63 protein-coding genes, 1 tRNA gene and 1 pseudogene (1 of these 65 running past the window's edge) are annotated in these 57,671 nt (G+C 37.7%); 10 read left to right on the top strand and 55 right to left on the bottom strand.

What is annotated here, in order from left to right; genetic code table 11:
• A protein-coding gene (locus tag RT41_RS03185) for a WxL domain-containing protein (protein ID WP_096817413.1) crosses the window boundary here: on the top strand, positions 1 to 1,170 show its 3' portion. It extends 777 nt beyond the left edge of the window; 1,170 of the gene's 1,947 nt are visible here — the last part of the coding sequence; its start codon lies off the left edge, out of view; it ends in the stop codon at positions 1,168 to 1,170.
• A 62-nt stretch (positions 1,171 to 1,232) separates the two neighbouring features.
• Here the strand turns inward: RT41_RS03185 and rpmD are convergent, their stop codons facing one another.
• The 20 genes from rpmD to rpsJ form a co-directional block, all read right to left on the bottom strand.
• Positions 1,233 to 1,412: a 50S ribosomal protein L30 gene (gene rpmD / locus RT41_RS03180; protein WP_054639150.1), complete on the bottom strand. Its 180-nt coding sequence runs from the start codon at positions 1,410 to 1,412 to the stop codon at positions 1,233 to 1,235.
• A gap of 10 nt (positions 1,413 to 1,422) precedes the next feature.
• The gene (rpsE, locus tag RT41_RS03175; protein ID WP_054639151.1) at positions 1,423 to 1,917 is read right to left on the bottom strand and encodes a 30S ribosomal protein S5; all 495 of its coding nucleotides are present in this window, start codon (positions 1,915 to 1,917) and stop codon (positions 1,423 to 1,425) included.
• Between the two features lie 20 nt (positions 1,918 to 1,937).
• Positions 1,938 to 2,285, bottom strand: a complete 348-nt coding sequence (rplR, locus tag RT41_RS03170) for a 50S ribosomal protein L18 (protein WP_054639152.1) — start codon at positions 2,283 to 2,285, stop codon at positions 1,938 to 1,940.
• 305 nt (positions 2,286 to 2,590) lie between these two features.
• Complete coding sequence (gene rplF / locus RT41_RS03165) at positions 2,591 to 3,127, bottom strand: 50S ribosomal protein L6 (RefSeq protein WP_054639153.1); 537 nt, start codon at positions 3,125 to 3,127, stop codon at positions 2,591 to 2,593.
• 106 nt (positions 3,128 to 3,233) lie between these two features.
• Positions 3,234 to 3,632 carry a 30S ribosomal protein S8 gene (rpsH, locus tag RT41_RS03160; protein WP_054639154.1) on the bottom strand — a complete coding sequence of 133 codons (399 nt, stop codon included), beginning with the start codon at positions 3,630 to 3,632 and terminating at the stop codon, positions 3,234 to 3,236.
• A gap of 390 nt (positions 3,633 to 4,022) precedes the next feature.
• Complete coding sequence (locus tag RT41_RS03155) at positions 4,023 to 4,208, bottom strand: type Z 30S ribosomal protein S14 (protein WP_096817410.1); 186 nt, start codon at positions 4,206 to 4,208, stop codon at positions 4,023 to 4,025.
• A 19-nt stretch (positions 4,209 to 4,227) separates the two neighbouring features.
• The gene (gene rplE, locus RT41_RS03150; RefSeq protein ID WP_054639155.1) at positions 4,228 to 4,770 is read right to left on the bottom strand and encodes a 50S ribosomal protein L5; all 543 of its coding nucleotides are present in this window, start codon (positions 4,768 to 4,770) and stop codon (positions 4,228 to 4,230) included.
• A gap of 18 nt (positions 4,771 to 4,788) precedes the next feature.
• The gene (gene rplX / locus RT41_RS03145; RefSeq protein ID WP_054639156.1) at positions 4,789 to 5,094 is read right to left on the bottom strand and encodes a 50S ribosomal protein L24; all 306 of its coding nucleotides are present in this window, start codon (positions 5,092 to 5,094) and stop codon (positions 4,789 to 4,791) included.
• A gap of 137 nt (positions 5,095 to 5,231) precedes the next feature.
• Positions 5,232 to 5,600 carry a 50S ribosomal protein L14 gene (gene rplN / locus RT41_RS03140; protein ID WP_054639157.1) on the bottom strand — a complete coding sequence of 123 codons (369 nt, stop codon included), beginning with the start codon at positions 5,598 to 5,600 and terminating at the stop codon, positions 5,232 to 5,234.
• 22 nt (positions 5,601 to 5,622) lie between these two features.
• Positions 5,623 to 5,883 (bottom strand): 30S ribosomal protein S17, encoded by a 261-nt coding sequence (rpsQ, locus tag RT41_RS03135; RefSeq protein ID WP_096817407.1) that lies wholly within the window; start codon positions 5,881 to 5,883, stop codon positions 5,623 to 5,625.
• A gap of 18 nt (positions 5,884 to 5,901) precedes the next feature.
• Positions 5,902 to 6,111 (bottom strand): 50S ribosomal protein L29, encoded by a 210-nt coding sequence (gene rpmC / locus RT41_RS03130; protein WP_096817405.1) that lies wholly within the window; start codon positions 6,109 to 6,111, stop codon positions 5,902 to 5,904.
• The gene (rplP, locus tag RT41_RS03125; RefSeq protein WP_054639159.1) at positions 6,111 to 6,524 is read right to left on the bottom strand and encodes a 50S ribosomal protein L16; all 414 of its coding nucleotides are present in this window, start codon (positions 6,522 to 6,524) and stop codon (positions 6,111 to 6,113) included. Before rplP ends, rpmC begins: the two co-directional genes overlap by 1 nt.
• A gap of 3 nt (positions 6,525 to 6,527) precedes the next feature.
• Positions 6,528 to 7,181, bottom strand: coding sequence for a 30S ribosomal protein S3 (rpsC, locus tag RT41_RS03120; protein WP_054639160.1), 654 nt, complete (start codon positions 7,179 to 7,181; stop codon positions 6,528 to 6,530).
• A 12-nt stretch (positions 7,182 to 7,193) separates the two neighbouring features.
• Positions 7,194 to 7,541, bottom strand: a complete 348-nt coding sequence (gene rplV, locus RT41_RS03115) for a 50S ribosomal protein L22 (protein WP_054639161.1) — start codon at positions 7,539 to 7,541, stop codon at positions 7,194 to 7,196.
• A gap of 11 nt (positions 7,542 to 7,552) precedes the next feature.
• Positions 7,553 to 7,828, bottom strand: a complete 276-nt coding sequence (gene rpsS / locus RT41_RS03110; protein WP_096817402.1) for a 30S ribosomal protein S19 — start codon at positions 7,826 to 7,828, stop codon at positions 7,553 to 7,555.
• A gap of 168 nt (positions 7,829 to 7,996) precedes the next feature.
• Positions 7,997 to 8,830: a 50S ribosomal protein L2 gene (rplB, locus tag RT41_RS03105; RefSeq protein WP_096817399.1), complete on the bottom strand. Its 834-nt coding sequence runs from the start codon at positions 8,828 to 8,830 to the stop codon at positions 7,997 to 7,999.
• Between the two features lie 16 nt (positions 8,831 to 8,846).
• Positions 8,847 to 9,143, bottom strand: coding sequence for a 50S ribosomal protein L23 (locus tag RT41_RS03100; protein ID WP_054639162.1), 297 nt, complete (start codon positions 9,141 to 9,143; stop codon positions 8,847 to 8,849).
• Entirely contained in the window at positions 9,143 to 9,769 is a 627-nt protein-coding gene (gene rplD / locus RT41_RS03095) for a 50S ribosomal protein L4 (RefSeq protein ID WP_054639163.1), read from the bottom strand. Before rplD ends, RT41_RS03100 begins: the two co-directional genes overlap by 1 nt.
• A 26-nt stretch (positions 9,770 to 9,795) precedes the next feature.
• Complete coding sequence (rplC, locus tag RT41_RS03090; protein ID WP_054639164.1) at positions 9,796 to 10,419, bottom strand: 50S ribosomal protein L3; 624 nt, start codon at positions 10,417 to 10,419, stop codon at positions 9,796 to 9,798.
• A gap of 18 nt (positions 10,420 to 10,437) precedes the next feature.
• Complete coding sequence (rpsJ, locus tag RT41_RS03085) at positions 10,438 to 10,746, bottom strand: 30S ribosomal protein S10 (RefSeq protein WP_003129973.1); 309 nt, start codon at positions 10,744 to 10,746, stop codon at positions 10,438 to 10,440.
• Between the two features lie 348 nt (positions 10,747 to 11,094).
• Here rpsJ and RT41_RS03080 point away from each other — a divergent pair, with 348 nt between their 5' ends.
• Together RT41_RS03080 and mscL are read left to right on the top strand one after the other, a co-directional pair.
• Entirely contained in the window at positions 11,095 to 13,113 is a 2,019-nt protein-coding gene (locus RT41_RS03080) for a 4-alpha-glucanotransferase (protein WP_096817397.1), read from the top strand.
• 106 nt (positions 13,114 to 13,219) lie between these two features.
• Positions 13,220 to 13,594, top strand: coding sequence for a large-conductance mechanosensitive channel protein MscL (gene mscL, locus RT41_RS03075; RefSeq protein ID WP_054639165.1), 375 nt, complete (start codon positions 13,220 to 13,222; stop codon positions 13,592 to 13,594).
• A gap of 35 nt (positions 13,595 to 13,629) precedes the next feature.
• Here mscL and RT41_RS03070 read toward each other — a convergent pair whose 3' ends face one another.
• From RT41_RS03070 to RT41_RS03045, 6 genes are all read right to left on the bottom strand, one after another.
• Positions 13,630 to 14,910, bottom strand: coding sequence for an MATE family efflux transporter (locus tag RT41_RS03070; RefSeq protein WP_096817394.1), 1,281 nt, complete (start codon positions 14,908 to 14,910; stop codon positions 13,630 to 13,632).
• Between the two features lie 74 nt (positions 14,911 to 14,984).
• Positions 14,985 to 15,542 (bottom strand): transcription termination/antitermination protein NusG, encoded by a 558-nt coding sequence (gene nusG, locus RT41_RS03065; RefSeq protein ID WP_096817392.1) that lies wholly within the window; start codon positions 15,540 to 15,542, stop codon positions 14,985 to 14,987.
• A gap of 183 nt (positions 15,543 to 15,725) precedes the next feature.
• Positions 15,726 to 15,917 carry a preprotein translocase subunit SecE gene (gene secE / locus RT41_RS03060; RefSeq protein ID WP_096817390.1) on the bottom strand — a complete coding sequence of 64 codons (192 nt, stop codon included), beginning with the start codon at positions 15,915 to 15,917 and terminating at the stop codon, positions 15,726 to 15,728.
• A gap of 39 nt (positions 15,918 to 15,956) precedes the next feature.
• Positions 15,957 to 16,106: a 50S ribosomal protein L33 gene (gene rpmG / locus RT41_RS03055; protein ID WP_096817388.1), complete on the bottom strand. Its 150-nt coding sequence runs from the start codon at positions 16,104 to 16,106 to the stop codon at positions 15,957 to 15,959.
• 102 nt (positions 16,107 to 16,208) lie between these two features.
• Positions 16,209 to 18,035, bottom strand: coding sequence for an acyltransferase family protein (locus tag RT41_RS03050; RefSeq protein ID WP_096817386.1), 1,827 nt, complete (start codon positions 18,033 to 18,035; stop codon positions 16,209 to 16,211).
• 99 nt (positions 18,036 to 18,134) lie between these two features.
• The gene (locus RT41_RS03045; protein ID WP_096817383.1) at positions 18,135 to 20,342 is read right to left on the bottom strand and encodes a PBP1A family penicillin-binding protein; all 2,208 of its coding nucleotides are present in this window, start codon (positions 20,340 to 20,342) and stop codon (positions 18,135 to 18,137) included.
• Between the two features lie 225 nt (positions 20,343 to 20,567).
• Between RT41_RS03045 and RT41_RS03040 the strand changes: the two genes are divergently transcribed.
• Complete coding sequence (locus RT41_RS03040) at positions 20,568 to 21,437, top strand: RluA family pseudouridine synthase (RefSeq protein ID WP_096817381.1); 870 nt, start codon at positions 20,568 to 20,570, stop codon at positions 21,435 to 21,437.
• On the opposite strand, the gene RT41_RS03035 is transcribed toward RT41_RS03040, so the two are convergent.
• From RT41_RS03035 to rlmH, 21 genes are all read right to left on the bottom strand, one after another.
• A complete protein-coding gene (locus RT41_RS03035; RefSeq protein WP_096817379.1) occupies positions 21,390 to 22,199 on the bottom strand; it encodes a metal ABC transporter permease in 810 nt (269 codons plus the stop codon). The genes RT41_RS03040 and RT41_RS03035 overlap by 48 nt on opposite strands.
• Complete coding sequence (locus RT41_RS03030; protein WP_054639169.1) at positions 22,192 to 22,911, bottom strand: metal ABC transporter ATP-binding protein; 720 nt, start codon at positions 22,909 to 22,911, stop codon at positions 22,192 to 22,194. The genes RT41_RS03035 and RT41_RS03030 overlap by 8 nt, the downstream gene beginning before the upstream one ends.
• Positions 22,912 to 23,042: 131 nt before the next feature.
• Positions 23,043 to 23,885 carry a metal ABC transporter solute-binding protein, Zn/Mn family gene (locus tag RT41_RS03025; protein WP_096817377.1) on the bottom strand — a complete coding sequence of 281 codons (843 nt, stop codon included), beginning with the start codon at positions 23,883 to 23,885 and terminating at the stop codon, positions 23,043 to 23,045.
• Positions 23,882 to 24,319, bottom strand: a complete 438-nt coding sequence (locus tag RT41_RS03020) for a zinc-dependent MarR family transcriptional regulator (protein WP_096817375.1) — start codon at positions 24,317 to 24,319, stop codon at positions 23,882 to 23,884. Before RT41_RS03020 ends, RT41_RS03025 begins: the two co-directional genes overlap by 4 nt.
• 86 nt (positions 24,320 to 24,405) lie before the next feature.
• Entirely contained in the window at positions 24,406 to 24,663 is a 258-nt protein-coding gene (locus RT41_RS03015; RefSeq protein ID WP_054639170.1) for a hypothetical protein, read from the bottom strand.
• Positions 24,664 to 24,686: 23 nt separating this feature from the next.
• Positions 24,687 to 25,115, bottom strand: a complete 429-nt coding sequence (gene comGF / locus RT41_RS03010) for a competence type IV pilus minor pilin ComGF (protein WP_054639171.1) — start codon at positions 25,113 to 25,115, stop codon at positions 24,687 to 24,689.
• Entirely contained in the window at positions 25,099 to 25,395 is a 297-nt protein-coding gene (gene comGE, locus RT41_RS03005; protein ID WP_143467340.1) for a competence type IV pilus minor pilin ComGE, read from the bottom strand. The genes comGF and comGE overlap by 17 nt, the downstream gene beginning before the upstream one ends.
• On the bottom strand, positions 25,367 to 25,810 hold the full coding sequence (gene comGD, locus RT41_RS03000; protein WP_143467339.1) for a competence type IV pilus minor pilin ComGD: 444 nt from the start codon (positions 25,808 to 25,810) through the stop codon (positions 25,367 to 25,369). Before comGD ends, comGE begins: the two co-directional genes overlap by 29 nt.
• On the bottom strand, positions 25,758 to 26,063 hold the full coding sequence (comGC, locus tag RT41_RS02995; protein WP_096817369.1) for a competence type IV pilus major pilin ComGC: 306 nt from the start codon (positions 26,061 to 26,063) through the stop codon (positions 25,758 to 25,760). Before comGC ends, comGD begins: the two co-directional genes overlap by 53 nt.
• Before the next feature lie 13 nt (positions 26,064 to 26,076).
• On the bottom strand, positions 26,077 to 27,024 hold the full coding sequence (gene comGB, locus RT41_RS02990; RefSeq protein WP_245811579.1) for a competence type IV pilus assembly protein ComGB: 948 nt from the start codon (positions 27,022 to 27,024) through the stop codon (positions 26,077 to 26,079).
• On the bottom strand, positions 27,017 to 27,991 hold the full coding sequence (gene comGA, locus RT41_RS02985) for a competence type IV pilus ATPase ComGA (protein ID WP_096817364.1): 975 nt from the start codon (positions 27,989 to 27,991) through the stop codon (positions 27,017 to 27,019). Before comGA ends, comGB begins: the two co-directional genes overlap by 8 nt.
• A gap of 83 nt (positions 27,992 to 28,074) precedes the next feature.
• On the bottom strand, positions 28,075 to 32,988 hold the full coding sequence (locus RT41_RS02980) for a PolC-type DNA polymerase III (RefSeq protein WP_096817362.1): 4,914 nt from the start codon (positions 32,986 to 32,988) through the stop codon (positions 28,075 to 28,077).
• A gap of 72 nt (positions 32,989 to 33,060) precedes the next feature.
• Positions 33,061 to 34,911, bottom strand: a complete 1,851-nt coding sequence (locus tag RT41_RS02975; protein ID WP_096817360.1) for a proline--tRNA ligase — start codon at positions 34,909 to 34,911, stop codon at positions 33,061 to 33,063.
• Positions 34,912 to 34,959: 48 nt separating this feature from the next.
• Positions 34,960 to 36,219, bottom strand: a complete 1,260-nt coding sequence (rseP, locus tag RT41_RS02970) for an RIP metalloprotease RseP (protein WP_096817358.1) — start codon at positions 36,217 to 36,219, stop codon at positions 34,960 to 34,962.
• A gap of 34 nt (positions 36,220 to 36,253) precedes the next feature.
• On the bottom strand, positions 36,254 to 37,051 hold the full coding sequence (locus RT41_RS02965; RefSeq protein ID WP_054639175.1) for a phosphatidate cytidylyltransferase: 798 nt from the start codon (positions 37,049 to 37,051) through the stop codon (positions 36,254 to 36,256).
• 25 nt (positions 37,052 to 37,076) lie between these two features.
• The gene (locus tag RT41_RS02960) at positions 37,077 to 37,817 is read right to left on the bottom strand and encodes an undecaprenyl pyrophosphate synthase (protein ID WP_054639176.1); all 741 of its coding nucleotides are present in this window, start codon (positions 37,815 to 37,817) and stop codon (positions 37,077 to 37,079) included.
• 165 nt (positions 37,818 to 37,982) lie between these two features.
• Positions 37,983 to 38,312 carry a preprotein translocase subunit YajC gene (gene yajC / locus RT41_RS02955; RefSeq protein ID WP_054639177.1) on the bottom strand — a complete coding sequence of 110 codons (330 nt, stop codon included), beginning with the start codon at positions 38,310 to 38,312 and terminating at the stop codon, positions 37,983 to 37,985.
• 90 nt (positions 38,313 to 38,402) lie between these two features.
• The gene (locus RT41_RS02950; RefSeq protein ID WP_096817356.1) at positions 38,403 to 39,158 is read right to left on the bottom strand and encodes a hypothetical protein; all 756 of its coding nucleotides are present in this window, start codon (positions 39,156 to 39,158) and stop codon (positions 38,403 to 38,405) included.
• A gap of 29 nt (positions 39,159 to 39,187) precedes the next feature.
• Positions 39,188 to 40,051: an ABC transporter ATP-binding protein gene (locus tag RT41_RS02945; RefSeq protein WP_096817354.1), complete on the bottom strand. Its 864-nt coding sequence runs from the start codon at positions 40,049 to 40,051 to the stop codon at positions 39,188 to 39,190.
• Between the two features lie 75 nt (positions 40,052 to 40,126).
• On the bottom strand, positions 40,127 to 40,819 hold the full coding sequence (locus tag RT41_RS02940) for a DNA alkylation repair protein (RefSeq protein WP_096817352.1): 693 nt from the start codon (positions 40,817 to 40,819) through the stop codon (positions 40,127 to 40,129).
• 8 nt (positions 40,820 to 40,827) lie between these two features.
• The gene (rlmH, locus tag RT41_RS02935; RefSeq protein WP_096817350.1) at positions 40,828 to 41,307 is read right to left on the bottom strand and encodes a 23S rRNA (pseudouridine(1915)-N(3))-methyltransferase RlmH; all 480 of its coding nucleotides are present in this window, start codon (positions 41,305 to 41,307) and stop codon (positions 40,828 to 40,830) included.
• 338 nt (positions 41,308 to 41,645) lie between these two features.
• Here rlmH and RT41_RS02930 point away from each other — a divergent pair, with 338 nt between their 5' ends.
• From RT41_RS02930 to RT41_RS02915, 4 genes are all read left to right on the top strand, one after another.
• Positions 41,646 to 42,872 carry a S1C family serine protease gene (locus tag RT41_RS02930; protein WP_096817348.1) on the top strand — a complete coding sequence of 409 codons (1,227 nt, stop codon included), beginning with the start codon at positions 41,646 to 41,648 and terminating at the stop codon, positions 42,870 to 42,872.
• Positions 42,873 to 42,974: 102 nt separating this feature from the next.
• Positions 42,975 to 43,979 (top strand): LTA glycolipid anchor biosynthesis glycosyltransferase, IagA/BgsA family, encoded by a 1,005-nt coding sequence (locus RT41_RS02925; protein WP_096817346.1) that lies wholly within the window; start codon positions 42,975 to 42,977, stop codon positions 43,977 to 43,979.
• A gap of 18 nt (positions 43,980 to 43,997) precedes the next feature.
• Positions 43,998 to 45,332 carry a glycosyltransferase family 4 protein gene (locus RT41_RS02920; protein ID WP_054639181.1) on the top strand — a complete coding sequence of 445 codons (1,335 nt, stop codon included), beginning with the start codon at positions 43,998 to 44,000 and terminating at the stop codon, positions 45,330 to 45,332.
• Positions 45,333 to 45,365: 33 nt separating this feature from the next.
• Complete coding sequence (locus RT41_RS02915; protein WP_054639182.1) at positions 45,366 to 45,599, top strand: DUF1797 family protein; 234 nt, start codon at positions 45,366 to 45,368, stop codon at positions 45,597 to 45,599.
• Positions 45,600 to 45,717: 118 nt separating this feature from the next.
• Here RT41_RS02915 and RT41_RS02910 read toward each other — a convergent pair whose 3' ends face one another.
• The 5 genes from RT41_RS02910 to tgt all read right to left on the bottom strand — a co-directional run bounded on the left by RT41_RS02910 (position 45,718) and on the right by tgt (position 50,532).
• Positions 45,718 to 46,467, bottom strand: coding sequence for a tRNA1(Val) (adenine(37)-N6)-methyltransferase (locus tag RT41_RS02910; RefSeq protein WP_096817344.1), 750 nt, complete (start codon positions 46,465 to 46,467; stop codon positions 45,718 to 45,720).
• A 126-nt stretch (positions 46,468 to 46,593) separates the two neighbouring features.
• Positions 46,594 to 48,534, bottom strand: a complete 1,941-nt coding sequence (locus RT41_RS02905) for an alpha-amylase family glycosyl hydrolase (RefSeq protein WP_096817342.1) — start codon at positions 48,532 to 48,534, stop codon at positions 46,594 to 46,596.
• A 96-nt stretch (positions 48,535 to 48,630) separates the two neighbouring features.
• Entirely contained in the window at positions 48,631 to 49,020 is a 390-nt protein-coding gene (locus tag RT41_RS02900; protein ID WP_054639183.1) for a hypothetical protein, read from the bottom strand.
• A gap of 100 nt (positions 49,021 to 49,120) precedes the next feature.
• Positions 49,121 to 49,193 (bottom strand) — tRNA-Thr (locus RT41_RS02895).
• Positions 49,194 to 49,383: 190 nt separating this feature from the next.
• Entirely contained in the window at positions 49,384 to 50,532 is a 1,149-nt protein-coding gene (gene tgt / locus RT41_RS02890) for a tRNA guanosine(34) transglycosylase Tgt (RefSeq protein ID WP_054639184.1), read from the bottom strand.
• Positions 50,533 to 50,736: 204 nt separating this feature from the next.
• On the opposite strand from tgt, the gene RT41_RS02885 reads away from it, so the two are divergent.
• Positions 50,737 to 51,414, top strand: coding sequence for a DUF975 family protein (locus RT41_RS02885; RefSeq protein ID WP_054639185.1), 678 nt, complete (start codon positions 50,737 to 50,739; stop codon positions 51,412 to 51,414).
• A 41-nt stretch (positions 51,415 to 51,455) separates the two neighbouring features.
• On the opposite strand, the gene RT41_RS02880 is transcribed toward RT41_RS02885, so the two are convergent.
• Positions 51,456 to 52,646 carry an MFS transporter gene (locus tag RT41_RS02880; protein ID WP_096817339.1) on the bottom strand — a complete coding sequence of 397 codons (1,191 nt, stop codon included), beginning with the start codon at positions 52,644 to 52,646 and terminating at the stop codon, positions 51,456 to 51,458.
• Between the two features lie 214 nt (positions 52,647 to 52,860).
• A complete protein-coding gene (locus RT41_RS02875) occupies positions 52,861 to 53,301 on the bottom strand; it encodes a CoA-binding protein (protein ID WP_096817336.1) in 441 nt (146 codons plus the stop codon).
• A gap of 221 nt (positions 53,302 to 53,522) precedes the next feature.
• Between RT41_RS02875 and RT41_RS02870 the strand changes: the two are divergent.
• Positions 53,523 to 54,131, top strand: a pseudogene (locus RT41_RS02870) (DNA/RNA non-specific endonuclease); the annotation flags it as partial.
• A gap of 802 nt (positions 54,132 to 54,933) precedes the next feature.
• On the opposite strand, the gene polA reads toward RT41_RS02870, so the two are convergent.
• Positions 54,934 to 57,567 (bottom strand): DNA polymerase I, encoded by a 2,634-nt coding sequence (gene polA, locus RT41_RS02855; RefSeq protein WP_096817329.1) that lies wholly within the window; start codon positions 57,565 to 57,567, stop codon positions 54,934 to 54,936.
• Between the last annotated feature and the right edge of the window lie 104 nt (positions 57,568 to 57,671).

The raw sequence follows: 57,671 nt of genomic DNA, 5'->3' as shown, positions 1-57,671 counted from the left end.
TCATCACCACTGACAGCCGCTCAAATCACGACGATCACAGCCGCCCCTAAGCAATTCGATTGGGCCGCTCAAAATTTTACCATCAACGCTCAATCAGGGTATATCTATATTCCAACTCTGAGTAACATCCCTGCCAATGCTGAGGGAAATACAGGAGCTTTATATCCTGAAGTTGCAGTTATCAATCCGACAACAATGACCCTTGAGGCAATGATATTAATGCCTAGCTCAACCGATGGTGCAGCAAGTGACATCTACAATGCATCGGCAAAAGATGTCTATTTCCCAGATTACGCTGATGATTTAGGGCACATCGTTTCAACAGCTACCGTTTCAACAGCCATTTCAGCAGCCACAACTTTACCAGCCGTGATTCAAGCGAGTAATTTATCAACCGTTCAACTCGACACTTCCGCAATTGGAATTACGTATGAAGGGTTCACCAATCCTCAACAATCATCTCAATTAGCGTTCGTAAGTAAAACGCTTGGACGTGTGACCATTCTTACACCTCCCTTATTAATCACAGGGACAACAGCTCTGAATTCAGCTACAACTGGTCTCGATGTAACTTTGGTCGGGAGTTATTTAAGTATTACGACTGGTGTGGTCGATGCAGCAACAGGTGCAACAACCGCCGGAAGTTTCCCTAGCAATGGTGCTTCAGCTTATGCACTTGATTTTAACACGACTGATGGAACATACGCTAATTCTTCCAATGCCCTGATCACAGGTAAAAACACACCTCAGTCTACTCATTTAGGCGCAGCCGTAGCTGATCAAATCGAAATAGCTGATGAACGTGGAACAGGCGTCGGATGGAATGTTACGGGGAGTTTATCAGACTTAACCTTTACTGGTACATTACCTAGTACAGCAGCGGCTTGGCCAACGCTTTCCGGTGCAACAATTAATATGAGTGGTGTTTCTGTAACAGGTCAAGATTATACACAGACGACGCAGGCTGCAGCCACTTTATCTACCGATTCTATTCCTGTCAGTGTTGCAACAGCAACAGCTAACAATGGAATGGGAATGTCCTTAATCACGCTTTCATCTGCTCAAACCGACGTGACCTTATCTGTCCCTTCAACCGTTCATTCAACCTACGGGCTCTACACAGGAACAATTATCTGGACCCTTAATGATACACCAACAGGTGTGAACTGACTCTAATCACTCTTTTCAAAATAAAAAAAACTATCTTAAAAGATAGTTTTTTGTTTGTCTGATTAGATTTCTTCAACTTTTACAAGGTGAGAAATTGAATTTGCCATACCACGCATTGCTGCAGTATCTTCTTTAACTACGGATGAACCGAGTTTACCAAGACCAAGCGCAACAACTGTTTTACGTTGAGCAGGGATACGGCCGATTGGTGAATTTACCAATGTAATTTTAATTTGAGCCATGATATCCTCCTTATGCTAAGTCGCTTACAGATTTGCCACGCAATGCAGCAACTTCTTCAGCGCGTTTAAGTTGTGACAATCCATCAACTGTTGCACGAACAACGTTGATTGGAGTGTTAGAACCTAATGATTTAGATGTAACATCAGCTACACCAGCAAGTTCGAGGACGGCACGAACAGCACCACCTGCAGCAACTCCAGAACCTTCTGCAGCTGGTTTAAGCAAGATCTTACCACCACCGAATACACCAAGTGCTTCGTGAGGTAGAGTTGTACCAACCATAGGAACTGTAATGAGGTTTTTCTTAGCAGCTTCGATTGCTTTACGGATAGCTTCTGGAACTTCTTGAGCTTTACCAGTACCGAAACCTACGCGACCGTTACGGTCTCCAACAACAACAAGTGCTGCAAAACGGAGGCGACGACCACCTTTAACAACTTTAGTAACGCGGTTAATCCCAACAACGCGTTCTTCGAATTCTTTTACTTCTTCGTTTCTAGCCATTTTTCAGATTACCCCTTTCCTTAGAATTTCAATCCTGCTTCACGAGCAGCTTCAGCGAGTGCTTGAACACGTCCGTGATAGAGATAACCACCGCGGTCAAAGACAACAACTTCAACACCTTTTGCTTTAGCAGCTTCAGCAATTGCTGTACCTACTTGAGCAGCTTGTTCTGATTTAGAACCAGTCAATTTAAGTGAATTAGCTGATGCAAGTGTTACGCCTGCAACGTCATCAATGACTTGAGCATAAATGTTAGTGTTTGAACGGAAAACGTTCAAACGTGGAGTTTCAGATGTACCTGAAATTTTACCGCGAACGCGTGTGTGACGACGTTGACGGAGTTTGTTTTTATCTGGTTTAGAAATCACAATTCTACCTCTTTTTAAATTTTATTATCACTAGTTTTTGCCAGCAATGAGTCTTGTCATAAATGTCAACACTAGGTTGGCCGACAAGCGGGAAGTTTCTGTCTGTCTATATGAAAATAGCATTGACAGAATCTTGGCATTCCATTATAAATAATGAACACCAACTACGGATTATAAATCGCCATTCTTATTAAGTTAGAAGTTGCTGAAATCGCACCTCTGCAATCAATAAGAATCCAAACTTGCTAAATATTGTAACAAGTCTACATTTTTCAATCGCTTTAGCGATCAGAAAAAATGCGATTTTATTTACCAGTTTTACCTTCTTTACGACGAACGTATTCACCAACGTAGCGGATACCTTTACCTTTATAAGGTTCTGGTGAACGACGGCTACGGATGTAAGCTGCCATTTGTCCAACAGCTTCTTTACTAATTCCTTCAACAACGATTGAAGTTGGATTAGCAACGACAAACTTGATTCCTTCAGGAGCTTCAACTTCGTCTTGGTGTGATTTACCAACAGACAATACAAGTTTCGTTCCTTGAAGTTGTGCACGGTATCCAACCCCGATCATTTCAAGCGCTTTTGAGAAGCCTTCTGAAACACCAACAACCATGTTGTGGAGGAGGGCACGAGTAGTACCGTGGAGCATTTTCATTTCTTTTGTGTCGTCAGGGCGTTTTACAGTGATTTCGTTTTCAGCGATATCAAGTGTGATATTTTCGTTGAATGAACGAACGAGTTCACCTTTAGGTCCTTTGACAGTTACAGTAGCACCGTTTTGTTCTACAGTTACACCTGCAGGGATAACGATGATTTTGTTACCAATACGTGACATTTTTTCTTCCTTTTCCTGTTAAATTATCAGCTATCCAGCTGTTTTCACGGGTTTGTCAGTGCTGACAGAGTCAGTCTGACGATGATAATTAGCTAATCGCTAATTCTTACCAAACGTAAGCGAGTACTTCACCACCAATATTCTTAGCGCGAGCTACTGAGTCAGTAACAACACCTTCAGAAGTTGAGATGATAGCAGTTCCCAAACCGTTCAATACTTTAGGCATATCTTCAGATTTAACATAAACACGAAGACCTGGTTTAGAGATACGTTTCAAGTTAGTGATAACTTTTTCACCGTTTTGTCCGTATTTAAGGAAAATGCGGATAACACCTTGTTTGTTATCTTCAACGAATTCAACGTCTTTAACGTAACCTTCAGCTTTAAGAATCTCAGCGATTTGACGTTTGATTTTTGATGCAGGAGCTTCAACAACATCGAATTTACGCATGTTAGCGTTACGAATACGAGTCAAAAGGTCTGCAATTGGGTCAGTCATTACCATAATGTAATTTCTCCTTATTTGTAGTTTGGGCTTGTTCAAATCCCACTTTCAAATTAATGAGGTTATCCTTGAACATTAATTGCCAAAATAGACACTTGCTCAAAATAACCGAACCTATATATTATACAAAAAATATAGATTCATGTCAATAGATTAATAACAATATTTTCGGGTGTATCACAATTTTTGATTTTCGATCATTTATTTTGCATAGTTTACGGACTGTAAACCAGCGTTCAAAATTGGGAGGCTACAGAAGACCTCTTTATTCTTAATTAAACATGTTATTTTCCGTAAGCCGCACTCAAATTTTTCTTACTTTACAGCACTTGAAAATACAAAAAAACCATCTCTGTGAGATAGTTTCTATATCGTATGAGCAAGTGCTTCTTACCAAGAAGCTTTTTTAACGCCTGGCAATTGACCTTTGTAAGCCAAATCGCGAAGACAGATACGGCAAAGTTTGAATTTGCGGTATACTGAATGTGGACGTCCGCAGCGTTCGCAACGAGTATAAGCTTGCGTTGAGAATTTTGCAGGGCGTTGGTTTTTAACAACCATAGATGTCTTAGCCATTTATATATTCTCCCTATTCTTATTTAGCGAACGGCATGCCGAGTTGTTTCAGCAATTCGTGTGATTCTTCGTCAGTGTTTGCAGTAGTAACGATAACAATATCCATACCGCGAACTTTATCAACATCATCATATGTGATTTCTGGGAAGATCAATTGTTCCTTAACACCAAGTGTGTAGTTACCACGACCGTCAAAGGCTTTGTTAGATACACCATGGAAGTCACGTACACGTGGAAGAGAAACAGTTACAAGTTTGTCCAAAAATTCGTACATGCGTTCGCCACGAAGTGTAACTTTTGCACCGATTGATTGGCCTTCACGAAGACGGAAAGCGGCAACTGATTTTTTAGCTTTAGTGATAAGTGGTTTTTGACCAGAGATCAACGCCAATTCAGCTACGGCTTTATCAAGGTTTTTAGAGTTGTTAAGCGCATCTCCAACACCCATGTTGATAACGATTTTATCAACTTTAGGGACTGCCATGATTGATGCATAATTAAATGTTTCAGTCAAAGCTGGTACGATTTCGCTAGTATATTTTTCTTTTAAACGATTAGTCATTTTCTGTTCTCCCTTCTATTAGTCTAGGACTTCGCCTGATTTTTTGTTGAAACGAACTTTTTTGCCGTCAACTTCTTTGTAACCAACACGTCCAGCAACACCGTTCTTGTCAAGCACTTGCACGTTTGAAACGTGAATAGGTGCTTCGATTTCAAGAATTGCGCCGTTTGGATTTTCAGCATTTGGTTTTTGGTGTTTCTTCATGATAGCAACACCTTCAACAACAACTTTATTGAATTTTGGCAAAGCTTTAATTACTTTACCAGTAGTTCCGCGGTCTTTACCTGCGATAACTTTAACTGTATCACCAGTTTTTACAAACATTTTAATGTTTCCTTTCTTACGTCCATACGGACACCCTGAACGTCGATGAGTCGGCGTCTAGGGGACTATTATGTCATTAATGACAGAATTGTATTCTATCATAAATGACCATATTTCACGATAATTTTGTTTGAAAATTAAAGTACTTCTGGAGCAAGTGACACGATCTTCATATAACCGCCTTCGCGGAGTTCACGTGCAACAGGGCCAAAGATACGAGTACCACGTGGAGTCTTATCATCTTTGATAAGAACTGCTGCATTTTCGTCAAATTTGATGTATGAACCATCGGTACGTTTAGCACCATGTTTTGTACGAACGATAACAGCTTTAACCACGTCACCTTTTTTAACAGCTCCACCAGGGGCAGCTGATTTAACTGAAGCTACAATGATATCACCGATACCAGCGAACTTACGACTTGAACCACCGAGTACACGGATTGTCAAAAGTTCTTTCGCACCTGAGTTATCTGCAACTTTCAAACGAGATTCTGTTTGAATCATGCTTATTTCCTCCTAGTTTTGCTTAGATAATTACAGCTTCTTCAACGACTTCAATCAAACGGAAACGTTTGTCTTTAGACAAAGGACGAGTTTCCATGATACGAACGATATCACCAATTTTGGCAGTATTGTTTTCATCGTGAGCTTTATATTTTTTAGAGTAATTGATACGTTTACCATAGACAGGGTGGTTACGTTTTGTTTCAACAACAACAGTAATGGTTTTATCCATTTTGTCTGAAACCACGCGGCCTTGATAAACTTTACGTTGATTGCGTTCCATTTATAATCTCCTGACCTATTATTTGTTCAATTCAGCTTGCACAGTTTTTACACGTGCAATAGTTTTCTTCACTTCGTTAAGTTTACCAGTATTTTCAAGTTTACCAGCAGCGGCTTGGAAACGAAGTTCGAACAATTCTTTTTTCAATTCTGCTTCACGAGCTGTCAATTCTTCAACTGACAATGCGCGCAAATCTTTAAGAAGTGATTTAGTTTCGCTCAATTTCATTACGCTTCACCTCGTTTCACAAATTTAGTCTTAACAGGAAGTTTATGTGATGCAAGACGCAACGCTTCGCGAGCAACTTCTTCACTTACGCCACCAACTTCAAACATGATTTTACCACGTTTAACTGGGGCAACCCAACCTGCAGGAGCACCTTTACCAGAACCTTGACGTACACCAATACCTTTAGTAGTGTATGACTTGTGTGGGAAGATTTTAATCCAAACTTGACCGTTACGTTTCATGTAACGAGTCATTGCAATACGGGCAGCTTCAATTTGGCGGTTAGTGATCCAGTGAGAAGTTTGTGCTTGAAGCCCAAATTCACCGAATGCTACTTCTTTACCACCTTTAGCTTCGCCACGCATTTTACCGCGGAATTCACGACGGTGTTTTACACGTTTTGGTACTAACATGGATTATTTGTCTCCTTTCACAGAATTTTTAGTTGGGAGAACTTCACCACGGTAAATCCAAACTTTAACGCCAAGTTTACCATATGTAGTGTCTGCTTCTTCCCAAGCATAGTCGATATCTGCACGCAATGTGTGAAGTGGAACTGTACCTTCAGAATATCCTTCTGCACGGGCGATATCAGCACCATTCAAACGACCAGATACTTGAGTTTTAATCCCTTTAGCACCTGCACGCATAGCGCGTTGAATCGCTTGTTTTTGAGCACGACGGAAAGCAATACGTGCTTCAAGTTGTTGTGCAATTCCAGCACCAACAAGATGAGCGTCCAAATCAGGTTTTTTGATTTCAACGATGTTGATGTGAACTTGTTTTCCAGTAAGCTTGTTGAGTTCAGCACGGAGTGCATCAACATTAGCTCCTGATTTACCAATTACCATACCTGGCTTAGCAGTGTGTAAAGTTACGATAACTTTGTTTACAGCACGTTCAACTTCAATAGTTGATACTGAAGCATCTGCAAGTTTAGTATTGATAAGGTTACGAATTGCTAAATCTTCGTGAAGGTAATCCGCATATTCTTTTTCGGCATACCATTTGGCATCCCAATCGCGAATAACGCCAACACGCATACCAATTGGATGAATTTTTTGACCCACGATTTTACCTCCTTATTCTTTCTCTGCAACTACAACTGTGATGTGTGTAGTGCGTTTGTTAATTGGTGAAGCTGATCCTTTCGCACGTGGACGGAAACGTTTCATCGTTGGTCCTTCGTTTGCGAATGTTTCGCTAACTACCAAATTAGCTTTTTCAAGACCAAAGTTGTTTTCTGCATTAGCGATAGCACTATTAAGTACTTTTTCAACTTCTACAGCACCTTTAGTCGGTGTGAATTTCAAAATTGCGATTGCATCTGCAACACGTTTTCCACGGATAAGATCGAGAACAAGACGAGTCTTACGAGGAGAAACGCGAACTGTTTTTGCAGTGGCTTTAGCTGAAGTAATTTCTGCCATTATTTCTCTCCTTATTTAGTCTTGCGATCGTCACCAGAGTGACCGCGGAATGTACGTGTAGGTGCAAATTCACCAAGTTTGTGTCCAACCATATCTTCTTGAACATAAACTGGAACGTGTTTGCGACCATCGTAAACTGCAATTGTGAGTCCTACGAAATCAGGGTAGATTGTAGAACGACGTGACCAAGTCTTGATCACAGATTTTCTTTCAGCTGATGCTTGAGCTTCGACTTTTTTCATCAAATGCTCGTCAGCGAAAGGTCCTTTTTTAAGACTACGACTCATTGTATGAGTTTCTCCTTTAAATTGAATTACCACTGCCGCTACTTAGGCGGAGCTGGCGGATGTTTTAGATGTCCACTCGACATCTTGTTAAATTCGGTAACAATTATCAAATTTAACAAGACGCCGAGAGGCGTTTGTTTCAAAATAATGAAAGTTCTAAGAACCGAATTATTTACCGTTAATACGTTTAACGATGAATTTGTTTGATTTAGCTTTCTTATTACGTGTTTTGAGACCAAGAGCTGGTTTGCCCCATGGAGTCATTGGTGATTTACGACCAACTGGTTGTTTACCTTCACCACCACCGTGTGGGTGATCGTTAGGGTTCATTACAGAACCACGAACTGTAGGACGGATACCGAGGTAACGAGTACGACCGGCTTTACCAAGATTGATCAAGTTTTGTTGTTCATTACCAACAACACCAACAGTTGCACGGCAAGTTGAAAGAATCATACGGATTTCGCCTGATTGAAGACGAACAAGAGTATATTTACCTTCAGTACCGAGGATTTGAGCTGAAGCACCAGCGGAACGAACTAATTGTCCTCCCTTACCAGGTTTCAATTCGATGTTGTGGATCAATGTACCAACAGGGATGTTAGCAAGTGGAAGTGCGTTACCAACTTTAATGTCGGCTTCAGGTCCAGATACAACTGTCATACCAACTTCGAGTCCTTTTGGAGCCAAGATGTATGATTTAATACCATTTTCGTATACGATCAAAGCGATGTTTGCAGTACGGTTTGGATCATATTCAATAGTAGCAACCTTAGCGACTACATTATCAGTATTACGTTTGAAGTCGATAAGACGGTATTTTTTCTTGTGTCCGCCACCTTGGTGACGTACAGTGATGCGGCCGAGATTGTTACGTCCGGCTTTGCTGTTCATACTTACAAGCAAGCTCTTTTCAGGAGTGCTGGTAGTGATTTCAGCAAAATCGCTAGACGTCATATTACGACGACCGTTTGAGGTTGGTTTATAAACTTTAATTCCCACGATTTATTCTCCTTTCTTATTCAGCGTCTTCGCCGAAGATATCGATGCTCTTAGAGTCAGCAGTAAGAGTTACGATTGCTTTTTTGTAACCAGATTTTGTACCAGTATAACGACCAACACGTTTAGCTTTTGGTTTAACGTTAGTTGTGTTTACTGATTCAACTTTAACACCTTCAAATGCAGCTTCGATAGCTTGTTTGATAAGGAGTTTGTGAGCACCTGCAGCAACTTCAAAAGTATATTTCTTTTGATCCATTGCTTGCATAGAAGCTTCAGTGATAATTGGTTTGCGGATTACATCATAGAGTGACATTATGCAAGAACCTCCTCAATTTGTGAAAGAGCTGATTCTACAACGAGAAGTTTGTCAGCTGATACGACATCAAGAACGCTTGTAGTGTTTGCTGTTGCAACTTTAACGTTTGTAAGGTTACGTGCAGAAAGAGCTGCAAATTCGTTACCTTCGTTAGGGAGGACAACAAGAACTTTACGTTCAAGAGAGAGTGCTTCAATAACTTTAGCGAATTCGCTAGTTTTTGGAGCGTCAAAGTTCAAAGCGTCAACTGCAACAAAGTTTCCTTCAGCAACTTTTGCTGAGTAAACTGATTTGAGAGCCAAACGACGAACTTTTTGTGGAAGTTTGTATGAATAGTCAGATGGTGTTGGACCGAAGACAGTACCACCACCACGCCATTGTGGTGAACGGTTTGAACCTTGACGGGCACGTCCTGTACCTTTTTGGCGCCATGGTTTTTTACCACCGCCGGAAACGAGTGAGCGGTTTTTATGCGCATGTGTTCCTTGACGGAGGCTAGCACGTTGTGAAAGTACAACATCGAAGACAACAGTTTCATTTGGTTCGATACCAAATACTGCATCGTTCAATTCTACTTCGCCTGCTTGTGTGCCATCTTGTTTGAATAATGATACTTTAGCCATTATAGATTATCTATCTCCTTTCCTTCTTATTTAGCTTTAACTGCTGATTTAACAACAATCAATGATTTCTTAGCACCTGGAACGTTACCTTTAACAAGGATAACATTCTTATCAGGGATAACTTGAGCAATTACCAAGTTTTGAACAGTTACACGTTGGTTACCAGCGCGACCTGAAAGACGTTTGCCTTTAGGTACACGGTTAGCCGCTACAGGTCCCATTGAACCTGGACGACGGTGATAACGAGAACCGTGAGCCATAGGACCACGTGATTGTCCCCAACGTTTGATAACGCCTGTGAAACCTTTACCTTTAGAAGTTCCGGTAACATCAACGACATCTCCAGCTGTGAATGTATCAACAGTGATTTCAGCTCCTACTTCAGCGCCTTCGAGTCCTTTGAATTCACGAACGAAGCGCTTAGGAGTCGTATTAGCTTTAGCAGCATGACCTTTGGCAGGTTTGTTAGTCAAAACTTCACGAAGTGTATCGAAACCAACCTGAGTAGCTTCATAACCGTCTGTTTCAACAGTTTTAACTTGAAGTACTGTATTAGGAGTCGCTTCGATCACTGTAACGGGGATTAATTCGCCGTTTTCAGTGAAGATTTGAGTCATTCCCACTTTTTTCCCTAAGATTCCTTTTGACATGAGAATTACCTTTCTTAATTAGAGTTTGATTTCGATATTTACACCACTTGGAAGATCAAGTTTCATCAATGAATCAACTGTTTTTTGAGTTGGTTCGATGATGTCGATCAAGCGTTTGTGAGTGCGCATTTCGAATTGTTCGCGGCTGTCTTTGTATTTGTGTGTTGCACGAATAACTGTGTAGACACTGCGATCTGTTGGAAGTGGAATTGGTCCACTTACTTCTGCATTAGTACGTTTGGCTGTTTCAACGATCTTTTCTGCTGCTGCATCAAGGATACGGTGTTCATAAGCTTTCAAACGAATGCGAATTTTTTTTGTTGCCATTTTTTCTCCTTCGTCTATTGTTTAGTAATAGGCTAGCTCTGCGTGAAAACCGACACGTTTGGTATGGCAATACCTTCGGGTGTGTCGCAACCTCCCGCTTCATCGCTACATACTGTTTTTAACAGCACCTATCAATTCTAACAGAATATAATAGGACTGTCAAGAATTTTTTCTCCTTTTTTCATCGTTTTTTCAATTCTCACTTGAACTACAGCTAAAATTATTTTAATTAAATCATGCAATCGCTTGCATTTATTGTTGTAAAATCTTTAAAAATAGCATATAATATATTTATTACATTAAATGAAATCGTTTTAATTTTTACAGATCAAAAATTGGGGAAATTTAATGGATAATAACTTTGTGATTCGACCACACGGTGATAAGCCTTACCACACTGGCGTGGCCGTTCCTATTTTTTCGTTGAGGACTGAACATGACTTCGGTATTGGACAGTTTTCAGATTTGAAAGTCCTTGCCGAATTCGTTAAACGTTCGGGTATGGACATCATTCAATTGCTACCCATCAATGACACAACTATCTTCATGAATTGGAAAGACTCTTCTCCGTACAGAGCGGTGTCCGTTTTTGCTTTACATCCAATTTATTTGAATTTAAGTCCGTACATTGATGAGCTTTCTGCAAGTTTAAAAAAGCAATATGCTTCTGAGAAGAAATCACTCAACCAATTAAAACAGATTGATTATGAAAAAACGTTGGCCTTAAAATGGAAATTTGCCGGCGAGATTTATAAAAAATCTGGAAAAGCAATTTTAGGAAGCAAGAAATTTGATGCCTTTTTCTTGGAAAATCAAGCTTGGATAAAACCATATGTTGCTTTTTGCTACTTGCGTGATCATTTCGTCAGCGCTGACAGTGCCAATTGGGATAAAAAATACGAGATTTATTCTGAAAGTGTTTGGATCGATTTAATGAGTGATTCAAAAATTGCAGATCAAATCAATTTAAGCCTGATGGTACAATATCTATTGCACCTTCAATTGAAAGAAGCTGTTGATTTTTGCCATTCTTTAGGCATTGCTGTCAAAGGAGATATTTCTGTTGGGGTGGACAGAAAATCAGCTGATGCATGGGCTAATCCTGACTTATTTAATTTGGATATGCAAGCTGGTGCTCCGCCTGATCCATTCTCTGCCGTGGGACAAAACTGGGAATTTCCTACGTATAATTGGGATAAAATGGCAGAAGATGGATATGATTGGTGGACTCGCCGAATGAAAAGTATGGCTGAATACTTTGACGCTTACCGCTTAGATCATATCTTAGGATTTTTTAGAATTTGGGAAATCCCTGCGACCGCTGTCCGCGGTCTATTGGGTCACTTCTCTCCAGCACTAGCAATGCCCGATTGGGAAATTGAAAACTATGGTATTCCTTTCCGAGCTTGGGGCATTGAACGTTTCACCGAACCTTTCATCAAGGATTGGGTTATTGACGAGTACTTTGGGCGCGATAATCGTGATTACATTGTCTCTCAATTTCTAGACTATACTGGCGATGGCAATTACCGTTTGAAAGCATTTGTTGATACACAGCGTAAAGTTGAAAGTCTTGCAGATACTCCAGATTGGCTAATCGAAGGTCTCTATCGCCTCCATGAAAATGTCATTTTTGTACGTGATCATCAAAACCAATTTATGTATCATCCACGTATTAAGATGTTGGAAACTCTATCATTCCGTGAATTTGGAGATGAATTTAAGCACAAGCTTGAACGTCTGTATAATGATTACTTCTATGGAAGAAACTACGGTTTTTGGGAAGAGCAAGCCTACAAAAAATTGCCTGCCATTAAAGGGGCCACGGATATGTTGGCCTGTGGCGAAGATTTGGGCATGGTTCCTGACAATGTTCCAAACGTCATGTGGAATTTACAAATTCTGCGTCTTATTATTGAAAGAATGCCCGCTGATGGAGATTTTGTGAGTGACCTTGTTTATACACCTTACCTTTCAGTAGTAACGACATCATCACATGACACGACGCCATTAAGAATGTGGTGGGAAGAAGATCGTGCCTTCACCCAACGCTATTACAATGAGATCATGCATTGGGGGGGAGAGGCTCCGCAATTTGCTGAGCCTGAAATCATTCAAGAAATTGTTAAACGCACTCTGAATACAGAGGCCATGCTGGCAATCATTCCTCTGCAAGATTGGCTTGACATGACCGGTGATTTAAGAATTGAAAATCCAGCAGAAGAACGGATCAATAATCCCGAACACACTTATCATTATTGGCGTTATCGTCTTCATCTTAACCTCGAAGAGTTGCGTGACAATGAAGGATTAACTGATTTTTACCATCAATTTATTGCCAATACACGTCGCTCAAAAAACGAGTAATATGAAATTAAAAGTCAAAATTCTATTTTGACTTTTTTAAGCAATTTCTGTTAATAATATGACATTAATATGATACAATGATTTCATATTATTATTGGAGGAACTTATGTTTAAGGAATTTAAAGAATTTATCTTACGTGGTAACGTATTTGATTTGGCAGTCGGTGTAATCATTGGTACTGCATTTACAGGACTTGTCACTTCATTAGTGAAAAATTTGATTAATCCATTTATCGGAATTTTCACTTCAAGTGGTGCCTTAGCTCACATGGAATTCAAGATTGGTAAGGCTGTCTTTACTTATGGTGCATTCTTAAACGATGTAATCAACTTCTTGATTATTGCACTTGTAATCTTCTTCATGATTAAAGCAATTAACAAACTCTTCCCTAAAAAAGAAGAAATCGAAGAAATCAAAATCAACGAGGAACTTGAAACATTACGTGAAATTCGTGACTTACTTAAATCAAACGAAAAATAATAAAACTCCTCTGAATTCAATCAGTAAAAAGCCTGTCAATTATGACAGGCTTTTTTAAACTTATATTTCAAGAAAAGGTAACGGAATAAGTTGTCAATCAAGACCCCTATCCAAACACCTGCAAGCCCAAGCCCTAAGAAATAACCTAAACATACTCCAGTTCCAGTTCTCACAACAAGCATTCCAATCGCTGTGGCATAAAATGGCAACTTAGCGTTGCCAATCCCTTGAAATGCTGCCGTATAAATATTAGCACCAGCGACAAAGTAGATGGCTAAAAATGAAAATAAAATAACCGTTTGACTGCTTTTAATAGCTATTAAATCTGACGTGAACAGTTGGCTTAAAGGATGTGATAAAAGCAAAAGTATTCCACCGATAACCACCATCATCAGTAATGACATCATTATTGTTTTCCGAAGATAGCGTTGAATATTCTCGATATTCTTTCCACCATATTCATGCGCTATCATTACAACCGTCACTGTTGCCATACCAAACATTGGCATATAATTAAATTGGGTTATGCTTTCACCAATCGCATTACCAGCAAAAACATCTTCTCCAAAACTTATGACAAGCATCATGATAATCAAATCACCAAGTCGCATTGCAAGTCGTTCTCCTGCGGCGGGAAAAGTCAATTTAATTAACTCAGAGTCCATCTTTTGGCGCCAGAATTTACGGCTGGGACGATCTCCTCTTATTTTATTAAAGAGATAAATCGAACCAAGAATTCGAGCAATTATAGTTCCCATCGCTGCTCCCAAGACACCAAAATGAAAAACAAAAATAAAGACAGCAGATAATACCAAATTGAATAGGTTTATGAACAAACTCGCAAACATTGGAGTCTTCGAATCTCCATGAGCTCTGAGAAAACTACCAAAGGTTGTCATCAAACCAAGTAAGATAATCCCGCCACCAACAAGTGCTAAATATTCATACGAGAGTTTTAAAACATCCCCCCTTGCACCAAAAAAGTGGACAATGGGACGTCCTAATACTATAGATAACAAACCAAGCGACAAACCAATCAGTAAAGTCAATTTGAGTGAAGAATCAACAATTTGTTGGCGTTCTTTAACATTTCCGCTAACTAGTTTTCTTGAGTAAAGACTGGCAACAATCGTTCCCACTGCGATAAACAGGGCTTGATATACTGCAATGATATTATTAGACAAGGAAACTGCTGCTACTGCAGACAAGCTGATTCGAGTAACCAAGAAGGTGTCACTCAAACCAACCATCATTTGCAAAAAGTTTTCAATGATTGCCGGCATAGCAAATTTCAATATTTCTTTATTCGACTTCAATATTTCTTACCCTACCACTCCTTTTATTTTCATTATAACAAAAAAGGCCCAAGTTTAATCAAGGCCCTTTACATTTATTCTGTAATTTCTTCGATCTGGTGCATATCAAGCTCAACTGGTGTTTCGCGACCAAACATATCAACAGTCAAAGTCAATTTATCGCCATTGATAGCTGTAATTGGAGCTTCGAAACCAGAGAAGGCACCGTCAACAATGCGAACTCGTTTACCCACAAAGACTTCAAAGTCGACTTCCCGGACCATTTGTCCCATGCCAACTAAAATTTCATTGATTTCTTCTTCAAAAAGGGGAGTTGGTTTAGATCTATTCCCATGTGAACCTACGAAACCAGTAACGTTTGGTGTATTACGAACGATAAACCAAGCTTCATCAGTCATATTCATTTCAACCAGAATGTAACCGGGGAAAAGATTTTCTTCAACATCTTTCATCTTACCATTAACTTCTGTACGGATCGTTTCCGTTGGAATTTCAACGCGTAAAATGTTATCTGACATATTATAAAGTTGAGCGCGATCTAAAAGATCTTCTTTAACTTTTTTTTCATAGCCAGAATAAGTTTGAATGACGAACCAACCTTGGTCCAAATTTACAGTAGCATTTTCATCCATTATGATTTACCTCTTATTTTGTTTTATTATTGCAATTTTTTGTAAAAGAAAAAGGGGATTCCCCTCACTTCTCTTTCATTATACCATATTTTCGCATGATTGGAATAATTTATCTGAAATTTAGGAAAAATTCATCAAAAAATTATTGCAAAATTCAATTCTGCAATCGTAATTGAACCAATATTATTTAAGCAATGGCAAAAGATGGTTAACGGCTGCTGTAATTCCGTTTTTGCTGATCCAGTCAAAAATCATAATGAATACCAAAAAGAAAGCTGTATATTCAATAACTGAGAAAAAATCACGAATCGACTGTTGGCGTGTTGGCCATGTCGTCAATTTCATTTCTTCAATGATTCCTTTAATAAATTTCATTTTTTGTTCCTGTCTTTTAGGTTAATCACCTAAATCTTATTATCGTGTTTCTTTATGTAATGTATGTTTGCCACAAGTCTTACAAAACTTTTTAACTTCAATTCGTTTGTCTTTTGTATTACTTGACAAATTCAGGGTGTAGTTACGTGAACCACACTCAGTACATGCTAATCCTGCTTTTTTAATCATATCTAGTCTCCATTCTATCAAAATATTTAATAAATCGCAAGAAATCCAAGGATTTATTTAGTTTACCAAATAAAATTTAGCAGGAACAAGTCCCGCTAAATTTTAAAATTGATGTGTCATACTTTTAGCCACCAAGGTTGTGTATTCAATCGCTCCCTCTCCTTGTGGATGAATGAGGTCAGAATAAAACCAGGAAGGATTATTTGTAGATGCTTTATTCCAATCAATAATCGTTAAGTCTTTATTTGACTTCGCTGCCTGAGTAAGTTGTTTGTTATTGACTGACATCCAAGGCTTATTTGGTGCTTGGATATTAACCCAGTAAATCGGTTTTCCTTGCGAAAGTGACAAAATTTTATTAATGTAATCAGTCCCACCATAGGTCAAAAGGCCATTTGTTCCAAGTGCTACTAAAATTGCATCAGCATTCTTTACATCATCAGCATGATCCTGCAAATATTTTGCACCACTTGAAACTTGTTCCCCTACTGTTGCATTTATACTCATACTAGGAAACATTTCTTTCAAATTAGTTGATGCTGCAATCATAACTGAGTCTCCGACAGCAATAATTTTCATTTTACTTGCTTTTTCGGCTACAATTGGTTGGACACTATACTTACTAGCCACTGTTTTGAGCGGTAAACTGACTTTTGCATTTGCAACTTTTTGCTGTTCTTTAAACAGAACTTCTTGTTGCGCCAAAATCTTTTGTTGCAAAATCTCTTGGTCCCTTGGTGATGCTGGGGAAAATACGATAAGTCCTAAAATAGCAACGAAAATTAAAACAAGTCCTGACTGTATCAATTTCCTTCTTGTTTTCCATTCCCCACCAGTGACAAAACGGTGAACAATTTCCATAATATTTGAATAATCAAATTTCTGGGCAGGAATTTCAACAAAACGATAAGACAATTCAGCGAGTCCTACGATAAGTGCTAATTGCCACAAAATATTATACCAAGCAAAAGGTTCAAGGAGTTTTGCCTCGGCTAATGCAAATACAGGAAGTTGCCATAGATAAATCCCTAACGAGCGTTTGCCGACATAATCAAAAACTGGATTTGAAAAAATTTTATTAGCAATCAAAGCTGGATGGGCAATTAAAGCAATTAAAACCATTGAAACAAGACTGATCAACCACATCCCACCATAATAAGTAACTGCCCCCTCAGCAGGCATATAAATATACGAAACTAAGAGGATAATAATAGCAGATACGGTCAATACGAGTCCAAGCCGCTGACCCTTACGGTTCACTTTGCTCGAGAGCTTATTAATCGGCCAAATGAATGCCAGACTTGCTCCCATCATGAGACTGAAAAATCGAGTATCCGTCCCATAATAAACGCGAGTTGGGTCAGCTCCTGGTACAAATAGAATTGCCATTAAGAGAACCGAAACAAATGTTAAGCCGCATGTGATGAAGAAGATTTTCCCTTTATTTTTTACATACTTCAAAAGAATAAGGAGGAGAACGGACCATAAAATGAAAAATTGTCCCTCAATCGAAAGATAGTAAATATGTTTGAAAGGCGAAGCTCCAACAATATTTGCGAAGTATGAATTGCCTTGCTCAATTTGCCACCAGTTTTGAACTGAAAAAAGACTTGAGAAGAATTCTGATCGTAGTCCCTGAAGTAAGTTCCGTTGAAAAAATAACAAGTACGGTGTCACTACAAAGAACACGGCAATCAGTGTCGGATAAATCCTTTTAATTCGTCGGCCAAGAAATTTCAAAATATTTATGGTCTGTGTTTTTTGATATTCATTAAGTAAAGAATTAGTGACGAGGTACCCCGATAAGACAAAGAAAAGAACGACCCCAAGAAACCCACCTTTTATCGTGGTGGGGAAAAGATGATAAAGTATTACAGCAAGAACACCAAGTGTTCTGAGTCCGTTAAATCCCGTGATATAACGTTTCATTTTCTTATTTACTTCCTTCTAAATCATAAAGCTATCTTTTGTGTCATATTTGTCACACTCTTGTCTTTATTTTATCATATTTTTTTAGATTTTATCGACTTAATTCTTAAATAAATCTGTAATTTTTTCCCATGTTGTTTTCGCTGTATTTTGAATGTCTTTAATAGTCTGATCGAAACTATTTGTACCTGATTTGCTTGAACTTGACGAGCTTGATTCTGGCGTATTACCTGTCGTGTGAGCAACTGCTTGTTCTGACGACACAATATTATCCTGAAGCTGTCTTTGATAGGTGTAATATGGAACTCTAGGCGATATTCCGCTCATCACATAAGGATTCTCTACCTTAAATGCTGTTCCTGTCGTGTAGGGCAACAAATAGGATGCTGCCTGCCGGAAAATAACAGAGGTCTGTCCTTCAGATGTTCCAGTTAGTTTGTAAATCGTTTGATTTGGATTAGGGAAACCAACCCACAAGGCCATGACTAAATCAGGTGTATAACCTACTACCCATTGGTCAACGTTTTCATTCGTTCCAGTCTTGCCAGCCATCGTATAACTCTTAGGTGCAGCATTGTAGGCTGACCCATTTGTAAAAGTCCCGAGCATCATTTGAGTCATCTTATCTGCTGTATCTTTGGAAATCACACGTTTTGTAGTCACATTCGCCGTTTTTATTACTTGCCCTGACGCATTCTCAATTTTTGTGATCAAATGAGCAGATTTCATCACTCCATCATTTGCAAACACTTGATAAGCTTGAGCCATTTGCCAAGGGTTCGTTTCGATTCCTGAACCCAATGCATTTGTTAAATCGGTACTATTGACTGTAATGCCAAATTCTTTTCCTTTAGCATTACCAATTGATGGTCCAATGGTTTTGTAAGTTTCCACTGCAGGAATATTATATGAATTTGCTAATGCTTGATAAAGTGGTACTTCACCTGCCCAAGTTCCATCAGCCTCCGTCGGAGCCCAATCACCAAATGTAGTTGCTACATCATCCACTATTTTATTAATTGACCAACCTGCTTCTATAGCAGGGGTGTAAACAATGAGCGGTTTTATAGCCGAACCAGGCGAACGTTTTGCCATCGTTGCGTAATTAAATCCTGAAAAAGCATTTGAGCTGGAGGTATCAACATTGCCAACGAGTGCTTCAACAGCGCCTGTTTTAGGTTCAATTGCCACAGAAGCTGATTGAACATACGTCCCATCAGAAGCTTGAGGGAAGAGACTCAGATTGCTATAAGTGTTTTGCAAGCCTGTTTGCATATTTTGATCCATGCCAGTGTAAATCTTATAGCCATTGTTCATAATTTCTTGCAAGGTCAAGCCATACTCACTCTCAGCCTCAGAAATCACTGCATTGTAGTAGCTTGGATACTTATAAGAACTATCTTGCGATTTGTAGTTATCTTTGACTTGTGCTAACAAATCAACCTTCATATATTTATCGGCATCCGCTTGCTTAAGATAGCCCGCGTTCACCATATTTTGAAGAACTGTGTTGCGACGGTTTATTGCATACTTCCCTTTTTGATATAAAGGGTTATAAATTTCTGGTCCTTTAAGCATCCCCGCAAGTGTTGCTGCTTCATCCACAGTAACTTGACTGGCATGAACACCAAAATATTTTTCTGAGGCATCTTCAATTCCCCAGACCCCATTACCAAAATAGGAATTATTCAGGTACATGGCTAATATTTCATCTTTACTATAATGTTTATTTATTTCGAGAGCCAAAAAGAATTCTCTTGCTTTTCGGTCGATTGTTTGAGCTTGGCTCAAATAAGCATTTTTAGCTAACTGCTGCGTAATGGTTGAGCCTCCACCAAAGTGCCCAAATGTAAGAATAGCCAGTGCAAAACGTTGAACATTGACACCGTGATTACTGTAAAATGTTCGGTCTTCTGTAGCAATAACGGCGTCCTTTATATTGGTCGAAACTTGGTCCAATTTAATGGTTGTCCCTTTCTGACCATAAAGTACACCGGCAGTCGTCCCATTTTTATCGATGATTTGAGTTTGCGCTGTAATTGAACTTTGCAAGACCTTCACATTGGCCGTTTTCGCCAAATAGAACAAATATGAACCAATTCCGACAACGGCCAAAAGAACAAAAATAATCAATATTTTTGTTAGATTATATTTCTTCCAAAATCTTTTAATTGGCCGCATCATTTTGGCAAATTGTGTTTTCGGTTCTGCGATTTTATCTTCTACATTTTCTTCCGGTCGTTTGATGAGTTCTTTCTTTGATTTTTGACTTTTCGAACGCCGACTAAAATTTTGATTTTCAGACATTGTTTTTCCTTAAATTAAAATGTTTAGAGTCCTTTTTTCAATTTCTTGAAATAAATAAATGCTCTACGATGTTTTTGGACCAAGGATTCAATTTTTACCAGTTTATTAATGTGAATTTATTCTTCACGATTCTATTATACTTTTTATTACGTTTCCTGTCACACCTTAAAAAATTGAGTTATCCGCTTATTCTATCAAATTTATCTTTGTGATACAATATATTTTATGGAATTTAACTTTATTTTACCAAAAAATTTCAAAGCACAAAGCGTTAAGCATTTGCTTGAAGAAACCTGGATGGTCCCCCGTAAGCAACGTTATTTTTTGCATCAAAAAAAACACTTTTGGGTCAATGATGAACTCGTTTCAGAAGAAAAAATAGTTGTCAGTGCTGACAAAATAAAAATTATATTTGACATAGAAGATTTTAAATCTCTTGAGGTCGCTTATGGGCAATCTAGTTTTGCAGAAATTTTATTTGAAGATGAACATTTTGTCATAGCCAATAAACCTGAGGGAATGAAAACTCACCCGAATATACCAGGCGAGTTAGCTTTGCAAAATCATGTAGCGGCTGCCGTTAATCAGCCTGTTTACGTCGTGCACAGACTCGATGAATTAACTTCTGGTGCTGTTTTATTTGCTAAAAATCAGTTTGTACTGCCAATTCTAGGGAAAATGTTTGAAGATAATTTGATTCACCGTGAATATGTTGCCCTTGTACACGGTCATTTTAATGATAAAACATTTACCATCCATGAACCAATCGGAAAAGACAGACATGACAAGCGTAAACAAGTCGTTTCTAAAAGTGGCAAGGATGCAATCACCCATGTGTCCGTCTTATCCGATTTCAAAAGAAAAAGCCTGATCAAAGTTACCCTTGACACAGGCCGTACCCATCAAATCCGTGTTCACTTGTCATCACTGACACATCCGATTGTGGGAGATCAACTCTATGGTTCTGACAAAAATGAGTCTCGACTGATGCTTCACGCACGTCAACTTACTTTTCTAAATCCATTTACTGCTGAAGAAATCAGTGTTTCAGCGACGAGCCAGACTTTTGATACCAGATGTCAGCAAGAAAAGTAAAATTAATATCAATGTAATGGCAGCAGAGGCTGGTGCATCCATATAATATGATGCAATAAGCCCTGTATTTAAGCCAATAAAGCTGATAATGACTGACAAGGTAAGCACTGACTTAAATGACTTCCCAAGTCGCATCGCAATTGATGCAGGAAGCACCATAATCGCTGATACAAGTAGGGCCCCCGCTGCTGGAATCATCAAGGCAATAGCAATACCAGTAACAATGTTAAAAGCAATAGAAATCCAACGCACAGGTAAGCCATCAACATAGGCAGTGTCTTCATCAAAAGTCATGACATAAAGCGGACGTAAAAAGAGAGAGAATCCAATAAGGACAAGCATAGCCATCACAAATAGCATAATAACTTGTGTTACCGAGATGGTAATTAATGAACCAAATAAATATTGTTCAAGGCTGACATTTGTTGCACCTTTTGATGAATTCAGAATCAAGAGCGCGATGGCAAGTCCTGCAGACATTAAAATTGCCGTTGCAATCTCCATGTAATCCTTATAAATTGTACGCAAATATTCTAAGAATATTGCGGCTAAAACGACAACGATTAAAGTTGTAATTGTTGGATCCCAACTCAATAAAATCCCAAAAGCAACACCTGCGAGTGAAACATGTGATAAGGTATCAGACATTAAACTTTGACGTCTTAATACAAGGAATACACCAAGTAGAGGTGAAAAAATAGAGATGGCCGTGGCCGCGAGAAGGGCATTCCGCATAAAGTCATAATTTAATAAATCAAGCATGCTGAACTTCTCCTTTCACATTTTGTTCACGATCTGTATGCAAGTCAAAGCAAGCAAATTTGCCATTTTGGTCTTTGAAAAGATGAATATTGCGATCTGCATACTCTTTTACTTCTTCTGGGTCATGGGTGACCATCAATACGCTCTTTCCGTGTTTATGAGCAGCGTGATGCATCAAACGATAAAAGTCAGCCGAGGAGACATCATCCATTCCTGTTGTTGGTTCATCCAAAATGAATAAGTCTGGGTCTGAAGCAAACATGCGAGCAATCGCAATTCTTTGTTTCTGTCCACCTGAAAGCTCACCAATTCGGTGATCCCTGTATTCCCACATTCCGACGGCTTCGAGTGATGTTTTCACGTGTTCTTCATCATGAGCGTTCAACTTTTTAAACCAGCCCCGACGTGGATAACGTCCACTTGTTACAAATTCTTTCACTGAACTTGGAAATCCCGCATTGAAACTTGCCACTTGTTGAGGCAAATAGGCAATTCGCAAAGGTTCCCCTCGTGTGTTCTTCTTGGAAATTGTGACTTTTCCCCGTTTGGGTTTCAAAATTCCAAGAGTTGTTTTAATTAATGTAGACTTAGCTGCCCCATTTTCCCCAGTCAATGTGACAAATTCACCAGATTCAATAGAGTAACTAATGTCCTCCAGTACTGGTTCTCTATCGTAATAAAATGTCAAATTTTCAACATCAATGTATCTCATTTTGATTCCTTCATTATAATTAAAAAGAAAAGCCCTCGAATAACTTTTAAACGAGGACTTTAAGGAGTTTTATGAAAAGATTTTTAGGAAGAACTTAATTATATTGCCATTTCCTTAAAATTTCCTTAAAATTATTTAATCGTTTTTTGTAAAGATTTTAAATTTTCTTGCATGATTGTCAGGTAATTATCGCCTGCCTTTTTTTGTGCATCGGATAACCCCTCAACTGGATTAATCACTAGGAGTGAAGCTCCAGCTGATTTTGCTAATGTTTCAGCAATTGCACTGGTTGAATTATCTTCAAAATAGACATGTTTCAAACCGGCTTTTTCCATTTCTGATTTCAGCGTTGCAAGCGCGCTTGCTGATGGTTCTGATTCAGGATCAAGCCCTGTAATCGCAATTTGCTTCATACCATAATCACGCGCCAAATAAGAGAATGCCTCATGTTGAGTGATAAATACTTTTTGCTTAGCATCCTTCAATGTATCAAATTCCGCATCCAATTTTTTTAATTTTGTAAGATATGCAGAGGCATTTTTTTCAAAATCACTTTTATATTGTGGAAAAACGTTTGATAGTTGATCAGCGATGTATTGAACTTCCAGAATTGCTTCCTTTGGGCTTACCCATGTATGAGGATCCCCAGCTATTTTAGTTACCGGAGTTGATGCTTCGATTTTAGCTTCTTTTCCTTGAGCATTTTTTACCCATTTTTCCAAATCATCAGAATTATATATAATTACCTTTGCAGCGCTCATTGTAGCCATATCTTTGGCACTGGGTTCATAGTCATGCACTTCTTGATTTGATGGAACGATATTTTTGATTTCGACTTTATCACCAACAATAGCTTTAGTAAATTCATACATTGGTTCAAAACTCGTTATAATTTCAGGTTTTGCAGTCGACTTTTGACAAGCAGTCAAGACAAATAAAACTGTCAACAAGGGAATTAGCAACCATTTTTTCATTCGAATACCTCTGTCAATGCTGACAAGAAACGTTGAATCGTTTTTTGTTCGTCACCATTATAATCTTTCATTAGTTCTTTATACGTCTCAAGTGTTTTACTATGGTGTTTTGCGTGTTCTTGCGCAATGGGCAATGCTTTATCCGTCAAGCTCCATATAATAACTCGCTCATCACTCTGAATTTTACTCGGCATAATAAGTTCCTGTAATTGTAGCTTTTTAATCGCTTTTGTAACTGCTGCTGGTGAAATATTCAGATTGGAAGCAATTTTTGCATTCGTTGACGTATCATTAGCAAGAATCATCAAGATATGCTCTTGTGTACTTGTCAATTGTTCACCCGACTCGCATTTGCCCAATAGAACTTCATGTTTATTTTCAGCAAACTGAGTAATCTTACTCAACATTTGATCAATTTGATTCTCTAGATTCAAATTTCTTGTCCCCCTCATTTAGTTTACTGGTTAAGTATATCTTAAAATTAAAATAATGTCAACTGGTTAACATTATTTTTCTAAATTTATTTATGTTTAAAAATAAAAGTTCTACCTGAATTCAGCTGAACCTCATAATTTGTCACTTGCCCTATGACCGACAACACTACCCTTCCATCATTAAAATGGTACGTTCCATTCCCATTACCATTTTTATTCTGAACAAGAACAACCATTGTCTCTGCCTTTAAGCGGTCCCTTTGCTCAACAAGTTGCCTTTTTGCTGTCAATTCACAGCTCAAAACAAATTGTAATAAGAGGCCGAAAATTAAGGAGATTAGCAAAGTGTAAATGAGAATTCCTGCTTTTACCCGTTTTTTTCTAAAAAAAGATACAAAAATTCGCGAGTTCCTCCTTTCTGGAAATTGACCGTAATTTTAACAAGTTTATCATTTTCAGAGATCTTTGCTGACTGAAGATGATAGAGCATTGGTTGATAGCCTTTCCCCTGCCCATCTGTTTTACGAAAATCACTTCCCATAAATCCATAGCGAATTGTTTTATCTCCACTCACATATAAAAAATTATCTTCGACTTTAATTAATTTATCTTCCTGAAGCTCGGCACGCATCTGCTCACAAAATATTTGCCAATCAGTGTCCGTATTTGAACTTTGAAAAATAAATTGTGTGCGTAAAAATTTTGTCAATGCAAAGATGACCAAAACTGATTGGGAAATGACTAAGAGTGCCAGACATGTTTCAATTAAAGAGAAGCCTCTAATCTTTTTCTTCAAATCTCATGAGCTCCTTTCCCGCTGATTTTATTAAGATATTATTATTTTCATAATAAATATCAATGCACACCCCATTTATTGATAATTTTTGTTGACCAGTCTGAATTGCCATTTGAGCAACATTATATGTTTCAATTTGTTGAACCAATTCCCTATTTTCTTGATGACTTTTGGTGACTGCTGACAAAACAACGGTGACTAAAATTGTTAATAAGCTTATTGAAATCAAACTTTCCATCAATAGATATGCTCTAATTGATCGTTTTCTTATATTTGCCACTTCCCATCTCCATTTGATAAATAATCGTTTTGTTTTCTGGTAATATATTAATATTTATCCTAGTTAAACTAGAATTTCCCCCTTTATCATTAAAGGTAACAACAAATTCACTCATTTGGATATCATCTGGCACAGAAAAGTGAGAATAATCATTAGATAGAATTTTATTTTTTACACGTAAAGTTTGAGGTTGCCCTAAAATTGTAGCATCTGTTTGTGTTGAGTGATACATTTTCTCAAATTCCAGAATAAATAACTCATTCTTCACAAGTTTTACCGTTTTTGACAATGATGATGAAAATAGCCCCAAAATAAAACCTGTGATAAAAAGGACTAGAAGTGCTTCTAACAAGGTAAATCCTTTAATCTGGGACGGTACGATTTTCTTGTTTATTTTGTTTGTAATATTCATCATAATTCTCTGCCTGTTTTTGAGTTATCATATTATTTGCCATAAGTTCATTCAAGGTTGCAGTGCTAGTATGGTCAAGTTCATACATTTGGGCTTGCGACTCAACCACTTTTACGACAGCTGTTTGTCCCGTTTTCTGAACCGTTCCTTTTTCTTTCATCAGATTTGGAACAAATAATAGAATCAATATACTGATAATCGCTAATACAACAAGCATTTCAATGAGTGTAAATGCACGTACTTTCTTTTTTCTCATCTCTCTCTCCTTTTTATATCATCTTATTCATATTTGAATAAATTGGTAGTAACATCGCGGCGTAAAGCAAGATAATCATTAAAGCAATAAAGACAAAAACTAACGGTTGAATAAACTGAATCGCTCGATCGATTTTTATGAAAAATTGTTCCCAACATTCATCAGCATAAATTCCCAATTCTAAGCCTAACTTATCTTTTAATTCGCCATATTCAATCATCAATGCGAGTTCATGATTAAAAAATGATAATTGACTGACCGAGCTTTCAAAACTTTCACCCGCATTGAGTTTTTTTGACAAAAATTCTCCAACTTCTCTAAATAATGGGTTTGTTTGTTGACCCATTATCTTAAAAATCAAATTCAACTCGACTCCTTGTGCTATTAAATTACCCCATTCTCTTGCAAAATAGCCCGTTTGAAAGAGCAAGATATACGACGAAAGAATAGGGATTTTCGACCACAAGCACGCGCCGAATACAGCTGATTTATTCTTCAGTAACAGCCTCGACATCACAATAAGCAATAGAATCATTACTGAACTTATGAGAAAAAATATTGGAAAATGAGTGATTAGTGAGGTAGCAAAATTACTGCTGCCATCTGAAATTTGTGGCAGTAAGTAATTCTTTAAACCAAGCATGATTCCGACTAAAAGTCCAATTAAAATAAGCGGATAGAGCATTACTCCAATTAATTTCTTTTGAACGCTAAGTGACTTGCGTACGTTTTGTTCAACTAATTTTAAAGTCCCACATAAATCGCCATGCTGTTCAGCAAGTCCTATCTGCGTAACGACCGAACTAGAAAAATTCAATTGTTCTAATATTTTAGCCAAGGTTTCACCATTTGCGAGTCCTTCGCGCATTTTTTCTACAAATACTTCTGGCATTAATTCTGAACGCGATAAAAACTCGGTGACTTCACCTATATGAAAGCCATTGGACAATAGATTACTCATCAATTGAATTAATTTTGCTTGGCGCGATAGACTTAATTTTTTCTTTTTGAAGTTGAGTATGTGTGAGATGTCCTTCTTCAAATAAGTTCTGCATTTTTTCATTCCATCGCTGATTTTGCCAACTGGCAAATTGACTTTGAGCAATTTCAATAACCCCCTTTCCTCCAATTAGACGTTGATAAATTACACTTTGAAGTGAATTATCCAATTCTTCTTTACTTAATCCTAATTCAACAAGCCTTGCCCAAACTCCCTGAACCGACCGAGCATGAACCGTTGAAAAAACGGTGTAACCAGTTAGGCTAGCCTGCAAAACAGCATGGGCTGTTTTACTGTCACGGATTTCTCCTACGATAAGTAATTCTGGCCGATGTCGCAAGGAAAGTTTAATCAAGGCATCATAATCATTCCCAATGACCTGATTAACTTGTAATTGAATAAAATTAGAATTGACCAGTTCAACCGGGTCTTCAACCGTCAAAATTTGTTGATCTGCAAATTCACGAGCTGCTATATCAAACATAAGCGACGTTTTTCCTGAACCAACCGGTCCTGCGAAAAGGTGTAGCCCTCGACCGACCGATAATCGATCCAATCTGTCTTGTGCATCGAACCAAAAACTAAGTTTCTGCTGTTTATCATGTAAAAGTCTAATGACGAGTGATTCGTTCCCATCAAAATCTCTAACCGTGGACAAACGTAGCCTTCTTTGCTTGTCTGAATCGTAGTTGTACCAACAAGAACCCAGTTGAACACGTCTTTTTTCACCCACATTTATTCCTGCAATAAATTTGAAATGAGCAATAAGTGCATGCCCTTCTGCTTGATTAACCTCTTTAATACAATCCCTTCGCGCATTACCCTTGAAGTAAATGCGATAAGATTTTCCTGAATATTGAAAAGTAACATCATAAACTCCCTGCTCAACTGCCATTTGAATTATTTTTTTTGCTTGTTCTTGTACCATACTTATTAATACGTTTTTAGTTTTGAAATGTCACAAATAATAAAAAATCTCTCGCCATAACTGACAAGAGATTTTATTTTTTATTAAAATAGATCATCAAACAAACTCAATTGATTATCCTCAGGTAGGCCTTTTAGAACTCCCATATTGTCTAGCGTATCAACAATGGTTTGCGAAACACCCCCGCGTTTGCGGAGCTCCATCTTGCTGAGAAATTCGCCGTCTTTACGAGCCTCAACAATTTGTTTGGCGACATTTTCGCCTAGACCGTCCATTGTAACAAACGGTGGAATTAGGGTATCACCATCAATGACAAAGTCAACTGCATCGGAGCGGTAGAGGTCAATTTTACTAAATTTAAATCCACGCTCAAGCATCTCATTTGTTAACTCAAGTGTTGTTACCAGGGCAGTTTCAGTATTTGAAGCATCAAAACCTTTATCCTTGATTTCTTTCATCTTGGCCTTAACGGCTTCGAGGCCTGCTCCCATTACACCCAAATCAAAGGCTGTTGCTCGAATTGAGAACCAAGCACAATAATAATTAATTGGTTGATGTACTTTGAACCATGCAATTCGGAGTGCCATCATGATATAAGCAGCCGCATGAGCTTTGGGGAACATGTATTTGATTTTTGAACACGATTCAATATACCATTCAGGAACATCATGAGCACGCATTTCTTCAATGTAATGTTCACGCTCATCTGCTGAAATTTTATTCCACATTCCTTTACGAACACGTTCCATAATTGTAAATGCAAGTCCGTTTTCAAGTCCTTTATGAATCAAATAGACCATGATATCGTCACGGCAACCAATTACGGTCGATAGGTCTGCGATACCCGAACGAATTAAATCTTGTGCATTGCCAGACCATACATCGGTTCCATGTGATAATCCAGAAATTTGAAGGAGATCAGCAAACGTTTTTGGCTTTGCTTCGGCTATCATATTCATCGAAGTAAAAGTGCCCATTTCTGGTATCCCTAGTGTTCCCAGGGTTACGCCATTCAACTGTTCTGGTGTCACACCAAGACTTTCAGTTGAGGTAAAAATTTTATAGACCGCAGGGTCATCCATAGGAATGTCTTGGGGAACGATACCAGATAAACTTTGCAGTTTTCGAATCATTGTCGGATCATCATGTCCAAGAATATCAAGCTTCAAAATGTTGTCATGGATGGCATGGAAATCAAAGTGAGTTGTTTTCCATGTCGCATTAACATCATCAGCTGGGAATTGTACTGGGGAAAAATCATATACATCCATATAAGATGGAATAACAATAATCCCGCCTGCGTGCTGACCAGTCGTCCGCTTCACCCCAGTTGCCCCCATTGCTAATCGGTCTACTTCAGCATTACTATAATATTGATCATAATCTCGTGCATAGCCTTTTACAAAACCAAAGGCAGTTTTATCTGCAACAGTTCCGATTGTTCCCGCACGAAAAGCATAGTCCTCGCCGAAAATATCTCTAACATCCAAATGGGCAAAGGGTTGATCATCTCCAGAAAAGTTCAAATCAATATCAGGTACCTTGTCTGCTTTAAATCCCAAAAATGTTTCAAAAGGAATATTATGGCCATCTTTTTTGAGCATATGACCACAATTGGGACAAGTTTTATCTGGCATGTCGTATCCTGAGCCAACTTCTCCATCATCATGAACTTCGAAATATCGACATTCTGGGCAAACATAATGAGGAGGCAGAGGATTTACCTCGGTAATCCCAATCATTGTTGCTACAAGTGAGCTTCCGACGGAACCCCGTGATCCAACAATATAGCCCCGTTTGTTAGATCGAAATACAAGTTCCTGAGCAATAATATAAATTACAGAGAAGCCATTACCAACGATTGACCTTAATTCACGTTCCAAACGTGCATCAATTAAATCAGGCAACGGATTTCCATAGAGTTCATGCGCTTTTTCATAGGCTAGACGAACAATACGTTCTTCTGACCCCTCACCACCTTCAAATGTCATTATAGGTGTATAAAGATCATCACGTACAGGAATCAGCGTATCAAAACTATCTGCCATAAGGTTTGTATTTGTTACAACAACTTCAAGAGCAGTCTTTTCGTCCAAGAAACTGAAAGCTTTAAGCATTTCATCTGTTGTACGGAAATGTGCCTCAGGAAGTGGCAAAGGTTTGGCATGCTCTCCATGCCCTTGTGTCCAGTTAATTTCAGCTCCGGGGCCAAGTGAACGCACAATAATTTCACGATAGATTGCGTCCTCTGGATTCAAATAATGAGAATTTCCAGTGGCTAAAACAGGCTTACCTAACGTTTTACCCACCTTTATTAAATCTTTAATGGTCTGTTCTACTTCTTTTTCGTTTTTAAAATTACCACCAACCACGAGGGCACGATATAGTGCTGGTGGCATTATTTCAATAAAGTCATAAAATTTAGCAATTTCAAGCGTTTCTTCAAACGTTTTATTCATTATGGCATCGAAAACTTCTCCGACCTCACAGGCCGATCCTACTACAATCCCTTCGCGATGGGCCTGCAAGACTGAACGAGGAATTCGTGGGACACCTGCAAAATAATTAACATTTGAGTAAGAGACCAGTTTAAAAAGATTTTTTAAACCTTCTTGTGTCTTGGCATATAATGTCATGTGTTTCGGGCGAACTTTTTTGTAACTGTCCTCCGCCACTAATTTTGCGTTCAAGTCTAATAATGACGTCCAATTTAAATCACGAATATCGCGCAACTCAATTAAAAAGCGCCAGAGTAAGCGTGCTGTTGCTTCCGCATCCGAGTCTGCTCTATGGTGTGCAGCTCCAAGGTCGATTTGAAATTTCTTCGTCAATTGTCCGAGTCCGAAACGCTTCATTTCGGGAAACAAATTACGGGCGAATTCAAGTGTATCAATAACCGGCTGGCTAATAGTAGGCAAACCATTGCGTTGATAATTCATGTTCATGAATCCAACGTCAAATGTTGCGTTGTGAGCAACCAGGATTGAACCTTCACAGAATTTTTGAAAAGCAGTTAAGACTTCATATAAAGGTTTTGAGTTCTTGACGTCATCGTCGGTTATTCTTGTGAGTTCTGTTGTAAATTCGCTCAAGCGATAGCCCGGATTCAAAAATTCAACAAACTGGTCGATCGGATTCCCTTTGTGCATTTTTGTTGCCGCAATTTGAATCAAATCATTATGAACAGCAGAAAGTCCTGTTGTCTCTACGTCAAATACAACATAAGTGGAATCATACATATCCATGTCAGCTTCGTTATAGACAATCGGAATCTTATCTTCAACAAGATTAGCTTCTACGCCGTAAAGGATTTTTACGCCTAATTTTTTTCCCATTTGGTGTGCATGAGGAAACGATTGTAGTCCGCCGTGATCAGTAATAGCAACAGCTTTATGCCCGAATTTGTGGGCTAACTTTACTAAATCTTCAGGGGTCGGAATTGCATCCATTTGGCTCATGTGTGTATGTGCATGAAATTCGACACGTTTTACTTCTGCTTTGTCCTCACGAATATTCTGTGTTGGAATCTCTATGAAGTCATTTAACTGCAAGGTTAGATCATTTTTAAAGGTATCCCGTTGAACATTCCCACGAACACGGCACCAAAGGCCTGCTTTAATTTGTTTAGCTAGCGCAACTTCTTCATCTCCACGGACCCACTTTTGGATGTAGAAACTTGAGGTGTAATCGGTCATTTCAAATTCAAGCAGATAATTGATGTTTCCCGTTTTGCGAGATTTAATTTCACGCAATTCTGATTTAAAAATATATCCTTCAAAAACAACTGGGCCATTCGTTGAGAATTCATTTATCGAACGCATCGGGGTAATGGGTTCATTATTTTTGATTTCACGTCCCAATTGGATCTTGTCCGATTTGACAGCTTGAATTTGGAGGCTAACCCGATCCGAATTATTTTTTGGTTCAATCTGGACAACTGCATTCGCTGTCATGACTAAATCATCTTTATACTTGTCGTGTTCAATATTTCCTTGTACTCGTAACCAAAGCCCATCAGTACTGATTAGAGAAAAATCTTCGTCATCTGCTTGGCTGCTGGTATTCGAATTCTGGACTTGTTTAATAATTTGATCAAATTGAGCAATTTCATCTTCTTTTCTTCCCCATTTAGAAATTAGGAAGGTCGAAGTTTCATCAGCCATTTTCAACTCCAAAATATGGTTTGTTTTAGTGCCATCTTTGCTTTGAAATTCACGATGACTGGCCTCAAAAACATAACCTTCGAAAATCACACCTGTTCCTTCACCAGAAATAAAGGCCATTGAAGTAATCGGACTTTGACCAGAAATTTTACGACCGAATGAAATCCCATCTGACAGTGCTGTTTCGACAAATTCTGGTTTGTCAGAACTGACATATTCAGTTTCTTTCTTTTCTGCTCGAAGCTTTTTTTGAGACTCCACTTGCTGCTGCTCGACAGCTGCTTTTGCCACACTATGATTGACTTTTTCTTCATGTTTAGCTTGAATTTGCTCTGTCAACTGCTCGTCAACCATTGGACGAAGGACAATTTTTCCAAAACCAAAATCAGCGAATTTTTCTTCCATCTGAGGAAAATAGTTTTTCACAAAGCGGTCCAGTTGGGGATTATCTTCAACCATCAAATTAATTTGTTCGCCATTTAATACGATATGATATTTTTTAAATATACTTGCGAATGAAGTCTCTGAAAATTCCGGTAGGGTCAAAATATATTGAAAATAATCGTTCAAAAGTTGTTCTTCAAGATGAGTTTCTTTCACCTTTACCTTAATTTCGGTTCGAGCGATTGTTGCAAATGATGCCGATGTCAATTCTGACAGTAATCGATAAGCATTCACTGGCAAAATTTCTGAAAAATGCAGCTGAAAAACCCAAAACTTACGTTCTGTATGAACTTGCACTTCTTCAATTTCTGCCGTTTGAAAAAGGGCCTGCTCACGCCATTCCCGTGGCAGCTTAATCTGATCCATCAATTTTTCAAAAAGATTTTCCATGATTTAATAATCCTTTAATCTGAAACACCTGTCAGAGCTGACAGGTGTATAATTTTTTACTTTAACTTTGAATTATTTATTCAAAATTTCGATTGTGTTGACAAGTTCATCTTTGTTGATTTCAATTACTTCACTTGTTGCACGAATCTTCACTTCAACAATACCTTCAGCAGCTTTTTTACCAATTGTAACTCGGACTGGAAGCCCAATTAAATCACTATCCGCAAATTTGACACCCGCACGTTCATTCCGGTCATCAACTAAGACTTGATAACCCTTCGCACGAAGTTTTTCTTCAAGTTCATGTGTCAAATCCATTGCTGCTTCGTCTTTAATATTAACAGGGACCAGATGAATATCATAAGGTGCCAATTCTTTAGGGAAATTAATTGACCAACTGTATTTATATTCCCCTTTTGGTGTTTTTTCGACATAGATGCGAGCAAATTGTTCCAGAACGGCCGACAATAAACGACTTACACCAATTCCGTAACATCCCATGATGATTGGTATAGCTTTACCATTTTGATCAAGTACTTTTGCATTCATGCTGTCAGAATAACGGGTTCCAAGTTTAAAAATATGCCCAATTTCAATTCCTTTAGCAAATTTTAAAGTTCCGCGTCCATCTGGTGAAATTTCACCTTCATTTACCGTTCTCAAATCAACATATTCTGTCACTTCGAAATCACGTCCAATATTAGCATTAATATAATGGAAACCATCTTCATTCGCACCGACAATTGCGTTCTTCACTAATTCAACTTCACGGTCTGCCAAGATTTTTACATCTTTGATACCAACAGGACCAAGCGAACCAAAATGAGCTCCTGCAAGTTTTGCAACATCTTCTTCAGTAGCTGGATCAAGGAAATCAGCACCTAAGAAATTGGTCAATTTAACTTCATTTAATTGGTCATTTCCGCGGAGCAAGACTACCACAAGTTCGCCATCTGCGTTGTATACCAATGTTTTGATTGTTGTTGAAGGCTCAACATCCAAAAATTCTGCAACTTCATCAATTGTTTTTGCCCCTGGAGTTGCTACTTTTTCGAGTTCAAGTGTTTCAGTGTAACTTGCTGTTTTTTCAAACAAACTTGAAGCCATTTCAATATTGGCAGCATAATCACCACCTTCAGCATAAACAATTGTATCTTCACCTGCAGTTAACCAGTTACTCAATTCACTTTGAATATCTTCTATAGTCGTTGCTGGAATTTCATCCATTGATTCGATATTTTTACTTAGCACAAGCCATTTGCTCAAATCCGTACGGTCTGCCGTGATTGCCATAAATTCTTGGCTATCTTTTCCGCCCATTGCACCACCGTCACCAATGATCCCTTTAAAATCAAGACCGGCACGTGTAAAGACACGTTCATAGGCGTGTTTGTAGTCTTCATAAGTTGTGTCCAAACTATCATAATCAGCATGGAATGAATAGCCGTCTTTCATAATAAATTCACGACCGCGTAGCAAACCATAACGTGGACGTTTTTCATCACGATATTTCGTTGCAATTTGATAGATATTTAAGGGTAATTTCTTATATGAAGTAATCTCATCACGGATCAATGCAGTCATTGTTTCTTCGTGCGTTGGGCCAAGAATGAAATCTGATGCATCACGGTTTTTCAACTTGTACAAGTCTTCTCCATAAGTATCATAACGACCTGATTCACGCCACAAATCTGCTGTTAAAAGTGTAGGTGCCAACAATTCAACAGCACCAATTTCTTCAAATTCTTCGCGCATAATATTTTTTAATTTTTCCAAAACGCGATTCGCAAGTGGTAGATAGGCGTAAATTCCTGCTGATACTTGGCGGACATAACCTGCTCGGACAAGTAGTGCATGACTGATAACCTGAGCATCGGAAGGCATTTCACGAAGCGTAGGAATGAGCATTTTTGATTGTTTCATTTTTATTTTCCCTTTTAATAATAAATTCGATTACGAATAATTTGTTCTTTATTTGATAAATAAACGCATGATATCATTCCATGTGACTGCGATAAATAGTGCAAACATGAATACCACACCAATCATCGTGATGATTGATTCTTTTTCTTGTGAAAGTGGTTTTCCTCTTACTGCCTCAATCAAATTAAGTACAATTTTACCGCCATCAAGGACTGGAATCGGTACTAAATTGACCAAGCCGAGATTGATGGAGAGCATCCCCAAGAAGTAAATGATCATGACAAGGCCACCTTGTGCAGCTTGACCACTCATTTGATAAATGGCAACAGGGCCACCTAAATCGTTGAGAGATGGGCGCGTTATCAAGTCTTGCAATGCTCTCAAAATTAGAGTGAACATTTGACCAGCTTGAGTAAACCCACCTGTTATTTTGTCCCAGAATCCAGTTTTTAAAGTTTGGGTAATCCCCAGACGATAAGCACCATTCATTTTTTTAGGTTGAACTTCGACTATTTTTTCTTGACCAGAGCGCACAATTGTCAAATTCAACTTCTTTCCATCCGACGATTGAATTTGTTTGACAACATCATTCCATGTACTTGTCATTGTGCCATTGACCGCTTTAATTTCATCATGAGCTTTCAATCCAGCAACATAAGCGGGCGTATTTTCTTGAACTTGACCGATGTTGTTCACTTGGCTTGCCACGCCACCTTGCATAAAAGTAACGATGATAAAGGCAACCACACCCAAGATAAAGTTATTGAGTGGCCCAGCAAAATTGGTCAAAATCTTGCCAATGACACTCGCAGATTGATATTGAACATCACGGGGAGCAATCCGTACCTCTGTACCATCTTCTTCGATAATTGTTGCATCATGGTCAACAGAGTAGCGTTTAATCTCGCCAAAAACCTCACCCTCGATATACAAATCATCTTCGAAGTCATAATTCGTTACGAGCATTGGAACTGAATTTTCAAGCGCCACACGCTCTGACAAATTAATACGCTTAACAATGGGAAGATCTGTATCTGTCGAGACAACTAATGAAGCTGGTTGTCCCTTTTTAATTTCAGTTTTGTCTTCGCCCCAGCCAGCCATACGAACATAGCCACCCACGGGAAGGATACGAATGGTATAAAAAGTACCGTCTTTTGCCTGATGCGTAAAAATTTTCGGTCCCATTCCTACCGAGAACTCACGTACCAATATGCCTGCGCGTTTGGCCCACCAAAGATGCCCATATTCATGCACAACTACGATAACACCAAAGACGAAGATAAATGTTATGAGCGTTTCAAACAATAAAATTCTCCTTTATTTTTTCTCTTATTCATTGTTAAAATAAGCCAAGGATATGCATCACTGGAAAAACGAAAATTAAGCTGTCAAAGCGATCTAAGATTCCACCGTGTCCAGGAAGAATTTTTCCTGAGTCTTTAACACCAAAATGTCGTTTAATACTTGATTCAACAAGGTCGCCAATTTGTCCAACGATTGAAAAGATGATGGTGAACAAAATCAATTTGAAATAACCAATTTGCGGTAAATTTGTACTATATAAAAAGTACATAATCACAGCAACAACCACTGCGCAAAGAATTCCGCCTAATGAGCCTTCAATCGTTTTATTTGGTGAAACGGAGGGAATTAATTTATTTTTCCCAACAGATTTTCCAATAAAGTATGCCCCTATGTCCGTTGACCAAACAATGAAGAGGGCCAAGAAAACAATTGCAATACCTGATTGACGAGCGGCAATCAGATTTTGGAAACCGATTCCGATATAAAAAGCGGATAAAAAGGGGAATGCTGCATCTTCAAATGTATATTTCCCGTTTGAAAAGACCATACCGGTTAACATTGCGAAGAGGAAAATGGTGAACAGACCTAAGCCCCGATCTACATTTAAGCCTAAAAAGCTTTGACCAAATGGCAAAGCCAAACTCAGTGCTGCCATTGTAGCTAAGATACCTTCAAATGACAGGAGATGTAATTTTGCCATTTTGAATAACTCTTGCATCGCAATAATAACGAGCAAAGCAACCAAAATTTCAAAGTAAATTCCGTTGTTTAATACGAGAAGTCCCAGAAAAATTGCTCCGGCGACTATTCCCGTGATGATTCGTTGTTTCATTGTTCCTCCAATTGACTTCGAGCTCTTATTTAACCTTTACGCCCCCGTAGCGACGGTCGCGCTTTTGAAATGCTTCAAGTGCCAAATCAAATTCATCCGGATTAAAATCTGGCCATAGGACATCTGTAAAATAGAGTTCACTATAAGCTGATTGCCAAGGTAAGAAATTTGATAAGCGTTCTTCACCCGAAGTTCGAATAATGAAATCCGGGTCTTGAATTCCAGTTGGTAAAATTGAAGTTTGTAAGTGAGCTGAAATTTGTTCCTCGGTCACAGTTGATAAGTCTGTCCCAGTTCTTGCAAGTTCTTGCACAGCTAATACTATATCTCTTCTTCCACCATAATTCATCGCAAAATTCAATATCATACCGGTATTTCCAGCAGTTTCACGCGCTGCACGATCAATTGAAGCCAAGGTTGCCTTAGGCATTCCATCCCGTTCTCCGATCATTCGAATTTGGATATTTTCTGCCTTCAATACAGGGATATATTTGCTGTAAAAATCGATTGGCAAACTCATTATAAATTTGACTTCATCAATAGGTCTTGACCAGTTTTCAGTCGAAAAAGCGTAAACAGTCATGACTTTTATGCCACGGTGTTGACCGTGAACGGCAATTTCCTTAAGGACATCCATTCCTGCTTTATGTCCAAAGATGCGCGGTTTACCTTGAGCCTTTGCCCAACGCCCGTTGCCATCCATAATAATCCCAATGTGTTCAGGGAGAGGAATTTCATCTTGTAAGTTGTTTGAATGATTTATCATAGTACCTCACAGTTAGTATTCCTATTTTACCATATTTCCGCTAGATTTTGTATCACAAATTTTTATCCAACAAGCAATTCATGTATAAAAAAAGCTGTCAGTAGTGACAGTTGTCAACATTATTACAAAGGTGACAATTGCGTCTCTGACAGACTTTTTTATATATTAATTTTCTTCAATTGGGCTTTCAATAGTTTCTACTGGAGTTGCTGCTTCTGCAGGTGTTTCAACTGTCGTTGCTGGTTTTACTGTTTTAACAGCAGAACGGTCAAAAGTTAAGATAACTCCTTCGCAGTCCAATTCAATTGTGCCTTTAGCATCATCAATGCTAGAAAGAATTCCGTGTAGACCACCAATTGTGATGATTTCAGAACCTGGTTGCATTGAGTTGAGTTGATTTTGACGTTGTTGTTGTTGTTTTTTTTGTTGACGGTTCATAAAGAACATCATTCCACCAAAAACAACCACGATAAGTATAAGTGACATATAATTCATTTTCCAATCCTTTGTTTAGCTCAAATTAAGCGTTAGTATAATTCTATCACAGTCTTAAAGCCCTGTCAAATAACCTTTAAATTACATTTCTTACAAATCTTGACGATTTAATGTCCGGTAGCCCACGAATACAAACACGATAATTTTAGCAATGGAAACAGCAATATCAAACCAAGATGAGCCAAAAAATGGTGTACTATCCGACATCGTTTGTGTGCCCACAAATGCCATTGAATAATTGATTGTGCTTACTACAACCCCCAACCCAAGGCTTATACCAAAATAAACAAAAATCCCCCAGAATTTCCCTTTTGTAAAAATCACAACAAAATAAAAGATGACAATTGAAGAAATACTAGAGAAAATCAAGCTGAGTAATATGATCCAGCCCTCTGCCATCGTAAATCCTTTGATAAAAGTTTGCACAAAACTGACGAACTCAGCATTGAAGAAACCAGCCAATATGACAACCGGTAAAATACCTATTACAAAATACGCCATCATATTAGTCAAAATCGTAGCAATGATTTTGATGAAATAGTAATTACTTCGTTTTACACCACTTGCAATCACTAAACTCAGGACTTTATTGTTATAATCTGTGCTTAGTAAATGCCATGGGTAAATGATAGCAAAAGCCCAAAACGCAATAAACAGAGCGACCAGAAATGGAATCTCAAAGTAAAGCAGGGGTTGAATTTCATGACCCCCTGCCCCTTTCAGTAAGGGAACACCAAGGGCTGTGGCCAGTGTAAATAATCCTGTCAAAACAGAAATCACTATGATATAGGCTCGGTCATTCAAATTTCGATAGAGTTCCATTTTAAAAATATTAGTTTTAGTCATCCTAACTCCTTAATTATTTCTATCCTTGTCTAATTCACAAAAGCTGCAAATTTTGATTCTTTTTTGATTTCTGTAAAAATAAGATCACGATTAACTGCATCTTGAAATATTTCTTGAAAAAGCTCAGGTGTCGCTTCAAAGTTAACTTCTTTTTGATGATAGTCATAAGTGATTCCCTTGCTAATCAGCAATTCTGTCAACACCGACGGCTCATTGACCCAAACTTTGTAAATGAGCGATTGGCTGTCGTCATTCAGATCAAAGTGCTCGGTGAATGCCCCCTCATCAAGGACAAAGACTTCATCACACAATTTTTCGATATCCTCTTGAACATGGCTTGAAATAAGAATTAATTTTCCTTTTCTTTTTAAATCGAGCAAATATTGCCTAAACCAATTTACTGCTTTAGCATCAATTCCACGTAATGGTTCATCAAAAATCAAGACTTCCGCATCATTCATTAATGAAATCAGAAGCAATAATTTTTTGCCCATTCCCAGAGAGTAAGTAGCAACTTTTTCATTGAGATTTTCCGCAATATCTAACTCCTCAGCTAATCTACGCGCTACTTCTTCATCAAAATAGCCACGTAGGCCACCGAAATAGCGTAAATTAAACCAACCTGTGTAAGACTTATAGAGCTCAATATCATCAAGCAAAATTCCAACTTTCGTCAGTGCGGATGGATGCTTACGTATTTCTTTCCCATCATATTTGACTTCCCCTGAATAATTCGTGATAATATTCGTCAAGGCTTTAAAAAATGTGGTTTTTCCTGCACCGTTTTTCCCTACAAGACCATAAATCTTACCATTTTCAAAAGTCGTTGTTACAGCTTTTAAAACCTTTTTTGGTCCATAAGCAAAAGTTAAATTTTCTACACTAATTTTCATATCACCCCTCCTTTTGCCAATATTATACCATGAACTTCCCTTAAAAAAATAAAAATTCCTAAAAATAGGAATTTTTTAAATATATTTGGCCGCCTCACGAATAGAAAGTTTACTCATTTCTTTTTCATTTTCCATTAAGAATTCTCGTACCCATTCAGGGTTACTTTTAGAATAATCTCTTAATGCCCAACCTATGGATTTATTAATAAAAAATTCATCAGCAAATTTGGAACCAGCTAAATTGGCTTTTATCACTGAAGAAAGCAATCTCGTATTGGTTTTATCTTTGAATCCCAATTGACAATCAATGGCAATCCGACGAACCCAAAAGTTCTCATTTTTCGCCCATTTAATACTCATTTTTTGAGAGGGAGTCAGTTCATGGGGGCTTTTTGAATTTGCTTTCACTTCCCTTTGAATAACAGCACCGATGAGTTCATCTAAACTATCCACCGTGTCCCACCAAGATTTTCTTAAAGCTAAGTCTTTAATTTTTTCAAAATCTTGAACTTCTAGACTATTTTTCATCTTACGTAATATGTCCGTAGCTAAATATTGAAATTCCCGTTCAGGAAGTTCCCACAACTTATCCACAAGCTCCCAGTCGATTTCTTTTGTTGATGCCAATTCATTTATAAAAGCTTTAGATATTGCCCTTCGAATTGGTGTTTTTATCCCTAAGAATTCAAATTGATTACGCAGATATGCTTTTTGACTTACGGCATTAATCGCATCTGCAGCCGCATAAAATTGTTCAATAATATCCATTATTACTCCTATTTATGATATGCTGATCCTCGATTAATCATTTGTGCTCGATAAATTTGCTCCATCAAAACTAAGCGCATTAACTGGTGCGGTAATGTCATGCGGCCAAATGAAATCTGGACATCTGAACGCTTGTTCACCTCATCAGATAAACCGAGCGACCCACCGATAATGAGTACCAAATTATTGGTGCCATAAATCTCGGAGTTTTTAACCAAGTCTGCCAAATCCTCTGACGACATCAATTTACCGTTAATTGCAAGGATGACAACTTTGTCATCGCCCCCAATACGAGCCAATATTTTATCACCTTCACGAGCCTTCACGAGTTCCATTTCCTTTGCAGATGCTCGGTCTGGGATTTTTTCATCCGGTAATTCAATAATTTCCACAGGGATCATGGTTGACAACCTTTTTTGGTACTCTGAGATTCCTTCTTTTAGATATTTTTCTTTCAATTTTCCAACAACGATTAATTTTATCTTCATTTTTCCCACTTTTCCTATTATTCATATCTAATTTACCAAATTTTCAGCTTTTTTTACACCATTTTCATTGTTTTTTTATATTTTCCCTCAATCTTAATTTTCCCCCTGTTGAAAACTGAGTGAAAACTTGTAGTTATCAACAAATCAACAAGTTTTTCCACTTTTCTGTGGAAAAACAAAAATATTACTCCACTTTCCCACAGACTTATTCCATTTATTCACAAAACTGTGGATAAGTAGGATATCATTTCCTTTTTATCAACAATTAAGGTACTATTAAGTGTGTGAGTATAAAATATTTATTATAGAAACATTAGAAAAACAAGAAGGGGAAACCAATGCAAAAAGGAAATATAGCAAAGTTGCTTTTAACCGGTGTCGTTGGCGGAGCTGTAGCCCTCGGAGGGAATGCAATCTACGAGCAAACTCAAGGAACATCTGGCACAACTAATTCAGCGGCAACATCACAGATTAATACAGTAAAAACAAGTGTTACGACTAATACAACTTCAGCAATTAAAAAAGTTTCAAATGCTGTCGTTTCTGTACTAAATTATCAAGATAATAGTTCGACAAGTGATATTTATAGTCAAATTTTTGGAAATGGGTCTAGCGCTGCACAGAGTTCTTCATCCGGTCCTGCAAGTGAAGGTTCTGGCGTAATTTACAAAGAATCTGGCGATTACGCTTATATTGTTACGAACAATCACGTCATTGAGGGAAATTCGTCGCTAGAAGTTCTCTTAGCAGGCGGTCAAAGAGTGAAAGCAACCGTCGTTGGTGCTGATTCTTATACAGACCTTGCCGTCCTGAAAATTAGTTCAAAATACGTTAAAGAGGTCGCTACATTTGCTGATTCAAGTAAATTGACCATTGGAGAGCCAGCAATAGCCGTCGGATCACCACTTGGTAGCGAGTTTGCAAATACTGCAACCGAAGGGATAGTATCTGCAATTAATCGACAAGTTTCAATGACAAACGATGAAAATCAGAACGTCAGTGTAAATGCGATTCAAACTGATGCGTCAATCAATCCAGGTAACTCCGGTGGTGCCTTAATCAATATTGATGGGCAAGTAATTGGTATTACTCAGTCAAAATTAACCACAACAAGCGATGGAAGTACTTCTGTTGAAGGTATGGGATTTGCGATTCCTTCAAATGACGTCGTTAATATTATTGCTAAGCTTGAAAAAGAAGGAAAAGTCGTTCGACCAGCACTTGGAATTACGATGTATGATTTGTCAGTATTCTCATCTGATGAACTTGCAAAATTAAATTTACCAAATTCTGTCACAGGGGGTGTGGTTGTCAATAGCGTCCAATCTGGAATGCCAGCAGCAGTTGCGGGACTTAAACAAGGCGATGTCATTACTAAGATTGGTGATTCAACCATTACCTCATCAACGGATCTTCAGAGTGCGCTCTATAAACATAATGTCGGTGACACAATTTCCGTTACCTATTATCGAAATGGTAAATCACATACCGCTTCTCTCGTATTGAACAAATCAAGTAGTGATTTAAAAACATCTACATCATCAAATTCAAATTCAAATCCATAATTCAATTCATAGCAACTTTCAACTGAAAGTTGCTTTTTCATACTAAAGGCCCAGAATCTGTTTTCAATTCTCTCCATATTTGTGGTAAAATATAAATTAAGTATGAAAATATTATTATATTTAGAAGCCGAAGATTTTCTGAGTCGTTCAGGGATCGGTCGTGCGATGAAACATCAACAACGTGCCCTAGATTTGATGCATATTGACTGGACAAAGGATCCGAATGAAGATTACGACATCTTGCATTTGAACACTTATGGTCCAAACAGTTGGAAAATGTTGAAAAAGGCTAAAAAAGCGGGGAAAAAAGTGATTTTCCATGGTCACTCGACAAAAGAGGATTTTCAAGATTCATTCCTCCTATCAAATTTTATTGCTCCATTTTTCAAAATGTACCTCATGCGATTTTATAAAGCTGCAGATTTAATTATTACCCCAACCGAGTATTCTAAAAGTTTAATACGATCTTATGGGATTAACTGTCCAATTATTCCGATTTCAAACGGGATAGATTTGGCAAAATATTCGCGTTCTGAGGCAAAAGAAGCTGCTTTTCGTGAACATTTTAAAATCAAGCCGGGCGAAAAAGTGGTCATCACTGCTGCACTTTATTTTAAGCGTAAGGGGATTGATGACTTTGCTAAAGTTGCCGAAAAAATGCCTGATGTTCGATTTATCTGGTTTGGCTACCAAAATTTATGGACCATTCCAGGTTGGATTCGTCGCTTAGTTAAGAAAAATCATCCTCAAAATCTAGAATTCCCCGGTTATATTGCTGGAGATGTTTTTGAAGGTGCCATGACTGAAGCTGATTGCTTCTTCTTTCCTTCACGCGAAGAAACGGAAGGAATCGTTGTTCTTGAAGCTTTAGCCAGCCATCAAAAAGTGGTGGTGCGAGATATTCCTGTTTATAATGGCTGGCTGGATGATCAATCAGCAAGTATGGCAAAAGATGTCAACGGGTTTGTACGTGCATTACGTGATGTCCTTGATGGAAGAGTCGACAAAACCGCTGAAGGATACAAAGTTGCACAATCAAGAAGCATTCAACATTCAGCGGAAGAACTTTTAGCTGCCTATCAAGAGGCTTATGATCTAAAAGATTAGATTAGGAAAAATTGAATTATGAGAGTAGGTTTATTTACAGATAGTTATTTACCACAAGTCAGTGGTGTGGCGACCAGTATTCAAACACTATCGACCGAGCTTGAAAAATTAGGACACGAAGTTTATATTTTTACTACAACTGACGAAAATGCCGATGTTGACCACGAACGAAATATCATTCGCTTACAGTCAATTCCTTTTGTTTCCCTTGCTGAACGAAAAATTGTCATTAAGGGTGTTTTTGCTGCATATTTAATTGCCAAAGATTACCATTTGGACATTATTCATACGCAAACTGAATTTGGAATGGGAATTTTAGGAAAAATGGTAGCTCAACAACTTCGAATTCCAGTGATTCATACGTTACACACCAAATATGAAGATTATGTCCATTATATTGCCAAAGGACGACTCATTAGGCCTTCAATGGTTAAATATATCATTCGTAACTTCTTACGTGGTGTCGAAGGGATCATCTGCCCAAGTGAGATGGTCCTTGATACGGTCAATGGTTACGGAGTAATAATTCCAAAACGTGTGATTCCCACAGGAATTGAGGTCAATCGTTTCAAAAGACCTGATATTACTGAGGAAGAAGTTCAACGTTTAAGATTAAAATTAGGGGTCAAGCCGGACGAAATTATTTTGCTATCACTTTCCCGTATTGCCGCTGAAAAAAATATTCAGGCAGTTATTAAGGCAATGCCTGAACTCCTTATGAATTATCCTGTAAAATTAGTCATCGTTGGACATGGTCCATACGAAGAAACGCTTAAAAATCTAGTTGATGAATTAAATTTGAAATCGTCAATTATTTTCACTGGTCAGGTGCCAAATGAACAGACAGCCTATTACTACAAAATGTCCGATTTCTTCATCTCTGCCTCTACTTCTGAAACACAAGGTCTGACCTATTTAGAAGCAATTGCAGCCGGAACGCGTGTTTTAGCAGCAGATAATCCCTATTTGGAAGATTTGATTGATGATGTTGAGTTCGGTCGTCTTTTCAAAGGAGATGATCAAATTGCAAAGGTAACCAGTGAAGCATTAGAGTCCTATACTCCGATTGATCGGCTCAAATTTAATGACAAACTGTATGAGATTTCTGCCGAAAATTTTGCGAAACAAGTTTATCTCTTTTATTTAGATGCCATTATTGAATATAAAACGCGTAAACATTTTGAAGAGAATCGTTTACCCGCCAAGATGGAAGATGCTGTTCGCCAAATGCCAATTAATGTGACCCGTGGAATTAAACGTGAACAAATTCGTGCGAAATATTTTGCTAGAAAAGCTAGTAAACTAGCGAAAAATCTGCAAACTTATGTTAAAATAGAAAAGGACAAAGAGTGAGCAAATTTTCACTGATTTGAAAGGATATAAATAATGAAATCACATTTATTGGCGATTATGAATCGCTTGAATCGCTTGGTTGAAAGTGGTGACCCTAAAGAAACATACAACTTCGAACGTGAAGGCGAGATTATGGCAACTGTTAGCTTTGCAACTGATGAAGAAGGCAATGGGGTCTTCTCTATTCGCTACCCTAAACAAAAAGATGCCGCCTTGTTCGATGATATTGACCTTGTTGCAATTGAAATTTACGACATGATTTATTAATAAGCAGCCCTTGGCTGTTTTTTTATTTTGTCAGCGTTTATAGGATTTGGAGCAAAAGCCTCTGTCTAGGACAGAGGCTCTTATATTATTAGTTTGAGTGATATGATAAGGTTAAAACTTAATCTTTTCCATAATAAATATCATTAATTTCTTTCGTATATGTACCATCAGCATGATGCACAATCAGTGGTGGCAAGAAAACTTCTCCCCCTTGTTTCCCATCTTTTATTGCATCTATCAATAAAATATTGGCAGGAGAATCAGCTTTGGGGTAAACAAATTGAATCCACTTGGGCTGTAAATTATTTGCTCGCATTTTATCTACAATTTCAAAAAAACGCTCTGGGCGATGAACCATTGCAATATGCCCATTCGATTTGAGCAGTTTTTTCGAGATGTCAAAAATTTCGTCAAGATTCGTTGTTAATTCGTGGCGAGCCAAAGTGTAATGTTGACTTTCATTCAAACGACTGTCTGACTCCACCTTAAAATAGGGGGGATTACAAAGAATTAAATCCGTACTGGAGTGATTAAAATAAGACATTGCTCGGTTGAGGTTGTCATTGATGACAGACATTCGATTTTCAAGATGATTGAATTCTATCGAACGCTGCGCCATATCTGCCAAACGATCTTGCAGTTCTAATTCTGTAATATTTGCTTTTGTCAAACTACTGGCAAACAAACCTACTGCGCCATTTCCTGCACATAGATCGATAATCTGCCCTCTTTGAGGTAGTCTTGGAAAGCGCGCTAAAAGAATAGCGTCAATACTGAAGCTAAATACTTCCTTACTTTGTATAATGTGAACACCTGATGAAGCAATTTCATCAATGCGTTCATCTGCTTTTAATTCGATTTTTCCCATCTTCATATTATATCAAAAATTACTCAATTCCTTTACTGTTTGATTGACATAAAAAAGCCTGTACTTACAGGCTTTACACTTTTTTTGGTTGACACTATCCTTTACTGTAAACTTAGTTTACAATCATCATATCTTAAAGACCATGGCCGTTCGAGGAGCAAGGATTAGATTAAGTTTGCCTTTAGACCAACCGAAACTACTCCGAGGACCAAAACCACCATATTTTGAGTCGTCAGTATCAAAAATAAGTTCCGGTTTTGCATCCGTCATTAATGACAACTTTTGTTCGTAACTTGGGTGGAAATTGAAAACAAAGAGTAAATTTCCTTTTTGATAGGCTAACAACTTATCCTCATTTTTGACCCATTTTTGCTGTAAACTATCGGTTTCACCAAGAAAATTAAACTTGTGCTCCAGTTCGATCATATCATGGTCGAAGGCTAATAAATATTTAAAACGTAAATCGTCATTATCTGCCAATGACCACTGTCGACGAGCATGTTGGAAATTATCGCCATTCTCTTGACGAGGAAAATCAAGCCACTCAGGATGCCCAAATTCATTTCCCATGAAATTAAGATAACCTTCTCCAGCAAGACTGAAAGTTACCAAACGAATTAATTTATGCAAGGCGATTGCTCGGTCAATGACAAGTGACTGACTTCCAGTATCCATTTTCCAATAAATGTCTGCATCAGCCAACCACATCATAATCGTTTTATCACCCACCAGTGCCTGATCATGTGATTCCGCATAGCCAATATTTTTTTCGCCTGGACGACGTGTCGTTAATTCCCACCAAAGACTCATTAAATCAAGTTGGTCATCTGTTTTTTCTTTTAATTGCTTAATCCAAAAATCTGGAATTCCCATTGAAAGTCGATAATCAAAACCAATCCCGCCAGCTGTGATCGGTAACGCCATCCCTGGCATTGCTGACATATCTTCGGCAATTGTCGTTGCATCAGGATTGACTTGATGAATTAATTCATTGGCCAACATCAAATATGTAACTGCCTCAACATCAGTATTAGGCGAAAAGTATTTCTGATAATTTGTAAAAGCCGTCCCTAAACCATGATCTAGGTAAAGCATTGAAGTCACTCCATCAAATCGAAAACCATCAAAATGGTAAACTTCAAGCCAGAATTTCAAATTAGAAAGCAAGAAATGAATGACTTCATCTTTACCATAATTGAATAATTTCGTGTTCCATGCAGAGTGCTCGCCACGGGCACCTTCATGAAAATATTGTGAAGTCGTCCCATCAAATTGGTTTAGTCCATCTCCAATATTTTTCACAGCATGCGAATGAACAACATCCAGTAAAACGCGGAGGCCCATTCCATGTGCTGTATCTATCAGCTCCATCAAATCCTCAGGCTGTCCAAATCGACTAGATACAGCAAAGAAATTTGAAACTTGATAGCCAAAACTTGAATAAAGGGGATGCTCCATTATTGCCATCAACTGAATTGTGTTGTAACCTTCATTTTTAATTCGCGGTAGGATATCTCTAGTAAATTCTTTGTAAGAATTAATGCGATACTCTTCAGTCGAAATACCAACATGAGCTTCATAGATTAAAGGAGCCTCAGTAAGTTTTGGTGCTTTATTTTTAAATTCATATTGTGGATTGACAATAACACCATCTAGTTGCGCCATTTCATTTGGGATAGCATACATCGCATAACTCGGTACACGATAAACTGTTTCGCCATTTTTCAAAATGAGTTTTACCTTGACTTTTGAACCAATCGGAAGTTGACCAGGAATCGAGATTTCCCAAATTCCGCCATATCCAGCCCGTAATTCATAGTTATTTTCCCAATTATTGAAATCTCCAACTAAATAGGCTTTCGTAGCTGCTGGAGCCCATTCACGGAAAGTCCAATTGTTTTGTTCTTCCTGGAAACCGAAATAGTGATATCCATTTGCAAAGTCTCGAAGCGTTCCGTCGACACCTAAAAGTCTCTTTTTAGTGCGAGCAAATTCAAAAAATCGAAAAGAAAGATCGTCTTTGTATGGCTCAAGGTACGGATCATAATCTAAAATACTTAGGGGCATAATTGTCTCCTTTATTTTTATTTCTTTTTTTCTCACTTCATTTTAACACTTTTGGAAAGGTTTTCATATTATTAACAGCAAAAAGGGAACAATATCTTATTCCATAAATCCAAACCATGGATCTTCTTCATCTGTCACAACCTCCTTATTTTCCTTCAATAAATCACTAAAGTTAACTGGGATTGCTTCAATTGGTGTAGTTTCTGCTACAGATGGCATAACCAGATCATTTGCTGGCTCGGGAAATTCAATTTGTGTCCGAATACTTTTTTTCTCGACCTCATCCTTTATTATTTCATGATTAGCTTGCTCGTCATTGGTGGCAAATGTTTTTGATTCCAAATATTGAATGTAGTCATAGAAATCATTCAATAGCTCTTGATAATAGGCCACTTCTGGCGTCTGATCAGTACTCTCAAGTGCAGCCTGAGCTTCACCCCAACGTTCAGCAATGTGTTTTGATTTCATAAAATCACTGTAATTCATATTTCTCCTTACCTTTTCCTACTCACATCTATTATACCTTAATCATTGTCATTCATGACAAAAATAAAAAAAATCCAGAAAAATCTGGATTTTAATACTATGCCGAGTGCAGGAATCGAACCTGTGACCCCTTCGTTACGAGTGAAGTGCTCTACCGACTGAGCTAACTCGGCACATTGTTAATGTCGCATTTGCACATTCGCAGAGTACACACGTAGAAAAGTTTTACCTTTTCCTATCCACAACCTTGAAGGTTACTTCAACCTCAACGACTAAGCAAACTTAGAAATCGTTTGTCATATAACCTATTTATTATATCAAAATATGAACTGGATTTGCAAGTTATAACACATCTACAATATATTAAAAATCTTTCGCATTTGGCAAGTTATAACCATAACGTTCGCAAAAATCTTCGCGGAATTCAAGTAAATTGTCATTAATAATTGCTTGACGGACATCTTTCATCAAATTAACCAAGAAGTAAAGATTATGATATGAGCAAAGACGGAGACCAAAAGTTTCGTCTGCTTTAATTAGATGGCGGAGATAAGCACGCGTATAATGGGTACAAGTATAACAATCACACATTGGATCAAGTGGAGTGAAATCTCGTTCAAATTTAGCATTTTTGATGTTAACACGGCCAAAATGAGTCATCAATGTACCATTTCTGGCAATACGTGTTGGTAAAACGCAGTCGAACATATCCACACCTCGAATCACACCATCAATCAAGCTATCTGGCGCCCCAACTCCCATCAAATAACGAGGCTTGTCTTCTGGCAAGAGTGGCGTAGTGAAGTCCAAAACATCATTCATTTCCTGATGTGATTCCCCAACAGCAAGCCCTCCAATCGAATAACCAGAAAAGTCCATGCTAGTCAAGTCACGCGCTGATTGTTCACGCAAATCTTTAAATCCAGCTCCCTGAACAATTCCAAAAAGTCCTTGATCATTCCAACGACGATGAGCTTTCATTCCACGTTCTGCCCAACGCGTTGTTCGTTCTATTGAATTTTTCACATAATCATACGGTTGATAAAATTGAGGACACTCATCAAAACTCATCATAATATCAGAACCTAGATTATTTTGAATCCCGATTGACGTTTCAGGTGACATAAATAAATTGCGACCATCCAGATGACTCTTGAATTTAACCCCTTCTTCATTAATATTCTTTTTATTTTGAACGAGCGAGTAAACTTGGAAACCACCTGAATCAGTTAAAATTGGTTGATCCCAATTCATAAATTTATGGAGTCCACCAGCTTCAGCAATTAATTCATCTCCTGGACGATTCCATAAATGATACGTGTTTGAGAGGATAATTCCAGAACCAATTTCTTTCAATTCCTCTGGCGACTGTGTTTTAACAGTCGCTTGTGTCCCAACAGGCATGAACATCGGTGTGGGGAATGTTCCATGTGGCGTAATAATTTCACCAAGACGTGCCCCAGTATGTTTTTCCTTTTTAATTAAACGATATTTTATCGCGTGATCTGTCATTAGATTTTCCTTAACATATTAAAATTAGCACCTTTAAGTATAACATAATTAGAGACGTACATACAGCCCTCCCTCTTCCTTAGTAAAAAATTACATATAAAAATATCAATTTAAAACACTTTTACTACTTTTGTATGATTAATTTTACAATTTAGTTTGTTATAATTAAAATAGTGAAATAATCATTTTTTAGGAGGAATTATTATGAACCGAGCAATACTTAAGGAAAATGCTAAATTGGCTTTACGAGACAATTTTACAGCCAAAATGTTACTCTTTATTATTCCAATCATTGCAGGAATTATGGGAACTGGGTCAACAATTTCTTATCAGATGAACATGGACGAAGGACATTTCGTTACCTTATTTGAAACCTTGGTGGGAGTCTTTAGCGGTCTATTGGCATTAATTATTACCGCTTTTGTTGCTATTATATCAGCAGCAGCCTTGTTCAATTATATTAAAATTTACCGCGGTGAACGTAAAAATCCACAATTCAGTAATGTTTTCATTCCATTTAGAGATGGAACTGCAACAAAAATTTTAGCAGTCAAAATTACGCGAGCGTTTATTTTATTTGTCCTTATGTTTATCCCAATCATTGGTTGGATTGCAGCAATTTATTTTGGACTTGGATGGTCACAAGCAACTTTCGTCCTTTTCGACCAAATCGAAGAAGGTAGATATAGTGGAGCTTTCGGCGTCTTGCGTGAATCATCTGAAAAAATGCACGGCTGGCGGGGAGATTACTTCATTTTCATCATTAGCTTTTTCTGGTGGTACGTTGCTCAGGGAATAACAGGAGGCCTGATTGGCTTTTGGACAATACCTTATATTAATATGGCACACGTTTCGTATTATGAAGAACTCATTCATCATTAAAAGAAAAAACAAAGAAAAAGCTCGGAAATTTCCGAGTTTTTTTATTTTCCATCATATTCATCTAAAATTTTTGCACCATGCCGACCATGAACAAAATAATAAATGCCAATCACAACGAGAACAAAAAGTGCCGCTAAATAATATAGATTACGATAACCAGTATAAGGTATGACAAACCCAAGAACAAATGGTCCCATACCAACGCCCATATCGAACAGTCCAAAGAACGTTGAGGTAGCGATCCCGATGCGTTCTGGACTTGCGTGTCGAATAGCAATCGTTTGCGAAAAAGGTGAAAATGACCCATAACTCAGTCCCACTAAAGCACCAGCAATCAAAAGCATCGCGCTGGAGTGTGCCGCCCCAGTTAACCACAAGGAGATTGCAAAAAGGATAAATGTAGGGTACATCATAAAATTGTCTCCCTTGATGTCAAATAACCGTCCCGTAATAGGTCGAGAGCCTAAGATAAATATCGCATAAACGACATAAAAAAGACTCCCCGCAGTCACCAAACCTTGTTGCGCAGAAAAACCAGCTAAATATGTCAATATCGATGAGTAAGCCATTCCGACTAAAAAACCGACAAGTGAAATTGGCAAGGCCGTTTTCTCAAAATAATTTGACCAACTAAACTTTGTCTTTTCTTTTTTAATTTCAAGCAAATCTTCTGGTACCTTAAGGCCGAACACACCAATCAATGAGAGTGCTATCGAAACAGTTGCAATAATCAACAAAACGTTAAAATTAAATGCATGGTACAAGAATATTGATAAAAAGGGACCCGCAGCAGAAGCCAAAGTTACAGACAAAGCATAGTAACCAATTGCCTCTCCACGTTTCGAACGTGGTGCAATTAATCCTGCCAACGTTCCAGATGTTGTCGCCGAAATTCCAAAAGCAAGGCCGTGCAAAAATCGAACGATCAATAATATTTCAAGATTTGGTGTGACAAAGTAAACCAAAGTCATAACTAAATAAAAAAGTGTTGATACAATCATCAATTTTTTTATCCCAATTCGAGTAATATTATTTCCGGTCCATAGTCGCCCTATAAAACCACCGACAATAAAAATCCCTGACAGAATTCCCGCAATACTACTACTTGCATGGTAATTCGTCATGGCAACTGTCCCAATAATTACGGTTAACAAGTAAAAAACAAGATAGAACATAAAATTCAAGACCATATTAATGGTGAAGTTTTTTGTCCAAATTTTTTCATTATTCATTTATTAAATTTTTCAGCTTTCTTTATTATTTAATGTTTTTTTACAAAAAAGACATAGAAGCTATGAAAACCCTGTTTTTTCACTTTTACACATTAAGACCATGTTTCTTGCTGACGTTCCTTTCTTCTTTTCAAGTTTGCGCTTACTTACTCAAAATAAACAGGAAACTCTCGTTTTCACGAGAGTCATTTTGTCATTTATTCATGGAGAGAGATTATTTCTTCCCTAATCCTGAGTAGGCATACTCTATTTTAATGCAGCGATTCATAACAATATCGTTTCGTCCTGCATCTCTTAAAATCTTTTCAGCATCTTCACTTTGCAAACCTAACTGTGCCCAGTAGATATCGGCATCTGTTTCAATAAAGTCTTTTGCTGTTTCAGCTAAATACTCACTTCTGCGGAAAATGTCAACTATATCAATGTGGAAAGGAATATCTTGCAAACGTGCATATACTTGTTGTCCGAGAATAGTCTGACCTGCCAAAAGTGGATTGACAAGCGAAACATCGTAGCCATTTTTTTGAAGTCCCTCAGCAATTAAATATGAACTGCGATCAGTGTTATTTGAAATTCCCACAACAGCAATTGTTTTAGCTTTTTTCAAATAGTCAAAAATCTGTTCTTGACTTGGATTTACAAATTCAAAAGTCATTACTTTTCTCCTACTATATTCTCTAAGTATTATTATACAACTTTTGATATAATTAAGTTATGAATAAGCATAGAAAAAATAAAAAGTCGTTAATTAATACGCTATTTATCATAGTTATTGCAATAATTGGTTACTTTGCGACACAAAACATTGATCAGAAAAACACCACGTCGACACCTGATACGAAGATTGTTCTTTCTAATTCGATTGAGCAAAGACCATTAACCTTTAAAAATGAAAGACAAATGGTAGTTGCTCCATTAGATTCACTGGGTCGCGCTGTCAATGCGCACATCCAATTAAAAAACTCGCAAGAGCCCAAGGTCAAACGTGAACCTTTGACTGTTGACCCCGTAGGATGGCATAATTACAATTTTTACTACAAAAGCAACTCAGGAAAAGTTGAAAAAGCTTGGTTGATGAGCCGTGGCCATTTGGTCGGTTATCAATTTTCTGGATTAAATAATGAAAAAAGAAATCTAGTTCCAGAACCTGCTTGGTTCAATGCTGGAAATTATAATGGTATGAATGACAGCAATACAGCAAGTATGCTTTATTATGAAAACCGCCTAGACAGTTGGCTTGCAAATCATCCCCATTATTATTTAGATTATCAAGTGACTCCTCTTTACAAAGGAAATGAATTAATCCCTCGACAAATTCGGTTGGCTTACGTTGGACTCGACCAAAATGGGCGGACTATTCCAATCAAATTGGGGGGTGGCCGAGAGAAGGTCGGAACAGCCCAAACCACTCTTGTCACCTTAGATAACGTTTCACCAAATGCTATAATTAATTATGCAACGGGAACTGCAACAAATACGGTCAAAAAAGGTTATTAATTTTTTGCCAGCACTGACAATATTAGTTAAAAAAATCATACGAAAGACTGAAAGAAACAGTCTTTTTTCTTGATATAATAAAGCTACCAAGAAGTCTAACTTCAAAAAATACTGGAGAATTACTATGCTATATTTAATTATCTTTTTAATAATAGGATTTGCCCTGCTAAAAGGATTCTTTAAATTGATCTTACCTATCCTTTTAATTCTATTTGCAATAAAATTATTCTTTTCAGGACTGCTGCTTATTTTTAGCTTCCATTTCTGGGAAATCGTTCTTGCAATCATTTTCTTCGGCTGGCTAATAAAAACGGTTAGCCGTCAAAATAATCGAAACTAATAAGGAGTAATCATGATTTTTGGATCTATAATACTATTTTTGTTAATACTGTCGCTCTTGCTTGTTTACTTTGGCTTTATCGCCTTTAGCTTTTTCTGGCGCTATATTATGCCAATTTTACTTCTTATCTTTGTAATCAGATTAATTATCTCTGGAATTCTGATGCTATTTAATCCCTACTTCTGGCTCTTAATCGGAATTATCGCTGTTGCCATTTGGGTACTTAATAAATTTCAGAGAAAGCAATAATACGGCAACCATAGGGGAGTTTTTTCCCGATTAATATTGTCTTTCATATGTTCAACTCTGATTAGCCTGACTTGATGATACTAATTTCCTAACATAAGACTTTTGAATTAAGCTAATCCTACCATTTCTGATCAGTTCGCTTAACTATTGATGGACTAACCTGTTTATCCTATATAAAAAACTTGGCTATGCCAAGTCTTTTTATTTAGCTTCGTACCAGGTAGTACCTGTGTTTTCGTCCACTTTAAGTGGCACAGATAATTGTACAGCATTCTCCATCGTTGTCTTCACTAAAGCTTTTACTTTATCTAGCTCTTGATTTGGAACATCCAAAATGATTTCATCATGAACTTGAAGTAGGAGCTTAGCATTCAATTTCATTTCTGTTAAGGCTTTATCCAAATTAATCATAGCAATTTTCAAAATATCGCCAGCCGAACCTTGGATTGGTGCATTAATTGCTTGACGTTCTGCTCCATTTCGAACATTAAAATTACGCGAATTAATATCTGGTAATTTCCGACGGCGGTTGAACATCGTACTTACAAATCCCTTTTCTTTAGCATCTCGCTTCGTTTTTTCAATATAAGTTGCCACTTCAGGATAACGTTCAAAATAAGTTTTGATAATTGTTCCTGCTTCTTTATTAGGAATTCCCAAACGTCGAGCCAAACCATACTCAGTTTCACCATATGAAATTCCAAAATTGACTGCCTTTGCAGAACGTCTATCATTTGCAGTCACATCCTCTGCTTTTGCAATATTAAAGACACGCATTGCAGTACTGGTATGAATATCAGCATCTTCTTTAAATGCAGCAATCAAATTAGGATCTTGAGCAACGTGAGCCAAGACACGAAGCTCAACTTGTGAATAGTCTGAGCTTAATAAAGTCGAATTTTCGCTCGGTACAAAGGCTTTTCTAATTTTTCGTCCCTCTTCGAGACGCACAGGAATATTTTGTAAATTAGGATCTACTGAAGATAAACGCCCTGTTTGAGTTAAATCTTGAACATAGCGCGTATGAATTTTTCCATCCTCGGCAATTTGTGGAATTAAGCCTTTGACATAGGTAGACTGAACTTTGGAAACCTGACGGTATTCCAATATTTTTGCTACAACCGGAGCAATGGGGGCCAACCCCTCAAGTACATCTACAGCAGTCGAATAGCCAGTTTTCGTTTTCTTACCATGTGGTAAATTTAGCTTTTCAAATAATATCACACCAAGTTGTTTAGTTGAATTAATATTAAATTCTTCACCAGCCAAGTCATAAATTTCTTTTGTCAGTACTGACAACCGTTCTTCATTCTCTTGACCAATCACTTCTAATGTTTCTTTATTGGCATAAATTCCCTGAATTTCCATTTTTGCCAAAACTTCAGCCAAAGGTAATTCCATTTCCGTAAGTAATGAAATCTGCTCATTTTCTTCCAAAGCATCGAGCATTTTATCTTTGCTAACAGCTAATGTGTGAACTTTGTGTGCTAGACTTGCAAATAAAACCTCATCAGAAGGAATAGCTAATTTTGAACCTTTCCCAAATATTTCTTCATCCGTACGCAAACTTCCATTATCAAAAAGTCTTGAAATCGTCGAAATTTTATTGTCTTCTGTCGTGGAAATCAGATATTTTGCTAACATTCCATCATAATTTGGCAACGTCGCTGTAACACCAATTCGATTCAATAAAACTCGATTTTTCTTATAATCATAAGTATTAACCGGTAATGTAAGTTTTGCAAGAACTGACAAATCTTTAGATACAAATACTTCCTTATCATTTCCCCAAGCGAAGCCAATTATCTCTTCTTTATGATAGTTATCACCTAATATTTCAATATAATAGAAATCATTTGCGTCTACGCTAATTTCATCAGAAGCATTAATAACCTTAAAATCAATTTTCTCAGCAGCAGCTTGAATCTCTTCAGACGTATCTCCATTTTGAACATTCAATTTGGTTTTGAACTGAGAAAAACCCATTTCGTCATAAAACTTGGAAAGTTCATCGACCTTAGGTCCTGAATAAACAGTATCATCAAGGCCAATTTCAATTGGAGAAACAGTATCTATCGTTGCTAATGTTTGAGAAAGAAAAGCCATTTCTTTATCCGCAATCAGATTTTCCTTCATTTTTGATTTTTTTAAACTCTCAACATTAGCATAGATATTCTCTAAAGACCCCCACTCATGTAATAAATTTAGCGCTGTTTTCTCTCCAACTTTAGTAACACCAGGGTAATTATCGGAACTATCGCCCATCAAAGCCTTTAAATCAATGAATTGAGCTGGTGTCAATTGCATTTTTTCCATAAGATATTCAGGAGTCCATGCTTCAAACTCGGCTACACCTTTTTTCGAAATTTCAACTGTCGTATTACTATCTACTAGCTGAATCATATCCTTATCACCAGTGACAATCGTTACGTCGAAAGATACATCTGGCGCTTCTGCCATTTTATCTAAAGTACCAATTATGTCATCTGCTTCATAGTCAACCAATTGATAGTGCGCAATTCCCAACTTCTCAATCATTTCTTTAATAAACGGAATCTGCTCACGGAATTCGTCGGGCGTCTTGGCCCGTCCACCTTTATAATCAGAGAACATTTTTGTTCTAAACGTTGTCTTCCCCGCGTCAAAAGCAATTAGAACATGGCTCGGTTCTATTCTTTCAAGCAAATTTGTTAACATTAAATGAAAACCGTAAATAGCATTTGTGTGCAATCCACTGGGCGCTTTAAAACGATCGATCTGGTTATAAAGGGCAAAAAATGCTCTAAATGCAACCGAAGATCCATCAATCAATAACAATTTGTGTTTATTTTCCATAACTCTAATTATACCCTATTTACTCCATTTCAAAACTACTAAAAATTAAAAAAAAGAGAGAAACAAAGTTTCTCTCTACTTCACTTAGCACCGACCCTATCTTC

Source organism: Lactococcus fujiensis JCM 16395, assembly GCF_002441655.1.
In the GTDB taxonomy this organism is placed as follows: Bacteria; Bacillota; Bacilli; order Lactobacillales; family Streptococcaceae; genus Lactococcus; species Lactococcus fujiensis.
Note: the sequence above shows the minus strand (reverse complement) of the source record. Positions and strands in the feature narration are given on the sequence as shown.

Excerpts from the sequence above, each read along its gene's own strand:
- RT41_RS02920 (WP_054639181.1), top strand. The coding sequence starts at position 43,998 with ATGAGAGTAGGTTTATTTACAGATAGTTATTTACCACAAGTCAGTGGT.
- rplP (WP_054639159.1), bottom strand. The coding sequence starts at position 6,524 with ATGTTAGTACCAAAACGTGTAAAACACCGTCGTGAATTCCGCGGTAAA.
- rplC (WP_054639164.1), bottom strand. The coding sequence starts at position 10,419 with ATGTCAAAAGGAATCTTAGGGAAAAAAGTGGGAATGACTCAAATCTTC.
- RT41_RS02950 (WP_096817356.1), bottom strand. The coding sequence starts at position 39,158 with ATGACTAAAACTAATATTTTTAAAATGGAACTCTATCGAAATTTGAAT.
- RT41_RS02960 (WP_054639176.1), bottom strand. The coding sequence starts at position 37,817 with ATGATAAATCATTCAAACAACTTACAAGATGAAATTCCTCTCCCTGAA.
- rpmD (WP_054639150.1), bottom strand. The coding sequence starts at position 1,412 with ATGGCTCAAATTAAAATTACATTGGTAAATTCACCAATCGGCCGTATC.
- RT41_RS03030 (WP_054639169.1), bottom strand. The coding sequence starts at position 22,911 with ATGAGATACATTGATGTTGAAAATTTGACATTTTATTACGATAGAGAA.
- rplN (WP_054639157.1), bottom strand. The coding sequence starts at position 5,600 with ATGATTCAAACAGAATCTCGTTTGAAAGTTGCAGATAACTCAGGTGCG.
- comGD (WP_143467339.1), bottom strand. The coding sequence starts at position 25,810 with ATGATGAATATTACAAACAAAATAAACAAGAAAATCGTACCGTCCCAG.
- rpsS (WP_096817402.1), bottom strand. The coding sequence starts at position 7,828 with ATGAGTCGTAGTCTTAAAAAAGGACCTTTCGCTGACGAGCATTTGATG.
- RT41_RS03100 (WP_054639162.1), bottom strand. The coding sequence starts at position 9,143 with ATGTCACTCTATGATGTAATCCGCAAACCAATTATCACTGAAGCTTCT.
- nusG (WP_096817392.1), bottom strand. The coding sequence starts at position 15,542 with ATGGATGAAAATGCTACTGTAAATTTGGACCAAGGTTGGTTCGTCATT.
- RT41_RS02980 (WP_096817362.1), bottom strand. The coding sequence starts at position 32,988 with ATGGAAAATCTTTTTGAAAAATTGATGGATCAGATTAAGCTGCCACGG.
- RT41_RS02975 (WP_096817360.1), bottom strand. The coding sequence starts at position 34,911 with ATGAAACAATCAAAAATGCTCATTCCTACGCTTCGTGAAATGCCTTCC.
- RT41_RS02875 (WP_096817336.1), bottom strand. The coding sequence starts at position 53,301 with ATGACTTTTGAATTTGTAAATCCAAGTCAAGAACAGATTTTTGACTAT.
- rplE (WP_054639155.1), bottom strand. The coding sequence starts at position 4,770 with ATGACTAATCGTTTAAAAGAAAAATATACTAGCGAAATCGTACCAGCT.
- RT41_RS02915 (WP_054639182.1), top strand. The coding sequence starts at position 45,366 with ATGAAATCACATTTATTGGCGATTATGAATCGCTTGAATCGCTTGGTT.
- RT41_RS03050 (WP_096817386.1), bottom strand. The coding sequence starts at position 18,035 with ATGAAACGTTATATCACGGGATTTAACGGACTCAGAACACTTGGTGTT.
- RT41_RS02940 (WP_096817352.1), bottom strand. The coding sequence starts at position 40,819 with ATGGATATTATTGAACAATTTTATGCGGCTGCAGATGCGATTAATGCC.
- RT41_RS03040 (WP_096817381.1), top strand. The coding sequence starts at position 20,568 with ATGGAATTTAACTTTATTTTACCAAAAAATTTCAAAGCACAAAGCGTT.
- tgt (WP_054639184.1), bottom strand. The coding sequence starts at position 50,532 with ATGACAGATCACGCGATAAAATATCGTTTAATTAAAAAGGAAAAACAT.
- rpsJ (WP_003129973.1), bottom strand. The coding sequence starts at position 10,746 with ATGGCAACAAAAAAAATTCGCATTCGTTTGAAAGCTTATGAACACCGT.
- RT41_RS02880 (WP_096817339.1), bottom strand. The coding sequence starts at position 52,646 with ATGAATAATGAAAAAATTTGGACAAAAAACTTCACCATTAATATGGTC.
- RT41_RS02930 (WP_096817348.1), top strand. The coding sequence starts at position 41,646 with ATGCAAAAAGGAAATATAGCAAAGTTGCTTTTAACCGGTGTCGTTGGC.
- RT41_RS02900 (WP_054639183.1), bottom strand. The coding sequence starts at position 49,020 with ATGAATTACAGTGATTTTATGAAATCAAAACACATTGCTGAACGTTGG.
- mscL (WP_054639165.1), top strand. The coding sequence starts at position 13,220 with ATGTTTAAGGAATTTAAAGAATTTATCTTACGTGGTAACGTATTTGAT.
- comGA (WP_096817364.1), bottom strand. The coding sequence starts at position 27,991 with ATGGTACAAGAACAAGCAAAAAAAATAATTCAAATGGCAGTTGAGCAG.
- RT41_RS03045 (WP_096817383.1), bottom strand. The coding sequence starts at position 20,342 with ATGTCTGAAAATCAAAATTTTAGTCGGCGTTCGAAAAGTCAAAAATCA.
- RT41_RS02965 (WP_054639175.1), bottom strand. The coding sequence starts at position 37,051 with ATGAAACAACGAATCATCACGGGAATAGTCGCCGGAGCAATTTTTCTG.
- rpsE (WP_054639151.1), bottom strand. The coding sequence starts at position 1,917 with ATGGCTAGAAACGAAGAAGTAAAAGAATTCGAAGAACGCGTTGTTGGG.
- RT41_RS03025 (WP_096817377.1), bottom strand. The coding sequence starts at position 23,885 with ATGAAAAAATGGTTGCTAATTCCCTTGTTGACAGTTTTATTTGTCTTG.
- RT41_RS02885 (WP_054639185.1), top strand. The coding sequence starts at position 50,737 with ATGAACCGAGCAATACTTAAGGAAAATGCTAAATTGGCTTTACGAGAC.
- rplX (WP_054639156.1), bottom strand. The coding sequence starts at position 5,094 with ATGTTTGTAAAAACTGGTGATACAGTTAAAGTTATCGCAGGTAAAGAC.
- RT41_RS03080 (WP_096817397.1), top strand. The coding sequence starts at position 11,095 with ATGGATAATAACTTTGTGATTCGACCACACGGTGATAAGCCTTACCAC.
- RT41_RS03155 (WP_096817410.1), bottom strand. The coding sequence starts at position 4,208 with ATGGCTAAGACATCTATGGTTGTTAAAAACCAACGCCCTGCAAAATTC.
- rplD (WP_054639163.1), bottom strand. The coding sequence starts at position 9,769 with ATGGCTAAAGTATCATTATTCAAACAAGATGGCACACAAGCAGGCGAA.
- RT41_RS02905 (WP_096817342.1), bottom strand. The coding sequence starts at position 48,534 with ATGCCCCTAAGTATTTTAGATTATGATCCGTACCTTGAGCCATACAAA.
- rplV (WP_054639161.1), bottom strand. The coding sequence starts at position 7,541 with ATGGCAGAAATTACTTCAGCTAAAGCCACTGCAAAAACAGTTCGCGTT.
- rpsH (WP_054639154.1), bottom strand. The coding sequence starts at position 3,632 with ATGGTAATGACTGACCCAATTGCAGACCTTTTGACTCGTATTCGTAAC.
- rplF (WP_054639153.1), bottom strand. The coding sequence starts at position 3,127 with ATGTCACGTATTGGTAACAAAATCATCGTTATCCCTGCAGGTGTAACT.
- rpmG (WP_096817388.1), bottom strand. The coding sequence starts at position 16,106 with ATGATTAAAAAAGCAGGATTAGCATGTACTGAGTGTGGTTCACGTAAC.
- yajC (WP_054639177.1), bottom strand. The coding sequence starts at position 38,312 with ATGAATTATATGTCACTTATACTTATCGTGGTTGTTTTTGGTGGAATG.
- RT41_RS02925 (WP_096817346.1), top strand. The coding sequence starts at position 42,975 with ATGAAAATATTATTATATTTAGAAGCCGAAGATTTTCTGAGTCGTTCA.
- rlmH (WP_096817350.1), bottom strand. The coding sequence starts at position 41,307 with ATGAAGATAAAATTAATCGTTGTTGGAAAATTGAAAGAAAAATATCTA.
- polA (WP_096817329.1), bottom strand. The coding sequence starts at position 57,567 with ATGGAAAATAAACACAAATTGTTATTGATTGATGGATCTTCGGTTGCA.
- RT41_RS02910 (WP_096817344.1), bottom strand. The coding sequence starts at position 46,467 with ATGGGAAAAATCGAATTAAAAGCAGATGAACGCATTGATGAAATTGCT.
- RT41_RS03035 (WP_096817379.1), bottom strand. The coding sequence starts at position 22,199 with ATGCTTGATTTATTAAATTATGACTTTATGCGGAATGCCCTTCTCGCG.
- comGB (WP_245811579.1), bottom strand. The coding sequence starts at position 27,024 with ATGAGTAATCTATTGTCCAATGGCTTTCATATAGGTGAAGTCACCGAG.
- secE (WP_096817390.1), bottom strand. The coding sequence starts at position 15,917 with ATGAAATTTATTAAAGGAATCATTGAAGAAATGAAATTGACGACATGG.
- rpsQ (WP_096817407.1), bottom strand. The coding sequence starts at position 5,883 with ATGGAACGCAATCAACGTAAAGTTTATCAAGGCCGCGTGGTTTCAGAC.
- RT41_RS02945 (WP_096817354.1), bottom strand. The coding sequence starts at position 40,051 with ATGAAAATTAGTGTAGAAAATTTAACTTTTGCTTATGGACCAAAAAAG.
- rpmC (WP_096817405.1), bottom strand. The coding sequence starts at position 6,111 with ATGAAATTGAGCGAAACTAAATCACTTCTTAAAGATTTGCGCGCATTG.
- comGC (WP_096817369.1), bottom strand. The coding sequence starts at position 26,063 with ATGAGAAAAAAGAAAGTACGTGCATTTACACTCATTGAAATGCTTGTT.